The 57671-nt window shown below is 63.2% G+C and carries 48 protein-coding genes, 1 tRNA gene and 1 pseudogene (2 of these 50 running past the window's edge); 35 read left to right on the plus strand and 15 right to left on the minus strand.

What is annotated here, in order from left to right; translation table 11 throughout:
* The 6 genes from NKH29_RS11480 to NKH29_RS11505 form a co-directional block, all read left to right on the plus strand.
* On the plus strand, nucleotides 1–504 hold the 3' portion of the coding sequence (locus tag NKH29_RS11480; protein ID WP_352918313.1) for a M3 family oligoendopeptidase. 1332 nt of this gene lie to the left of the window's left edge; the window shows 504 of its 1836 coding nt (coding positions 1333–1836); the start codon falls outside the window, past its left edge; it ends in the stop codon at nucleotides 502–504.
* Between the two features lie 391 nt (nucleotides 505–895).
* Nucleotides 896–1705 carry a helix-hairpin-helix domain-containing protein gene (locus tag NKH29_RS11485; protein WP_023720193.1) on the plus strand — a complete coding sequence of 270 codons (810 nt, stop codon included), beginning with the start codon at nucleotides 896–898 and terminating at the stop codon, nucleotides 1703–1705.
* Between the two features lie 158 nt (nucleotides 1706–1863).
* Entirely contained in the window at nucleotides 1864–3015 is a 1152-nt protein-coding gene (locus NKH29_RS11490; RefSeq protein WP_031194349.1) for an aminodeoxychorismate synthase component I, read from the plus strand.
* Nucleotides 2964–3626: an aminotransferase class IV family protein gene (locus NKH29_RS11495; protein ID WP_031194348.1), complete on the plus strand. Its 663-nt coding sequence runs from the start codon at nucleotides 2964–2966 to the stop codon at nucleotides 3624–3626. The genes NKH29_RS11490 and NKH29_RS11495 overlap by 52 nt, the downstream gene beginning before the upstream one ends.
* Nucleotides 3627–3643: 17 nt before the next feature.
* On the plus strand, nucleotides 3644–3931 hold the full coding sequence (locus NKH29_RS11500; RefSeq protein ID WP_023720190.1) for a YciI family protein: 288 nt from the start codon (nucleotides 3644–3646) through the stop codon (nucleotides 3929–3931).
* Nucleotides 3928–4866: a heme-dependent oxidative N-demethylase family protein gene (locus NKH29_RS11505; RefSeq protein ID WP_352999611.1), complete on the plus strand. Its 939-nt coding sequence runs from the start codon at nucleotides 3928–3930 to the stop codon at nucleotides 4864–4866. Before NKH29_RS11500 ends, NKH29_RS11505 begins: the two co-directional genes overlap by 4 nt.
* A gap of 98 nt (nucleotides 4867–4964) precedes the next feature.
* Here NKH29_RS11505 and NKH29_RS11510 read toward each other — a convergent pair whose 3' ends face one another.
* Nucleotides 4965–5408, minus strand: a complete 444-nt coding sequence (locus NKH29_RS11510; protein WP_031194347.1) for a DUF6640 family protein — start codon at nucleotides 5406–5408, stop codon at nucleotides 4965–4967.
* A gap of 15 nt (nucleotides 5409–5423) precedes the next feature.
* Nucleotides 5424–5750: a MoaF-related domain-containing protein gene (locus tag NKH29_RS11515; RefSeq protein WP_352999613.1), complete on the minus strand. Its 327-nt coding sequence runs from the start codon at nucleotides 5748–5750 to the stop codon at nucleotides 5424–5426.
* Between the two features lie 195 nt (nucleotides 5751–5945).
* Here NKH29_RS11515 and NKH29_RS11520 point away from each other — a divergent pair, with 195 nt between their 5' ends.
* From NKH29_RS11520 to NKH29_RS11555, 8 genes and pseudogenes are all read left to right on the plus strand, one after another.
* On the plus strand, nucleotides 5946–6995 hold the full coding sequence (locus tag NKH29_RS11520) for a LacI family DNA-binding transcriptional regulator (protein WP_023720186.1): 1050 nt from the start codon (nucleotides 5946–5948) through the stop codon (nucleotides 6993–6995).
* 158 nt (nucleotides 6996–7153) lie between these two features.
* Nucleotides 7154–8392: a hypothetical protein gene (locus NKH29_RS11525; RefSeq protein WP_352481941.1), complete on the plus strand. Its 1239-nt coding sequence runs from the start codon at nucleotides 7154–7156 to the stop codon at nucleotides 8390–8392.
* A gap of 122 nt (nucleotides 8393–8514) precedes the next feature.
* A complete protein-coding gene (locus NKH29_RS11530; RefSeq protein WP_352999615.1) occupies nucleotides 8515–9960 on the plus strand; it encodes a homospermidine synthase in 1446 nt (481 codons plus the stop codon).
* Between the two features lie 187 nt (nucleotides 9961–10147).
* Entirely contained in the window at nucleotides 10148–10522 is a 375-nt protein-coding gene (gene omp10, locus NKH29_RS11535; protein WP_023720183.1) for an outer membrane lipoprotein Omp10, read from the plus strand.
* Between the two features lie 303 nt (nucleotides 10523–10825).
* Nucleotides 10826–12960, plus strand: a pseudogene (locus NKH29_RS11540) (5'-nucleotidase C-terminal domain-containing protein).
* A 151-nt stretch (nucleotides 12961–13111) separates the two neighbouring features.
* The gene (gene hemH / locus NKH29_RS11545; protein WP_023719099.1) at nucleotides 13112–14176 is read left to right on the plus strand and encodes a ferrochelatase; all 1065 of its coding nucleotides are present in this window, start codon (nucleotides 13112–13114) and stop codon (nucleotides 14174–14176) included.
* A 129-nt stretch (nucleotides 14177–14305) separates the two neighbouring features.
* The gene (locus NKH29_RS11550; RefSeq protein WP_023719098.1) at nucleotides 14306–15253 is read left to right on the plus strand and encodes an SPFH domain-containing protein; all 948 of its coding nucleotides are present in this window, start codon (nucleotides 14306–14308) and stop codon (nucleotides 15251–15253) included.
* Nucleotides 15254–15257: 4 nt separating this feature from the next.
* Entirely contained in the window at nucleotides 15258–15722 is a 465-nt protein-coding gene (locus NKH29_RS11555; RefSeq protein WP_023719097.1) for an NfeD family protein, read from the plus strand.
* Nucleotides 15723–15729: 7 nt separating this feature from the next.
* Here the strand turns inward: NKH29_RS11555 and NKH29_RS11560 are convergent, their stop codons facing one another.
* Nucleotides 15730–16731, minus strand: coding sequence for a KpsF/GutQ family sugar-phosphate isomerase (locus NKH29_RS11560; protein ID WP_023719096.1), 1002 nt, complete (start codon nucleotides 16729–16731; stop codon nucleotides 15730–15732).
* 150 nt (nucleotides 16732–16881) lie between these two features.
* Between NKH29_RS11560 and NKH29_RS11565 the strand changes: the two genes are divergently transcribed.
* Complete coding sequence (locus tag NKH29_RS11565; RefSeq protein ID WP_352999617.1) at nucleotides 16882–18633, plus strand: outer membrane beta-barrel protein; 1752 nt, start codon at nucleotides 16882–16884, stop codon at nucleotides 18631–18633.
* A gap of 129 nt (nucleotides 18634–18762) precedes the next feature.
* On the opposite strand, the gene galU is transcribed toward NKH29_RS11565, so the two are convergent.
* The gene (gene galU, locus NKH29_RS11570) at nucleotides 18763–19668 is read right to left on the minus strand and encodes a UTP--glucose-1-phosphate uridylyltransferase GalU (protein ID WP_023719094.1); all 906 of its coding nucleotides are present in this window, start codon (nucleotides 19666–19668) and stop codon (nucleotides 18763–18765) included.
* Nucleotides 19669–19875: 207 nt separating this feature from the next.
* Between galU and NKH29_RS11575 the strand changes: the two genes are divergently transcribed.
* Complete coding sequence (locus NKH29_RS11575; RefSeq protein ID WP_023719093.1) at nucleotides 19876–21102, plus strand: lytic murein transglycosylase; 1227 nt, start codon at nucleotides 19876–19878, stop codon at nucleotides 21100–21102.
* Nucleotides 21103–21128: 26 nt separating this feature from the next.
* Nucleotides 21129–22379: an SGNH/GDSL hydrolase family protein gene (locus tag NKH29_RS11580; protein WP_352494705.1), complete on the plus strand. Its 1251-nt coding sequence runs from the start codon at nucleotides 21129–21131 to the stop codon at nucleotides 22377–22379.
* Between the two features lie 36 nt (nucleotides 22380–22415).
* Here the strand turns inward: NKH29_RS11580 and NKH29_RS11585 are convergent, their stop codons facing one another.
* Both NKH29_RS11585 and gltB read right to left on the minus strand, forming a co-directional pair.
* On the minus strand, nucleotides 22416–23870 hold the full coding sequence (locus NKH29_RS11585) for a glutamate synthase subunit beta (protein WP_352465855.1): 1455 nt from the start codon (nucleotides 23868–23870) through the stop codon (nucleotides 22416–22418).
* 143 nt (nucleotides 23871–24013) lie between these two features.
* Nucleotides 24014–28744 (minus strand): glutamate synthase large subunit, encoded by a 4731-nt coding sequence (gene gltB / locus NKH29_RS11590; protein WP_352640189.1) that lies wholly within the window; start codon nucleotides 28742–28744, stop codon nucleotides 24014–24016.
* Between the two features lie 475 nt (nucleotides 28745–29219).
* Between gltB and NKH29_RS11595 the strand changes: the two genes are divergently transcribed.
* A complete protein-coding gene (locus NKH29_RS11595) occupies nucleotides 29220–30272 on the plus strand; it encodes a threonine aldolase family protein (RefSeq protein WP_352790804.1) in 1053 nt (350 codons plus the stop codon).
* 92 nt (nucleotides 30273–30364) lie between these two features.
* Here NKH29_RS11595 and NKH29_RS11600 read toward each other — a convergent pair whose 3' ends face one another.
* On the minus strand, nucleotides 30365–30829 hold the full coding sequence (locus NKH29_RS11600) for an Hsp20 family protein (RefSeq protein ID WP_023675381.1): 465 nt from the start codon (nucleotides 30827–30829) through the stop codon (nucleotides 30365–30367).
* Between the two features lie 476 nt (nucleotides 30830–31305).
* Here NKH29_RS11600 and NKH29_RS11605 point away from each other — a divergent pair, with 476 nt between their 5' ends.
* Both NKH29_RS11605 and NKH29_RS11610 read left to right on the plus strand, forming a co-directional pair.
* The gene (locus tag NKH29_RS11605) at nucleotides 31306–32280 is read left to right on the plus strand and encodes an alpha/beta fold hydrolase (protein ID WP_023719088.1); all 975 of its coding nucleotides are present in this window, start codon (nucleotides 31306–31308) and stop codon (nucleotides 32278–32280) included.
* A gap of 144 nt (nucleotides 32281–32424) precedes the next feature.
* A complete protein-coding gene (locus tag NKH29_RS11610; protein WP_023719087.1) occupies nucleotides 32425–32883 on the plus strand; it encodes a styrene oxide isomerase in 459 nt (152 codons plus the stop codon).
* A 150-nt stretch (nucleotides 32884–33033) separates the two neighbouring features.
* Here the strand turns inward: NKH29_RS11610 and hisN are convergent, their stop codons facing one another.
* Entirely contained in the window at nucleotides 33034–33807 is a 774-nt protein-coding gene (gene hisN, locus NKH29_RS11615) for a histidinol-phosphatase (protein WP_023719086.1), read from the minus strand.
* 358 nt (nucleotides 33808–34165) lie between these two features.
* The gene (locus NKH29_RS11620; protein ID WP_352481931.1) at nucleotides 34166–35107 is read right to left on the minus strand and encodes an N-formylglutamate amidohydrolase; all 942 of its coding nucleotides are present in this window, start codon (nucleotides 35105–35107) and stop codon (nucleotides 34166–34168) included.
* 153 nt (nucleotides 35108–35260) lie between these two features.
* Between NKH29_RS11620 and cpdR the strand changes: the two genes are divergently transcribed.
* Nucleotides 35261–35623, plus strand: a complete 363-nt coding sequence (cpdR, locus tag NKH29_RS11625) for a cell cycle two-component system response regulator CpdR (protein WP_006199474.1) — start codon at nucleotides 35261–35263, stop codon at nucleotides 35621–35623.
* A gap of 104 nt (nucleotides 35624–35727) precedes the next feature.
* Nucleotides 35728–35802, plus strand: a tRNA-Val gene (locus NKH29_RS11630).
* Nucleotides 35803–35894: 92 nt separating this feature from the next.
* On the opposite strand, the gene fcl is transcribed toward NKH29_RS11630, so the two are convergent.
* Both fcl and NKH29_RS11640 read right to left on the minus strand, forming a co-directional pair.
* Entirely contained in the window at nucleotides 35895–36857 is a 963-nt protein-coding gene (fcl, locus tag NKH29_RS11635) for a GDP-L-fucose synthase (protein WP_352481930.1), read from the minus strand.
* 163 nt (nucleotides 36858–37020) lie between these two features.
* On the minus strand, nucleotides 37021–38175 hold the full coding sequence (locus tag NKH29_RS11640) for a dihydrodipicolinate synthase family protein (protein ID WP_023719064.1): 1155 nt from the start codon (nucleotides 38173–38175) through the stop codon (nucleotides 37021–37023).
* A gap of 243 nt (nucleotides 38176–38418) precedes the next feature.
* Here NKH29_RS11640 and NKH29_RS11645 point away from each other — a divergent pair, with 243 nt between their 5' ends.
* The 13 genes from NKH29_RS11645 (at nucleotide 38419) to NKH29_RS11705 (ending at nucleotide 53118) form a co-directional block, all read left to right on the plus strand.
* Nucleotides 38419–39474, plus strand: coding sequence for a LacI family DNA-binding transcriptional regulator (locus tag NKH29_RS11645; RefSeq protein ID WP_352999619.1), 1056 nt, complete (start codon nucleotides 38419–38421; stop codon nucleotides 39472–39474).
* Complete coding sequence (locus NKH29_RS11650) at nucleotides 39471–40487, plus strand: Gfo/Idh/MocA family protein (protein WP_352999621.1); 1017 nt, start codon at nucleotides 39471–39473, stop codon at nucleotides 40485–40487. Before NKH29_RS11645 ends, NKH29_RS11650 begins: the two co-directional genes overlap by 4 nt.
* A complete protein-coding gene (locus NKH29_RS11655; protein ID WP_352494699.1) occupies nucleotides 40484–42085 on the plus strand; it encodes an acyl CoA:acetate/3-ketoacid CoA transferase in 1602 nt (533 codons plus the stop codon). The genes NKH29_RS11650 and NKH29_RS11655 overlap by 4 nt, the downstream gene beginning before the upstream one ends.
* Nucleotides 42078–42854, plus strand: coding sequence for an enoyl-CoA hydratase/isomerase family protein (locus NKH29_RS11660; protein WP_352494698.1), 777 nt, complete (start codon nucleotides 42078–42080; stop codon nucleotides 42852–42854). The genes NKH29_RS11655 and NKH29_RS11660 overlap by 8 nt, the downstream gene beginning before the upstream one ends.
* 15 nt (nucleotides 42855–42869) lie before the next feature.
* Nucleotides 42870–44381, plus strand: coding sequence for an aldehyde dehydrogenase family protein (locus NKH29_RS11665; RefSeq protein ID WP_352999623.1), 1512 nt, complete (start codon nucleotides 42870–42872; stop codon nucleotides 44379–44381).
* Between the two features lie 60 nt (nucleotides 44382–44441).
* Nucleotides 44442–45695 (plus strand): ABC transporter substrate-binding protein, encoded by a 1254-nt coding sequence (locus tag NKH29_RS11670; RefSeq protein WP_031194023.1) that lies wholly within the window; start codon nucleotides 44442–44444, stop codon nucleotides 45693–45695.
* A 144-nt stretch (nucleotides 45696–45839) separates the two neighbouring features.
* A complete protein-coding gene (locus NKH29_RS11675; RefSeq protein ID WP_023719058.1) occupies nucleotides 45840–46799 on the plus strand; it encodes a carbohydrate ABC transporter permease in 960 nt (319 codons plus the stop codon).
* Nucleotides 46796–47740: a carbohydrate ABC transporter permease gene (locus tag NKH29_RS11680; RefSeq protein ID WP_023719057.1), complete on the plus strand. Its 945-nt coding sequence runs from the start codon at nucleotides 46796–46798 to the stop codon at nucleotides 47738–47740. Before NKH29_RS11675 ends, NKH29_RS11680 begins: the two co-directional genes overlap by 4 nt.
* Before the next feature lie 4 nt (nucleotides 47741–47744).
* Nucleotides 47745–48860 carry an ABC transporter ATP-binding protein gene (locus NKH29_RS11685; RefSeq protein WP_023719056.1) on the plus strand — a complete coding sequence of 372 codons (1116 nt, stop codon included), beginning with the start codon at nucleotides 47745–47747 and terminating at the stop codon, nucleotides 48858–48860.
* 5 nt (nucleotides 48861–48865) lie between these two features.
* Nucleotides 48866–50380, plus strand: coding sequence for a GMC oxidoreductase (locus NKH29_RS11690; protein WP_352999625.1), 1515 nt, complete (start codon nucleotides 48866–48868; stop codon nucleotides 50378–50380).
* Nucleotides 50377–51138: a 3-ketoacyl-ACP reductase gene (locus tag NKH29_RS11695; RefSeq protein ID WP_352999626.1), complete on the plus strand. Its 762-nt coding sequence runs from the start codon at nucleotides 50377–50379 to the stop codon at nucleotides 51136–51138. Before NKH29_RS11690 ends, NKH29_RS11695 begins: the two co-directional genes overlap by 4 nt.
* Before the next feature lie 29 nt (nucleotides 51139–51167).
* On the plus strand, nucleotides 51168–52796 hold the full coding sequence (locus NKH29_RS11700; protein ID WP_023719053.1) for a GMC family oxidoreductase: 1629 nt from the start codon (nucleotides 51168–51170) through the stop codon (nucleotides 52794–52796).
* Between the two features lie 10 nt (nucleotides 52797–52806).
* A complete protein-coding gene (locus NKH29_RS11705; RefSeq protein WP_352999628.1) occupies nucleotides 52807–53118 on the plus strand; it encodes a Dabb family protein in 312 nt (103 codons plus the stop codon).
* On the opposite strand, the gene NKH29_RS11710 is transcribed toward NKH29_RS11705, so the two are convergent.
* The 4 genes from NKH29_RS11710 to NKH29_RS11725 form a co-directional block, all read right to left on the minus strand.
* On the minus strand, nucleotides 53119–53964 hold the full coding sequence (locus NKH29_RS11710; protein ID WP_352999629.1) for an EamA family transporter: 846 nt from the start codon (nucleotides 53962–53964) through the stop codon (nucleotides 53119–53121).
* Nucleotides 53965–53971: 7 nt separating this feature from the next.
* On the minus strand, nucleotides 53972–54886 hold the full coding sequence (locus tag NKH29_RS11715) for an endonuclease/exonuclease/phosphatase family protein (RefSeq protein WP_352484616.1): 915 nt from the start codon (nucleotides 54884–54886) through the stop codon (nucleotides 53972–53974).
* Between the two features lie 110 nt (nucleotides 54887–54996).
* Nucleotides 54997–56547, minus strand: a complete 1551-nt coding sequence (locus tag NKH29_RS11720; RefSeq protein WP_352484618.1) for a cation:proton antiporter — start codon at nucleotides 56545–56547, stop codon at nucleotides 54997–54999.
* 143 nt (nucleotides 56548–56690) lie between these two features.
* Nucleotides 56691–57671 carry the 3' portion of an ABC transporter ATP-binding protein gene (locus NKH29_RS11725; RefSeq protein WP_352963652.1) on the minus strand. It continues 84 nt past the right edge of the window, so the window shows 981 of its 1065 coding nt (coding positions 85–1065); the start codon falls outside the window, past its right edge; it ends in the stop codon at nucleotides 56691–56693.

The following is a 57671-nucleotide window of genomic DNA, read 5'->3' on the forward strand; positions in this document are numbered from 1 at the left end:
CTCGAGCAGACCACCGACAAGCGCGAACGCAAGGCCATGCTCGCCCAGAAGGTCGAGGACATGATCAACACGGTCGTGCGCCAGGTCGCCTTCTACGAGTTCGAGCGCAAGGTGCATGCCGAGCGCAAGAGCGGCGAATTGACCTCCGACAAGCTCGGCCAATTTTGGCTGGAAGTGCAGGCGGAAAGCCTCGGGCCGGCGATCAAGCTACGCGAGGGGTACGAGGTTTTCTGGACCTATATCCCGCACTTCATCCACTCGCCTTTCTACGTCTATGCCTATGCATTCGGCGATTGCCTGGTGAACTCGCTCTACGCGGTCTACCAGAACGCCGAGCGCGGCTTTCAGGAGAAATATTTTGCCATGCTGCGCGCCGGCGGCACCAAGCATCATTCCGAGCTTCTGGCGCCGTTCGGCCTTGACGCGACGGACCCTGCCTTCTGGCAGATCGGGCTTAGTGTGATCAGCGGACTGATCGACGAGCTGGAAGCACTGGACAAGTGATGCGCAACACTGGGTGATGCGCAACACCGGGTGACCGGGTTTTCCAGAACAGTTTAGCTGCAATGCATATTGACGATGGTTCTATTCTTGTCTTGGATATTTGTTCTTAAATAACTTTCCATGGAAGTTTTCCGTTAGATTCCCGTAAGCTGTATGATAGCGTCCGCCCTCAAGCTCAGCCGGGCACGAATGGATCCGGTCGGAAAGTCCCGACCGGTCATGGCGCGTCGGCGGATGCGACAACGGTTGTTGGCCAGGGGCAAACCGGTCGCCGACAGCTCGATCGAAGCCGGCTGTTCTGCAAATTGCGGAACCACCATCGAATGGTCCTTCGCCGAGGTCATGGCTCCACAGGCCAGGGCGGACGGATCGGACTGGAGAGAGAAAGACAATGGGCACTTTTTTCTACATGCTCCTGGCGTTCCTGGTAGGTGTGTTGGTTGGCTGGTTCATTTGGGGACGCCTGCGTGGCGAACTCGACAGTTTGCGCGGCGATCTCGACCGCACGCGCAGCGAACGTGACAGATTGCGGGCCGATAGCGACCGCCTGACCGGTGAGTTGGATGAATGCGGCCGCGCCCGCGCCGACCTCGAGCGGCGGCTGGGCGAGGCGCCGGCCGCCAAGGCGCCAACCGCGAAGGCGGCAACAGCCAAGGCGCCAGCCGCCAAGGCCGGCGCAACCAAGGCGGCGATGCAGGCACCGTCAACCCTGATGTCGACATCCGCGCCGGCCAAACCGGCGCCGAAGAAATCTGCAACGGCCAAGGCTGCGACCGCGCCACGCGCAAGTGCGGCGAAAACGGCGACGCCGAAGCCGGCTGCATCGAAAGCGAGCGCCGCACCCAAGACTGCGCCAGCGGCAAAAAAGACTGCGCCAGCGGCAAGCAAGGCTGCGCCGGCGGCAAAGAAAGCCGCGACCGGCAACGCAACGACCGCAGCGGCGGGCAAAGCCAACGATCTGCGTCGCCTGATCGGCATCGGCCCGACCAACGAGCGGCTGCTCAAAGGGCTTGGGGTCACGACCTATGCCCAGATCGCCGCCTGGACGCCCGACGATGTCAGGCGGATCGAGGCGACGTTGAATTTCGACGGCCGCATCGAACGTGAACGCTGGATCGAGCAGGCGAAACTGCTTGCCGCCGGCGACGAAAAGGAATTTGCGCGCCGCTTCCCGACCGCGGGGGAAGCCAGCAACACCTGATCCATCGCAAGGCGGCATTTGGAACAAGGCGGCGCTCTCGGGCGCCGCTTTTGTTTTTGCCCCGCCGCGCCTTTGCGTCTTGAGACGCCGTTCCCTCGATTGCGCACGGTCGAGCCCCCATATAGATCGATCGCTGGTGACCGCAGCATCCGAGCCTTATGTCCCTGCCCCTGCCCTTTGCAATTTTCCGGAACGACGAGACCGCGCGTCAGCTCGTTTTCGACCGGCCGGCCGAGATCATCTCGGCGCATGGCGAGGCGGACTTCCTGCCGGCGCTTGAAGCCGCGCAGGCTGCACATGATGGCGGCAAATGGCTGGCCGGCTATTTCTCCTACGAGGCCGGCTACCTGCTCGAGCCCAAGCTCGTTCCGCTGCTGCCAGCCGGCCGCCGCGCCCCGCTTTTCTGCCTCGGCGTGTTCGACCCGCCGGTCGAAGAGACGGTCGCGCCAGGCGATCTGCCGGCTAGCAACGGCCCAATCTTCGACCCCAAGGCAGCCTGGTCCTCGGACGACTACGCCAAACGCTTTGCCAGGCTGCATGACCACATCCGCAAGGGCGACTGCTACCAGGGCAATCTGACCTTTCCGGTCCACGCGCAATGGTCGGGCGATCCGCTGGACGCCTTCAACGCGCTGACCGAACGCCAGCCGGTGAAGTATGGGGCGCTGGTCGCGCTTGGCGATCCGATCGTCTTGTCGCGTTCGCCGGAACTGTTCTTCGAGGTCGACGCGGAAGGCATGATCGAGACGCATCCGATGAAAGGCACTGCGCCGCGCGGCGCCACCAAGGCGGAGGACGATCGCCTGAAAGCGTTCTTGCGCAACGACGAGAAGAACCAGGCCGAGAACCGGATGATCGTCGATCTCCTGCGCAACGACATCTCACTGATCAGCGAGGTTGGCACGCTCGATGTGCCGGAGCTTTTCCGCATCGAGAGCTACCCGACGGTCCACCAGATGGTGAGCCGCGTGCGGGCGAAACTTTTGCCCGGCCTCGCCATCCGCCAGATTTTCGCCGCGCTGTTCCCCTGCGGTTCGATCACCGGCGCGCCGAAGATCCGTGCCATGGAGATCCTGCGCGAGCTGGAAGGTGGCCCGCGCGATGTCTATTGCGGCGCCATAGGCTGGATCGCCCCCGGCGGCCGGATGCGCTTTTCGGTGGCGATCCGCACCATCTCGCTCTTTGCCAATGGCGAGGCAGTCTACAATGTCGGCGGTGGCGTCGTCTTCGATTCGACAGCCGAAGAGGAGTACCAGGAGTGTCTGCTGAAAGCCCGTTTCGCGACGGGAACACTGCCGATTTCGAACTGATCGAAACAATGCGCTGGGAACCCGGCTCGGGTTTCCTCCGTTTCGACCGCCATCTCGCGCGGCTTTACGGCTCGGCAGACGAACTCGGCTTCGGCTGCGACCCGCAACGGGTCGGTGAAGCGCTGATGAATGCGGTCGGCCGCCAGCACATTGCGTTGCGCACTCGCCTCGTCCTGTCGCGCAAGGGCGATGTAGCGGTTTCGGTGCAGCCCTACGCGCCGCTCGCCGCAGACAAGGTCTGGACCGTGCAGCTGGCGCGCGTGCGGCTTGATTCGAGCGATATGCTGCTGCGCCACAAGACCAGCCGCCGACAAATCTATACGCGCGCCCGCGCCGAATATCTCGCCGGCCGGGCCGACGAGGTGCTGCTCGCCAATGAGCGCGGCGAAATCTGCGAGGGCACGATCACCAATGTCTTTGCCGAATTCGGCGACGGCGTGCTGGCCACGCCGCGGCTCGATTGCGGCCTGCTGCCTGGCGTCCTGCGCGGCGAACTGCTGGATCAAGGCCGCGCCCGCGAAGCAATCTACACATGGAGCGAACTGAAATCGGCCAAGGCGCTGTTCGTCGGCAACTCGCTGCGCGGATTGATCCCGGCGCGGCTGGGCTGAAGCATCGGGAGACAACAATGTTCGTGGTTTCGCTGAAGTATACGGTGCCGCTGACCGAGATCGACAGCCTGCAGCAAGCGCATGTCGAGTGGCTGAAGGCCTGTTATGCGGAAGGCATTTTTGTCGCCTCCGGGCCGAAGCGGCCGAGGACCGGCGGCATCATCATCGCGCGCGGTCCACGCGACGTGCTCGATGCCAGACTGGCGGACGATCCCTTCGCCAAGGCAGGCGCCGCCGATTACGAAATCACCGAATTCACGGCGAGAATGGCCGCCGCCGCACTGGAAGCCTACAAAGAAGCATGAGTTTCCGCCCGCCGACCCACACACCCTATGACGGCTCGTCGAAACTGTTCACCATCGGGCTGAAGCCGCTCAATCTAGATAGATGGATCGAGATCGACGAATATCTGCTGCCCTATCTTGCCGAGAAACGCCGGCTTTATGCCGAAATTCCAGACAAGGTTTTTGTCGAGGAGCAAGCCACACGCGACGCCCAACGCGAAGTGCTCGATCTGCTCGGTGCGCATCTGGCGGCGAACTTTCCTGGGACCCACAGGCGTACCGACAACGGGATCGTGGTGATCGGCGGCACCGACAGTCTTGTAGGCTCAGGCACCGCAGCTTCTTTCAGCGATGCGCCGCTTGTCGCGGCCTCGTTGCTCGTCCAGGAGGATTTGATCCTGATGCGCCGCGACGAGAGCGGCTGGCGTCTGGCGGCCGGCTCGCTCTGCTTCCCCTCGTCATGGTCGCTGACCGAAAAATTCGGCAAGCCGCTGCAGCAGATCCACGCGCCGGTACCGGGTTTCGGTCCAGGCACACGCCCGGCCGATCTCATCAACCGCATGTTCGACGGCCTCCAGGGCCAAGCCGTCGAGCGCTACAACTGGTCGATCAAGGCGGGCGACGCGCTCTACCATCCGCTCTCCAATGTCGAACGCATCGACCGCGCCAGCAGTCGCCCGTCGAGATTCCCGGACGGTGACATCGACGCCCATGCCTTTATCCGCGTCGAGCGGCAGACGCTGAGAAAGCTCCCCGTTTCGGGCGACGTACTCTTCACCATCCGCATCCATCTCGACCCGCTCGCCGTGCTGGAGCGCCACCGCGACCGTGCGGCGCTCGCAGCGTCCTTGGCCGAACAACTTCTGGCGCTGGACGAGGCCCAGCTCGACTACAAGGGGATGACCGCCGATCGTGACCGGCTGGTCGCGTGGCTTAGGGCGCTGGCGCTGTCCTAGAGCAGTTCATCGTTTCACGGAAACGCCGAACCGCTCCACCTCTTTGTTCTTGCGCAATTCCGGACGGAAAACCGTCTCACACTTTTCCCGGAATTGCCCTAAATCGCAGCCAGGCCCAGCAGCAGGATCGCCGACATCGCGGTAAAGACGGTGACGTTGACATCCCACCGCCAGCCCGCCGGTCCAAACGGCGGCCGGAACGGCGGGTAGCCGTTCTCGTCATACAGCACGCCACCATAGATCGGCCGCGAGAGCATGGCCGCGAAGAATGCCCCATACATGGCCGCGGCCAATCCGCCGGCGAGATAGAGCCGCTCGGCTTCGAGTTGCCCCTTGATCCAGATGAGTCCGAGGGCAATCAGCGCCACCCCGGTATAGCTCAGCACCTGCCAGACGACGTGAAACCGGGCATGGGGAGTCCACAGTGGATTGGTGGCGTGGGTGGCGTTCAAGTCGGCTTTGATCGTCGCTACACCGTAACCCACGGTCGCGACGCTCAGCAGAATTCGAGCAAGCAGATGACTGTCATAAGCGAGTTCCATCGCATTTTCCTCCCCTCACGCCGGAACGGCTTGAATGGCGCCCTGAGCACAGAAGAGCTGCCCATCGGCCAGCCGCGCATAATTATGGACGATCCGGTTCTCGTGATCCTGCAACTGCACAATGAAGTTGCCGCTCTGCTCCGTCCAACTCGCGAGCACGAGATTCGGACGCACGCTGGTCAGGCCGACCTTGACCACCTCGTCGATTCCAGTGGTCCCGATCGACGCCTGGATATGCAATTCCTGCGGCGAAAGAAACGTCAGCCGCGGTACGAAGGGGCCGAAAACGCAGTCGAAAGTCTTGCCTACGAGCGAGGCTGGAAAAGCATCGGTTTCTGCCATCATCCTCTCCTTGGGCATTGGCCGCTGCGACCATGCCATGTGACGATTCTCGGTGTCTCAGTCGCAGAAACACCCTCAGTATATGCTCTTGGAGCGCTCCAAGGAGCACGATCCCCCTATTTTGGTTTTGAGTCAATAAAATTCTTGGAGCGCTCCAAAAAATGGTCTACCTCAGGGAAAACGAGTGAATCGCCAATGCCCACCCTAGCCGATGTCGGCAAGGCTGCCGGAGTTTCCCGGGGGACTGTCTCCAACGTCTTCAACCGGCCGGAGCTGGTCAGGCCTGAATTGCGCGAGCGCGTCGAAGCGGCCGCGCGAGCGCTCGGGTTTGGCGGCCCCGATCCGAAAGGACGATTGCTGCGGGACGGCAAGTTCAATGCCATCGGGTTCATGCCGCCTGGCGCCTACGCCATCTCCGAAGTGATGAGAAGCCCATATGGCCGCGAGCTGGTGCTCGGCGTTTCGCTCGCCTGCGACGAGGCTGGAACGACGCTCAGCCTGGTAAACGGCACCGACAACACGCGCTTCGCCAGCATCCGCGATGCCCTGGTTGACGGCTTTATCCTTGGTCACAGCGCCGACATTGGTCTCATAATTTCTGTACAGAGACGGCGTCTGCCCTTCGTCATTCTCGAAAGCGACGCAGGTCCCGACATCAATTCGATAAAGATCGACGGCAGGAGTGGTGCGGTTGCTGCCGTCCGGCATTTGACCGGGCTGGGGCACCGGCATTTTGCCATCCTTTCGGTGCGCCGCACTCCCGGCCCGCCGATCGTCCACATGCCCGGACAGGCAACGCGCCCGCTTCTGGCCGGCTTCCCGCTCGACGATGAAAGGCTCGACGGTTTCAAACAGGGTTTGGCGGAGGCAAATTTGTCGATCGACGATGTCCCGATCATCGAGACAATCCCAGGCGAGCCATCTGCCGGATCAGTGGTGTTCGACAGGGCGCCTGAAGCAACCGCGATCCTGACCATGTCGGACTGGCAGGCGATCACGATACTCGACGAGGCGGTTCGTCGCGGCATAGACGTGCCGGGCCACGTGTCGGTCGTCGGCTTCGATGGCACCGCTGAATCCGCACGCACCACGCCTCCGATGACCACTGTCGCACAAGACGTGATCGGAAAAGGCCGGCTTGCCGCCCGAATGGTCCTTGACAATGAAGCCCCCCGCCAAGTCGTTCTGCCGGTAGAACTGGTGGTTCGAGCCTCCACAGCCGCGCCGAGGACAAAAACCCGCTGAAACGGGCGGATGCGCCATCCGCACCAGGGGCGGCGCTCGCCGCGTCTTTTCGCTGAGCAGCCTCAGGTGCGGGACGAGGCACAACTTGACTATAAGGGCCTGACAGCCGACCGTGACTGCTGGCGCAAGACAGCTGTAACTCGCGGCTTGGGGGAAAAATGATCCAGCATCTTAGCAGGCCGGTCACGTTAATGGCCGCGATCCTGGTACTGTCGACAGCAGCCGAGGCGGAGCCGGTGACTTATGCCGGCAAGCTTGGAAAGAGCGATATCGTCGTCGAATTCACCGGCGACCCCGCCGCGCCCGGCGGCCCGCTGGCCGGCCGCTATTTCTACCGCTCGAAGGGCGTCGACATCCCGCTGCAGGCCCGGTCTCAAAAGGGCAGCAAGTTCGAACTGGCCGAGGAGGAGGCATGCGGCGCCGACAATTGCGATGACGGAAAGGCTGCGCCGATTGCCGCCGTCTGGCGCCTGGCCTCATCCAGTAACGGCAAAACCCTTGAAGGCAGCTGGAACGGAAAGAGCGCGCTGCCGCTCAGATTGGAACGGGTCGCAAGTCGGCAGGTGACCGAGAACGAGCCCAGCAGCCCGCTCGATCTCTACGATTTCAGCTTCATGAAGTTCTTCGGCAATGACACGCCGCTCACCATGGAAACGTCCCCTTATGACTATCTACGGGTGGACACTCAGCTCGATAACGGCAAGACGACTGGTTGGCCGGACGCAACCTACCGCTATGTCGTCGACCCCCGCACCAAATTTGCCACGCCGCGCATTGTCGAACTGTCCGGCGACGTTCCAATCGAGGCCGCGAACGCTCTGCTGCAAGACAGGCACTGGCGCGCCAACATCGGCGCACTGGGCTGCGTGGCGGCGCAATATGCCGGTTTCAACGAAGGCGGGCCGATTGACGGTGTGAACGGCGGCACACTCGGCGGCTATGAGGACAGCACATTCGAAGTGACCTCGCTGACTCCGCGGCTGATGAGCTGGCGGGAGTCCGGCAGCATCTTCTGCGGCGGAGCGCATCCGACCAACTATTCGGACGCCTACATCATGGATGTGCGGCGCGGCGTCCTGCTCGGCCTTCAGGACATTTTCTTGGATACGATAGATGGCAAGCCCGGTCCTTCCCTCGCCTCCTTCGTCAAGCAGCGGCGCAAGAAACCGAGCGATCAGACCGATATTGATCACGAAGCCGAATGCGGCATCGACGATCTGATCGACGAAAATTTGGCTGCCAGCCTCTGGCGCGAGGGCGACAAGCAGGTTCTGGTGTTCGGGCTCCAGACCCTGCCGCATGCCATCCAGGCCTGCGCCGACGATCTGCTGGAACTGCCGGTCTCCGAGGCACGTGCCCTCTTCAAGCCGGAGTTTGCAAGTCTGGTCGAGCCGTAGCCGGGATGGCGCGGCGTAACGCCGGCCGTCCGATTTTCGCTTTATTGTGACAATGATCTATGGTTTGTCGCGCCGCGGCCAAGCCGCTGTTCCGAAGCGTTTTTTGAGGGAGTAATCGATAAATGGCGAATGAAAACTGGCCCGTTTACGGTGAGATCACCGGCCCTGTGGTGATGATCGGCTTCGGCTCGATCGGACGGGGAACGCTGCCGCTGATCGAGCGCCATTTCAAATTCGACAAGTCGCGCATGACGGTCATCGACCCGCGCAACACCGACCGCAAATTGCTCGACGAGCGCGGCATCACCTTCATGCAGGACGCGGTGACCAAGAAGAACTACAAGAAGCTGCTGACACCGCTTTTGACCAATGGCGGCGGCCAGGGCTTTTGCGTCAACCTGTCGGTCGACACTTCCTCGCTCGAACTCATGAAGCTCTGCCGCAAGCTTGGCGTCCTCTATATCGACACGGTGGTCGAGCCCTGGCTCGGCTTTTATTTCGACGAAAAGGCCGACAATGCCTCACGCACCAACTATGCGCTGCGCGAGACGGTGCGTACTGAAATCGCGAAGAACCCAGGCGGCACCACGGCGATCTCGTGCTGCGGCGCCAATCCGGGCATGGTCTCGTGGTTCGTCAAGCAGGCGCTGGTCAACCTCGCCACAGATCTTGGCCTCGATTTCTCGGAGCCCGCGCAGCACGATCGCGAAGGCTGGGCCAGGCTGATGAAGAAAGCCGGCGTCAAGGGCATCCATATCGCCGAGCGCGACACCCAGCGCACCAAGAAACCCAAGCCGATGAACGTGTTCTGGAACACCTGGTCGGTCGAAGGCTTCATTTCGGAAGGCCTGCAGCCGGCCGAGCTCGGTTGGGGCACGCATGAGACGTGGATGCCGAAGAACGCCAAAAAACACAAGAACGGCTCGAAGGCCGCGATCTTTCTGGAGCAGCCCGGCGCCAACACGCGCGTGCGCACATGGTGCCCGACGCCCGGTCAGCAATACGGCTTCCTGGTGACGCATAATGAGGCGATTTCAATTGCCGATTTCTTCACCTTGCGCGGCAAGAAGGGCAAGGTGCAGTACCGGCCGACCTGCCATTACGCCTATCATCCCTGCAACGACGCCGTGCTGTCACTGCACGAGATGTTCGGTGCCGCCGGCGAGGCTCAGCCCGTGCATCACGTGCTCGACGAAAACGAACTGGTCGATGGCATCGACGAACTCGGCGTGCTGCTCTACGGTCACGCCAAGAACGCCTACTGGTACGGCTCGCAGTTGTCGCTGGCCGAGGCGCGCAAGCTGGCGCCCTACCAGAACGCCACCGGCATGCAGGTCACGTCGGCGGTGCTGGCCGGCATGGTTTGGGCGCTGGAAAATCCCGAGGCCGGCATCGTCGAAGCCGACGAGATGGATTACAAGCGCTGCCTCGACGTGCAGAACCCATATCTCGGGCCGGTCAGGAGCTATTATACCGACTGGACACCGCTCGACAATCGACCTGGTCTGTTTTCCGAGGACCTCGACACCAAAGACCCGTGGCAATTCCGCAACATCCTCGTTCGATAGCAGCGTTGCGTCGACACTCCGCCAGCTTGCAATCGCCCGGAAATCGGGCGATTGAAGAGGAGCGGCCTAGAGCGACGTGCGTCCATTTGGACGCACAAAGTACGCTCTAGCACTTTGAATGTGAGCATCGTGCTTTCCGAAAATCGGATCGATTTTCGGGCCGATGCGAGAGGAGAGGATTTTGAAGATGACGATCGCGCAAAGACTGCTTTCGGCTGGCATTGCCGCGGCCGCTACGGTCGCGTTGGCGGCCTGCACCACAACCGGCCCAGGCGAGCCGCCGGTGATCACGGCCAAAGGGGTTGAAGGCTCCTGGATCGACGCGCAGGGCACGGGCTTGTCCACCTTCAAGGGCGGCAGCTTCGCGACCGTCGCAACCGACACCGGCCAGAAGCTTGCCGATGGCAGCTACACCATGACCGGCGGCACCTCGGTCGAGATCCATGGCACTTCGTTGATCCGCCAGACGCCGATCAGCTTCAACTGCCTGATGGTCTCCACAAGCCAGCTCAATTGCACCAGCGCGAGCGGGCAGAATTTTGTGCTGACCAGGCGCACCTGAAATCCGATTCCGAATTGACTTTGCAAAAGGGCGGCGGCTTCAAGCCGCCGCTTTTTACGCCGGCAAAGCCTTTTTACGCCGGCAAAGCTGATGCCGATTTCCGCTTGCATCGACTGAAACGCGATGTGAACATGGCCCGAGAGGGCTGTTACATCCCAGTCAAACAAGAGCTTTAAACGCGTCTGCGCATGACCCCGAAAATCGGAGTCGATTTTCGGAAAGGATCATGCGCAAAATAAAATTGGTACTTTGCGCGTCCCAAATGACGCGCGGCGCTGTACTCAAGTTATCCGGGAGACGAGAATGAAGAAGATCGCTGCCATCGCCGCGCTGTCGGCATCGGCGCTTGGCCTGTCGGCAGGCGTATCCTTTGCCGACTACACGCTGAACATCCTGCACATCAACGACTGGCACAGCCGCATCGAGAGCAACAACAAGTATGAATCGACCTGCTCGGCCGAGGAGGAGACCAAGGGCGAATGCGTCGGCGGCGCCGGCCGCCTGGTCACCGCGATCGCGCAGGAGCGCAAGAAGCTGCAAGGCCAGAACGTGCTGCTGCTCAGCGCCGGCGACAATTTCCAGGGCTCGCTCTTCTACACGACCTACAAGGGCAAGACCGAAGGCGAATTCCTCAACCAGATGAAATTCGATGCCGAGGTGGTCGGCAACCATGAGTTCGACGATGGCGAGTCGGCGCTGGCGCCGTTCCTCGACATGATCCAGTTTCCGGTGCTCGGCGCCAATGTGAAGGCCAATGCGCAATCCAAGCTCGGCGACCGCGTCAAGCCGTCGATCGTGGTCGAGGTCGGCGGCCAGAAGATCGGCATCGTCGGCGCGGTCACCAACGACACGCCGGAGCTTGCCACGCCTGGCCCGAACATCGCCATCGAGGACGACGTCAAGTCGATCACCGCCGAGGTCGAGAAACTGAAGCGAGAGGGCGTCAACAAGATCATCGCGGTCACCCATATCGGCTACAAGCGAGAACGCGACGTGATCGCCAAGATCCCGGGCGTCGACGTGGTGGTCGGCGGCCACAGCCACTCGCTGCTGTCCAACACCGACCCCAAGGCGGAAGGCCCTTATCCGACGATGGTCGACAATCCGGACGGCTACAAAGTGCCGGTCGTGCAGGCGGCGTCCTATTCGAAATATCTCGGCGAGTTCAAGGTCGTCTTCGACGACAATGGCGTCGTCAAAGAGGCAAGCGGCGATCCCATTCATCTCGACAATCGATCACGCCCGACCCCGCCGTGCTTGCCCGCATCAAGGAACTCGGCGCCCCGATCGAGGCTTTGAAGAACAAGGAAGTCGCCGAGACCACCAAGGCGATCGACGGCAGCCGCGAAAACTGCCGCGCCCGCGAATGCGAGATGGGCAATCTGGTCTCCGACGCCGTCCTCGACCGGGTCAAGGGCCAAGGTGTCGAGATCGTCATCTCGAATGGCGGCGGCTTGCGCGCCTCGATCGACCAAGGCACCGTCACCATGGGCGAGGTTCTCACTGTGCTGCCGTTTCAGAACACGCTGGCGACCTTCCAGATCACCGGCAAGGATCTGGTTGCCGGCCTGGAAAGCGGCCTCAGTCAGGTCGAGGACGGCGCCGGGCGCTTCCCGCAGGTTGCCGGCCTGAAATATGCGTTCGACAAATCGGCGCCGCCTAATGGACGCGTCAAATCGGTCGAGGTCATGGAAGGCGGCGCCTGGACGCCGATCAAACCGGACAAGGACTATCTGGTCGCCACCAACAACTATGTCCGCCAGGGCGGTGACGGCTACAAGGTATTCGCCGAGAAGGCCAAGAACGCCTATGATTACGGCCCGGGGCTGGAACAGGTCGTCGCCGATTACCTCGGCGCGCACCGGCCCTATACGCCGAAGCTCGACGGCCGCATCACCGAGATCGCCGCGACCGGAGCCCCGGCCGCGGAACCAGCCAACCCGGCCGAACCGCCAAAACCTGCTGAGGCAGCGCCGATAAAGCCTGCTGAGCCGGCAATGCCCGAAATGCCGGCCGGCTCCGGCGACATTTCCAAAACACCACCGGCCGTCCCGGCTGAAACCGCGCCGGCGGCCCCCGCACCCGCCGAGCCGGCCCAGCCGGCGGCACCTGCGGCTCCGGCCACACCGGCTCCGGCCACCCCTGCTCCGGCTGTACCGGCCAAACCGGCCGAGACGGCGCCTGCCCCGAGTCAGCCGGCCCCGAGTGAACCGGCCCCAAGTGAGCCGGCAAAACCTGCCGAGCCCGCCAAGCCGGCTGAGCCGGCACCGGCCGAAAGCAGCCATGTAATCGTCGCCGGCGATACCTATTGGGATCTCGCGGTGAAGGCCTATGGCGACGGTACCAAATGGAAAATGATCTTCGATGCCAACAAAGCCTACGAGCCACGCCGGCTGCCGGTCGGCGCAACCTTGACTATCCCGGCGGCCTCGAAGTAATCCGGCCGCAGGAACGCAATGCACCCGCCCGGCAAACCGGGCGGGTGCTGCATTTCTGGGATAAGGTGCGGCCAGACGCTGCATTTGAAAACCGGCGCGGCATCGCTACCTTCGCCGCGGCACCGCTGGTTTCGCGGTGTTGGAGAACCCCATGACGCTTGCCAACCCTGCTGAAAGCAAAGCCGAAACGACCGCCGGCGCGCTCCCGGCAGGACACCCTCCGGTCGGGACAGGCAAGGTCGGTGTCATGCTGATCAATCTCGGCACCCCGGACGGCACCGACTTCAAGCCGATGTGGCGCTATCTCAGGGAATTTCTGTCCGATCCGCGCGTCATCGAACTCAACAAGGCGGTCTGGTATCCGATCCTCTACGGCCTGGTCCTCACCACCCGGCCGAAGAAGTCGGGCGCCAACTATGCCAGGATATGGAACCGGGAGCGCAACGAGTCGCCGCTGCGCACCTATACCCGTGCCCAGTCCGAGAAACTCGGGCTTGCGCTCGGCGATTTATCCCATGTGATCGTCGATTGGGCGATGCGCTACGGCAACCCTTCGACCGAGAGCGTGGCCAACAGACTGGTCGAGCAAGGCTGCGACCGCATCCTGTCTTTCCCGCTCTATCCGCAATATTCGGCGACGACGACTGCGACCGCCAACGACCAGTTGTTTCGCGCGCTGATGAAGATGCGCCGCGCCCCGGCCATTCGCAGCGTGCCCCCCTATTACAACGAGCCGGCCTATATCGAGGGGCTCGCCCGTTCGATCGAAGGGCATCTGGCGAGCCTCGACTTCGATCCGGAAATCGTCATCGCCTCCTATCACGGTATTCCGAAATCCTACTCCGACAAGGGCGATCCCTACCAGGCGCATTGCCTGGAGACGACGCGGCTGCTGCGCGAAAAGCTCGGCTGGGATGAGAACAAGCTGATCACCACCTTCCAGTCGCGCTTCGGCGCGCAGGAATGGCTGCAACCCTACACCGACAAGACAGTCGAAAGACTGGGGCGCGAAGGCGTGAAATCGGTCGCCATCGTCAATCCGGGCTTTTCCGTCGATTGCATCGAGACGCTGGACGAGATCGGCAGGGAAGCGGCCGAGACCTTCCACCATGCCGGCGGCGAAAAGTTCGCGCACATCCCTTGCCTCAACGACAGTGCAGAGGGCATGGCGGTGATCGAGGCAATGGTGCGGCGCGAGCTGTCCGGCTGGGCTTGAATGGATCCCGCCGTCCATGCACCCGCAATCCGTGATCACCTGATTGTAACATTGCTGAAACACACTTAAGTGTTTGGTGGAATCGGCCGCGTGGCAATGTCCAACATGGCCTTTGAGGGGAGAGCCAAAATGGGTTTCAGTGGTTTCGATATTGCGCTTCTTGTTCTTGTCGCCCTTGTCGTGCTGGTGCTTTTCAAGGGCATCCGGACAATTCCGCAAGGCTACAATTATACCGTCGAACGCTTTGGCCGTTACACCAAGACATTGAGCCCGGGCCTCAACCTCATCGTGCCCTTCGTCGACCGTATCGGCGCCAAGATGAACATGATGGAGCAGGTGCTCGACGTTCCGACCCAGGAGATCATCACCCGCGACAACGCCACCGTGGCCGTCGACGGCGTTGCCTTCTATCAGGTGCTCAACGCGGCGCAGGCCGCCTACCAGGTCGCCGGCCTGCAGAACGCTATCCTCAATTTGACGATGACCAACATCCGCACCGTGATGGGCTCGATGGACCTCGACGAGCTGTTGTCAAACCGTGATGCCATCAACGAGCGCCTGCTGCGCGTCGTTGATGAGGCCGCGCACCCCTGGGGTATCAAGATCACCCGTGTCGAGATCAAGGACATCAATCCACCGGCCAATCTCGTCGAATCGATGGGCCGCCAGATGATGGCCGAGCGCAACAAGCGCGCCCAGATCCTCGCCGCCGAAGGCCTCAAGCAATCGCAGATCCTGGAGGCCGAGGGCCGCAAGGAAGCCGCCTTCCGCGATGCCGAGGCGCGCGAGCGCTCGGCGGAGGCTGAAGCACGCGCCACGCAGGTGGTATCGGAGGCGATTTCCAAGGGTGACGTGCAGGCGCTCAACTACTTTGTCGCGCTGAAATACACCGAAGCGCTGACCAGGATCGGTGCAGCGACAAACAGCAAACTCGTGCTGATGCCGATAGAGGCTTCCTCACTGATCGGCACGCTCGGCGGCATTGGTGAAATCGCCAGGGAAGTTTTCAAGGGCGAAGGCACCGCCAGTCCAGCACGACAGGCCCGCCCGCCCGTGGTTCGTCCCAGCGAGACCTGAGGCCATGTTCGATCGCATCATTTCCGAACTCGGTCCGTGGAGCTGGATGGTCCTCGGCTTCGTCCTGCTGGTGATGGAGGTCGTCGCGCCGGGCATTTTCATGCTGTGGATCGGCATTGCCGCGCTGTTGATCGGCGTCGTCTCGCTGCTCATCTGGGACGCCGGTTTCTGGAGCTGGCAGGTCCAGGTCCTCGCCTTCCTCGCGCTGTCGCTGGTCTCGGCCTATGTCGGCAAGCGGCTGGTGGGCGGGCGGCATGAGGAAACCGACCAGCCGCTGCTCAACCGGCGCGGCGCGCAGATGGTCGGCCGGACGGCGACCCTTGCCGAGCCGATCAAGGATGGGCGCGGCCGCATCAAGCTCGGCGACACGTTGTGGCGCGTCTCCGGCCCTGACCTGCCGGCCGGCACGCAGGTGCGCGTGACCGGTGCCGCCGACACCGACCTGGAACTGACGGTCGAGGCAGTCTAGAAGCCCGCTAGGCAGCACCGATGCGCAGCAGGTCGTGCAGATGGACGAGCCCGATCGGCCGTCTGCCTTCGACCACCATCAGGCTGGTAATGGCAGAATCGTTGATCGTCTGCAGCGCCGTCGCAACCAGTGTGTCGGGCGCCGCCATTTTTGGCTCTCTGGTCATCACCTGATCGACGCTCATGGCCAGAAGATCGCTGCCGATATGGCGCCTGATGTCGCCATCGGTGATGATGCCGATCAGCTTGCCGTCCGCCGAAGTGACCGCCACGCAGCCAAACCCCTTGCGCGACAATTCGAGGATCGCCTCGCGCATGCCGGTGCCGGACGACACCAGAGGCAGCCTGTCGCCGACATGCATGATCTCGCGGATCTGCGTCAGGTTGGCTCCGAGCTGGCCGCCGGGATGGAACGTTCGGAAATGGTCCGGGGTGAAGCCGCGCGCCTCGAGCAACGCGATGGCCAGCGCATCGCCCATCACCATTTGCAGCAGCGTCGAGGTCGTCGGCGCAAGGCCGTGCGGACAGGCTTCCGGGGCTCGCGGCAGCAGAAGCACCACGTCGGCCGCACGCGCCAGAGCCGATTTTTCGCCGGCGGTGACCGCGACCAGCGGGATCGAGAAGCGCCTGGAATAGGCGATGATGCCCTTGAGCTCGAGGCTTTCCCCCGACCACGACAGGGCGATGATGGCGTCGTTCCGAGCGATCATGCCGAGGTCGCCGTGATTGGCTTCGGCAGGGTGGACGAAGAAGGCCGGCGTGCCGGTCGAAGCGAGCGTTGCGGCGATCTTCGAGCCGATATGGCCGCTTTTGCCGACCCCGGTGACGATGACGCGGCCATCGATCTGCGACACCATGTCGACTGCCCGTGCGAACGGCTCGGCCAGCCCGTTTTCGAGCGCGTCTGCCAGTGCCGCGACGCCGGCCTGCTCTGTCGCCACCGTTCTCAGCGCCGAGGCAATCGCGGCCTGCTCGTCGAGCGGCTTCCTGTCTGGGGATTTCACGTCCATGGACGATGCGATTAGCGCTTCGGCGCGCGCCTGTCCAACGGAATTGCCGCCCAGAACACCTTGGCGGGCGATCCCTCAACGCTCCGTTAACCATCCCCATTTACGGTTTCGTAAGTATGGCGCGCGTGCGCCGCGCAAGCAGTGGTGCCGATGTCCGGGTTTCAGCCTCAAAACAAAATAGGACGAAAGGGCAAGGCGGTTTGCGCTTTGCTGCTGGCAACCAGTGTCCTTGCGTTGTCGCGTCCGGCACTGCTTTGCGCCCAGGAAACCGAGCTGCGCGGTGAGGTTTCGGAATCGACAATCCTGGACGACCAGCAGTACAGGATCAGGCAGTTGGGCATGGCTGCTGCAACCGCCAACGACGATACGCCGCTGCCTACCTATCGTCCGGCCAGCCCGGGGGCCTTGCCTGACGACGGCACGGGCGAGGCGGCGGCCACAACCGGCGGCACTTTCGATCCACCAGCGGCCAGCGACGACCCGTTTGCCGACCCTGCTCCGCCGCCACGACGGCGGCCGAGCGCAACGCAACGCGCCGTCGAAGAAGGCAAGGCCAAAGATGAGGCCGTGGACAACAAGAAGCGCAAGAGAGGCGCCACTGCGACTGCAGCGACGCCGACGACCGACGACACCGACACCGCCGCCATAGACGAGCAGGATACGGCCAACCGCCGTGCGGTGACCATCGATTCCGCCGAAAGGCTCAAGCTCGACCCCGGCGCCGAGCGCACCGAAGCCATCGAAGGCCAGGACAAGAAGAACGAGGACGACCCGTTCGCCGCCACCGGCATCCAGCTCGGCTCCTTCGTGATCCGGCCGACGCTCGAGCAAGGCCTGACGTATTCAACAAACGCCGATTCGAGCAGCCTCGGCAAGCCGGCATTGCTGTCGGAAACGACGCTGCGCTTCAACGCCGTCTCCGACTGGCGGGAGAATTCGGCGACGATTGAGGGCTATGGCATCTTCCGCGAGACGTTGTCCGGCTATGACGTTCACGAGGCGCAAGGCCGCGTCGACGGCACGCTCAACATCGATCTCGACAATGATCTGCGCGCCATCGCCAAACTTGGCTACGAGGCCGTGCCCGAATCGGCCTCGGCGCCGGACGCCATCGTCGGCGCCGTTGGGCAGCCGGTGCGCCAGACCGTGAGCGGCAGCCTCGCCGTCGAGAAGGATGCGGGAAAGATGCGCTTCGCGCTGACCGGCGCGGTCGAGCACGACATCTTTGGTGACGCCAAGCTTTCGTCGGGGGGATCGCTGTCGCAGAAGGGCCGCGACTCGACGCTCTATACGGCCATTTTGCGCACCGGCTACGAGATCTCGCCTGCCATCACTCCGTTCACCGAAATCGAGGTCGGCCGGCGCGCTTATGATTTGCGCGTCGATCCAAACGGCTTCCAGCGCTCCTCGACGCGGCTTGGCGCACGGGCCGGCGTCGAGCTCGATCTCCGCGAGAAGCTTACCGGCGAGTTCTCGGTCGGCTGGTTGCGCGAAGCTATCGACGACAACGCCCTGCCGGCGATTTCGGGCGCGACGGTTAATGCCGATCTCAAATGGTCGCCGGAACGCGGCACCACGATCGGCCTCACCGCACAGACGACCGCCGAGAACACGACGAACGCGGGCGAAAGCGGCGACATGCTCTATTCCAGCAGCCTCACCGGCGAGCGGCAAATCCGCGCCAACCTGACCGGAAATGCCGCTCTCGGCGTTGAATGGCGCGACTATACCGGCTCCGACGATCATGATTTGACGCTGAGCGCCGAGGCTGGGCTGACATGGTGGCTGAACCGCTATGCCGGGCTCACCACCCGCGTCAGGACTGAAAAACTGACCAGCAACCTGGTTGGACGCGACTACACGGCCAACAGTATCTTCGTCGGCTTGAAGTTGCAGCGCTAATGCATGTCGCGCAAAAGTGTGCAGCGGTTTTGCGATAACGACATGCATAAAACAAGAACCTAAAGCGCATCGCATAAGGCTGGTCGAATGCGGCGCACTTTAGCCAGTCAGCGCGAACCGGTGTTGAAGCTAGAAGGCTACGCCGCGGCGTTCTGACGGCGCGAGTTCGTCGAGAAGCGTGCGAATGACACCGGCCATGCTTGCATTCATGTCGCTGCGCCACAGTGCGAAGGCAACGTTGGCCTCGACGAAGCCTTCGGGCGAGCCGCAGTCGAACGTCCGCCCGCGGTAGTGGTAGCCGTAGAAGGGCTGTTGCTTCTGCAGCTTCAGCATTGCATCGGTGAGCTGGATCTCGTTGCCGGCGCCTTTTTCCTGGCCTTCGAGTATCTTGAATATCTCCGGCTGCAGGATATAGCGCCCGTTGATGAAGAGGTTCGACGGCGCGGTGCCGGTCTTCGGCTTTTCCACCATGCCGGTGATGCTGAAACCGTGATGGGCGTCCTCGCCACGGCCGACAATGCCGTATTTGTGCGCCTCGGCGGGATCGCATTCCTGCACGGCGACGATGTTGTTGCCGGTCTCGGCGTAAAGCTCGACCATGTCCTTCATGCAGCTTTTTTCCGACTGCATGATCATGTCGGGCAACAGCAGCGCAAAGGGCTCGTCGCCGACAAGCTCGCGCGCGCACCAGACGGCGTGGCCAAGGCCGAGCGGCACCTGCTGGCGGGTGAAGCTGGTCTGCCCCGGCGCCGGCTGCAGCCGCTGCAGGCGGGCGAGCTGATCATCCTTGCCACGCTGCGCAAGCGTGTCGTAGAGCTCGAACTGGACATCGAAGTGATCCTCGATGACCGCCTTGTTGCGGCCGGTCACGAAGATGAAATGCTCGATCCCGGCTTCGCGCGCCTCATCGACCACATACTGGATGACCGGCCTGTCGACGACCGTCAGCATTTCCTTGGGAATGGCCTTGGTGGCGGGGAGAAAGCGCGTGCCGAGACCGGCAACCGGGAATACTGCCTTGCGAACTCTCTTCATGTGCCAATTATCCATTTGCATGCCGGTTCGGCAATCCCGATTCGAGACATTTTCATGCCGAAATCGAGCATTACTGAACGACGGGACAGAAATCTCAGCTGGTAAAGCGTCGACGCATCTTTTCATCCCGGACGGCACCTATGGTAAACCAAATGCTAACCGGGTTCGGCGATGAATAGTCTTCCTGAGATAAAGAAGGAGGAAAAGATGTCCGTTCGCAACGTCGCAAGGCGCTTCACCAGCGTCCTGACGGCCGCCAGCCTCTCGCTTGCCTTGCTCATGCCCAGCGGGCCGGCTTTTGCCGATGCCGGCTTCCGCCAATGGGTCGCCAGCTTCCGTGCTACCGCCGTGGCGAGCGGCGTTTCCGGCTCCGTCTACGACCAGGCATTCAAGGGCATCAGCGATGCTGATCCGATGGTGCTGGAAAAGGCCCGTACTCAACCCGAATTCACCGCACCCGCCTGGGATTATTTCGACAACCGCGTCCATGACCAGTCGGTCGCCGTCGGCCAGCAGATGGCAAGGAAATGGAAGCCGTGGCTGGACAGGATCGAGGCAAGATATGGCGTCGACCGCTACATCCTGCTGGCCATCTGGTCGATGGAGTCGAACTACGGCGAAACCCTCAAGCGCGATGACATCATGCGCAATGTCGTGCGCTCGCTGGCGACGCTTGGTTATGCCGACCCGAAGCGCGCGAAATTTGCCCGCACCCAGCTGATCGCGGCGCTGAAGATCCTGCAGACCGGCGACATCGACGAAAGCCATCTCAGCGGCTCTTGGGCCGGCGCGATGGGTCATACCCAGTTCATCCCCACCAGCTACCTGTCCTATGCGGTCGATATGGACGGCAACGGCAAGCGCGACATCTGGAATTCGATTCCCGACGCACTGGCGACAGCCGCCAATTTGCTGAGGAAGAACGGCTGGCAGGCAGGCAAGACCTGGGGTTATGAGGTCAGCCTTCCGGACGGCAAGAAGCTGCCCGGGGGCTCGAAGTCGCTGTCGCAATGGCAGGCGCTTGGCGTCACCCGTGCCAACGGCAAGCCATTCAAGAACGGTGGGGACAAGGCGACGTTGAAGCTGCCCGGTGGCCGGGGCGGGCCGGCTTTCCTGATGATCAAGAATTTCTCGGTCATCAAGCGCTACAACAATGCCGACAAATATGCGCTCGCCGTGGGCCTTCTTGCCGACGAAATCGCCGGCTATGGCGGGCTTGTGCAGGACTGGAAGCGACCGTTTACCAAGCTCTCCTTCGAGGAAAGGCAGGAGCTTCAGAAGCGACTTTCCGAGCACGGCTATTACGACGGCAAGTTCGATGGCAAGATCGGTGACGGATCGAAAACCGCCATCATGGCCTTCCAGGCAAAGGCCGGCTTGACCCAGGACGGGTATCCGAGCAAGGAAGTGCTCAAATGGCTCAGGCAAAACTAGAGCCGGTTACGGGATGGAGAGGGTGATTGGTTTCGGCTGCGCGCATCCGGTTGATCGTTCGTCGCGTGCCGATCCTCGTTCTGGCGATCGTCGTTCTGGCAGTCGGCGCGGCCAGCGCCTTTCATACCTCGGCCATGGCGCAGGAGCCGGAAAGTCGTGGCTGGTCGCTGCGCGACCTGTTGTTTCCGCGCAGAAGCGAGCGGTTTGAGCAGCCGCCGCCCGAATTCCCGAGAGAATTCCAGAGAACAAAGCCCAGACCCAAGCTGAGGAAGCCCCGGTCCGTTCGCCGGCCGGCGCCGGCCGAGCCGACAACCCCGGTGGCCGAGAAGGCGCCCGATGCGCGCGTCGTTCTGGTGGTCGGCGATTTCATGGCGTCTGGACTGGCTGAGGGGCTCGACGCCGCCTTTGCCGAAAACACCGGCGTCAGGATTGTCGTCCGCGCCAACGGCTCGTCCGGCTTCGTGCGCGACGATGTCTACAACTGGCCCGAACAGGTCAAGTCGCTGATCGCTGCCGAAAAACCGGCAGCCGTCGTCGTCATGCTCGGATCGAACGACCGTCAGCAGATGCGCGTCGGCGATGTGCGTGAGCAGCCGCGATCCGAAAACTGGACCAAGGAGTACGAGCGCCGGACCGAAGCGCTCGGCAAAGCCATCGCTTCAGCCAAGGTGCCGTATCTGTGGGTTGGCATGCCGGCCTTCCGGGTCTCGAAAATGACCTCCGACATGCTGGCCTTCAACGACATCTACCGCTCGTCCGCCGAAAGCCACGGCGGCGAATTCGTCGATGTCTGGGACGGGTTCGTCGACGAGAACGGCGCCTTTATCACCAGCGGACCGGACATAAACGGCCAATCGGTGCGCCTGCGCTCCGACGACGGCATCAACATGTCGAAGGCCGGCAAGCGCAAGCTCGCCTTCTACACCGAAAAGCCGCTGATGAAGATCCTTGGGCTGGCCGCTCCGGGAAGCGTGGTCACAGCTTCTGCCCCGGCCGGCGCTCCCGTCGAGGCGCCGGCACCTGCTGCCGCACCGATAGCCGCCGATCGCACTGTGCCGATGCTGCTCAGCGATCCGGCGCTGGACGGCGGCTCGGAACTTCTCGGCGCCGCCCCGCCGGCAAAGGCGGACAAGAATTTGCCCGGCGAAAAGCTGATCGTCGAGGGCAAGGCGACCGACGCCTCGCCCGGCCGCGCCGACGATTTCTCGTGGCCGCCCAAGATACAACCTGCGACTGCGGCTGCTGCATCCGACACGACGACGGCGATCCGGCAGTAAAACCGGCGACTCTTTCTGTAGAGTTTCGGAACGGACTCAGCGCGGCAGCACGCTCGATCCCATCAGAGCCTCATCGATGGCGCGCGCCGCCTGGCGGCCCTCGCGGATTGCCCAGACGACCAGCGACTGGCCGCGCCGCACGTCGCCAGCCGCATAGAGCCTTTCGACGCTGGTTCTGTAATCGCGGTCATTGGCCTCGACGTTCTTCGAACGGCGGCTGTCGGTGACGATCGTCATCTGCCCGTCGAGTTCCGACACCGGCCCTCGAGCGGCCGGCCCGGCAAAGCCGATGGCGATGAACGCGAGATCGGCGCGGATGACGAATTCGGTGCCGGCGATCGGCTTGCGCTTTTCGTCGACCTCGCAGCATTTGACCCCGGTCAGCTGGCCGTCTTCGCCGATGAATTCAAGCGTCGCCACCTGGAATTCGCGCTCGGCGCCTTCGGCCTGCGAGGATGAGGTGCGCATCTTGGTCGCCCAGTAGGGCCAGACCGACAGCTTGTCTTCCTTTTCCGGCGGCTGCGGCCGGATGTCGAGCTGGGTGACGCGCACCGCGCCCTGGCGGAAGGCGGTACCGACGCAGTCGGAGGCAGTGTCGCCGCCGCCGACGACGACGACATGCTGGCCGCCGGCGACGATCGGGCGCGACGGCCATGCCACCGACTGGATCGGCTCGCCGCCGATGCGCTTGTTCTGCTGCACCAGATAGGGCATCGCGTCGTGCACGCCGTCGAGATCGTCGCCCGGGATGTTGGCCGGGCGCGGCGTTTCGGAACCGCCGCAATAGAGCACCGCGTCGTATTCGGCGAGCAGTTCGGCGACCGGCTTGTCGACGCCGACATTGACGCCGCAATGGAAGCTGACACCCTCGCCCTGCATCTGCTCGATGCGCCGGTCGATATAATGCTTCTCGATCTTGAAGTCGGGGATGCCGTAGCGCATCAGCCCGCCCGGCCGGCTCTCGCGCTCATAGACGTGAACGTCATGGCCGGCGCGGCCGAGTTGCTGGGCGGCCGCCATGCCGGCCGGCCCCGAGCCGATGATCGCGACGCGCTTGCCGGTCTTCCGTTCCGGCGGATAGGGCCGGATATGGCCGGTTTCATAGGCCTTGTCGGCAATCGCCTGCTCGATCGTCTTGATGGCGACCGGAATGTCCTCGAGGTTCAGCGTGCAGGCTTCCTCGCAAGGTGCCGGACAGATGCGGCCGGTGAATTCCGGAAAATTGTTGGTCGAATGCAGGTTGCGGATCGCGTTGTCCCAGTCGCCATTGTAGACGAGGTCGTTCCAGTCCGGGATCTGGTTGTGGATCGGGCAGCCGGTCGGTCCATGGCAATACGGAATGCCGCAATCCATGCAGCGCGCCGCCTGTTTCTCGACCTCCTTATCCGACATCGGCAGCGTGAACTCGCGGAAATGCCGGATGCGGTCGGAAGCCGGCTGGTACTTGTGCACCTGCCGATCGATCTCGAGAAACCCTGTTACCTTGCCCATAGTCCAGTCCCTGCTGTCCGGAAGGCACGCCTGGCGACGCACCCGTTAACCTCATAAGGCAGCCGTGGCAACCTTCAGTCCGAGGTCAGGATTGTTGATGAAGATGGTTGCCGGGACGCATGGCTTCCCGGCAATTTCCAAATCTATTCCGCCGCCACGTTCATGCGCATACGTTCCATCTCGATCAGCGCGCGGCGGTATTCGACCGGCATGATCTTCCGGAATTTCGGCCGGAAAATCGCCCAATCGTCGAGGATTTCGCGACCTCGTTCCGAGCCCGTGTAGTGGACGTGGTTGGAGATCAACTGGTAGAGCCGCTCCTCGTCATGGCTGGTCATATCGCCGGATACGTCGACACGGCCCTTGTGGTCGAGATCGCCGCCATGGTGGAGCAGCTTTTCCATCAGGTCGTCCTCTTCCGGAACCGGCTCCAGCTCGACCATCGCCATGTTGCAGCGTTCGGCGAAATCGCCCGCCTCGTCGAGCACATAGGCGACGCCGCCCGACATGCCGGCGGCGAAGTTGCGACCGGTCTGGCCGATGACGACGACGATACCGCCGGTCATGTATTCGCAGCCATGGTCGCCGACGCCTTCGACGACGGCGGCGACGCCCGAATTGCGCACGGCAAAACGCTCGCCGGCGACGCCGCAGAAATAGGCCTCGCCCTCGGTCGCGCCGTAGAGCACGGTATTGCCGACAATAATGGACTCGGCAGCAACGATTTTCGTGTTCTCCGGCGGACGGATGACGATGCGGCCGCCCGACAGGCCCTTGCCGACATAGTCGTTGGCCGCGCCTACCAGTTCGAACGAGACGCCGCGCGCCAGGAAGGCGGCGAAGGACTGGCCGGCCGTGCCGGTGAGCTTGACCGAGATCGTGTCCTCGCGCAGGCCCTTGTGCTTGAAGCGCTTTGCCACTTCACCCGACAGCATGGCGCCGGTCGAACGGTCGACGTTGCGGATCGGCAGTTCGATGCTGACTGGCTGCCTGGCTTCGAGCGCCGGCTTTGCCAGTTCGATCAGCTTGCGGTCGAGCACGTCGTCGATCGGATGCTTCTGCCGCTCGGTCCAGTGCACCGCCTCGTGCGGCGCATCCGGCTTGTAGAACATCTTGCTGAAGTCGAGCCCGCGCGCCTTCCAGTGCTGGATCAGCTCGCGCTTTTCCAGAAGGTCGGTGTCGCCGATGATCTGGTCGAGATGGGTGTAGCCCATCTCGGCGAGCAGCGCCCGCACCTCTTCCGCCACATAGAAGAAGAAGTTGATGACGTGCTCGGGCGTGCCCTTGAAGCGCTTGCGCAGTACCGGGTCCTGCGTCGCGACGCCGACCGGGCAGGTGTTGAGATGGCACTTGCGCATCATGATGCAGCCGGCCGCGATCAACGGCGCGGTCGAGAAACCGAACTCGTCGGCGCCGAGCAGCGCGCCGATGACAACGTCCCGCCCGGTGCGCAGGCCGCCATCGACCTGCAGCGCGACGCGCGACCTGAGGCCGTTGAGCACCAGCGTCTGGTGCGTCTCGGCAAGGCCCATTTCCCACGGACTGCCGGCGTGCTTGAGCGAGGTCAGCGGTGAAGCGCCAGTGCCGCCGTCATAGCCTGATATGGTGATGTGATCGGCACGCGCCTTGGCGACGCCGGCCGCAACCGTGCCGACACCGACTTCCGAGACCAGCTTGACCGATACGTCCGCCGCCGGATTGACGTTCTTTAGGTCGTAGATGAGCTGCGCCAGATCCTCGATCGAATAGATATCGTGATGCGGCGGCGGCGAGATCAGGCCGACGCCCGGCGTCGAATGCCTGACTTTGGCGATGGTCGCGTCGACCTTGTGGCCCGGCAACTGGCCGCCCTCGCCGGGCTTTGCCCCTTGCGCGACCTTGATCTGCATCATGTCGGAATTGACAAGATACTCCGCCGTGACGCCAAAGCGTCCCGAGGCGACCTGCTTGATCGCCGAGCGTTCGGGGTTCTTGCCGCCGCCCGGCAGTGGCAGATAGCGGTCGGCCTCTTCGCCGCCCTCGCCGGTGTTCGACTTGCCGCCGATGGCGTTCATGGCGCGCGCCAGCGTCGTGTGCGCTTCCCTGGAGATCGAGCCGAAGGACATCGCCCCGGTCGAGAACCGCTTGACGATGTCGGCCGCCGGCATGACCTCGTCGAGCGAAACCTTCTTGCGCCCAGTTTCTTCCGCGAGCCTGATCTTGAACAGGCCGCGAATGGTCTGGGCACGGGCCGTCTCGCTGTCGATCTGGGCGGAATAGTCCTTGAACGTTTCCCACGAGCCCTGGCGCACGGCGTGCTGCAAGGTGGCCACCGCATCCGGCGACCAGATGTGTGCTTCACCGCGCATGCGGAACACGTATTCGCCGCCCACCTCGAGGCTGTTGCGCAGCACCGGGTCGTTGCCGAAACCATCGGTATGGCGGCTGAGCGTCTCGGCCGCGATCTCGTCCAGTCCGACGCCCTCGATCAGTGTCGCGGTGCCGGTGAAGTATTGCTGCACGAAATCGGTCTTCAGCCCGATGGCGTCGAAGATCTGCGCGCCGCAATAGGACTGGTAGGTCGAGATGCCCATCTTGGACATCACCTTGAGGATGCCCTTGCCGATCGACTTGATGTAGCGGGAGACCACTTCGTAGGCGTCCACCTCTTTCGGCAGTTCGCCACGCTTGTGCATATCGAGCAGCGTGTCGAAGGCAAGATAAGGGTTGATCGCCTCGGCGCCATAGCCGGCAAGGCAGCAGAAATGATGCACTTCGCGCGGCTCGCCGGATTCCACGACCAGCCCGACCGAAGTGCGCAATCCCTTGCGGATCAGGTGGTGGTGCACCGCGGCTGTCGCCAGAAGCGCCGGGATGGCGATCCGGTCCGGCCCGACCTGGCGGTCGGACAGGATGATGATGTTGTAGCCGCCGGCGACCGCCGCCTCCGCCCGCTCACACAAGCGGTCGATGGCACCCTGCATGCCCGCTGCGCCCTCGTTCGAGCCATAGGTAATGTCGATCGTCTTGGTGTCGAACCGGTCCTCGGTGTGGCCGATGGAGCGGATCTTTTCGAGATCGCCATTGGTCAGGATCGGCTGGCGCACCTCGAGCCGCTTGCGGCGCGAATTGCCAACCAGGTCGAAGATGTTGGGCCGCGGCCCGATGAAGGACACCAGGCTCATCACCAACTCCTCGCGGATTGGGTCGATCGGCGGGTTGGTGACCTGAGCAAAGTTCTGCTTGAAATAGGTGTAGAGCAGCTTCGACTTGTCCGACATCGCCGAGATCGGCGTGTCGGTGCCCATCGATCCCACGGCTTCCTGGCCAGTGGTCGCCATCGGCGACATCAACAGCTTGGTGTCTTCCTGGCTGTAGCCGAACGCCTGCTGGCGATCGAGCAGGCTGACATCCCTGCGCAATTCGCGCGGCTCGACCGGCTTCAGGTCTTCGAGGATGAGCTGCGTGTTGGCGAGCCAGCTCTTGTACGGATGCCTGGTCGCAATCTCCGACTTGAGCTCCTCGTCAGAGACGATGCGGCCCTTCTCGAGGTCGATCAGAAGCATACGGCCGGGCTGCAGCCGCCACTTCTTGACAATCCTCTCCTCCGGCACCGGCAGCACGCCGGCTTCCGAGGCCATGATGACGCGGTCATCGTCGGTGACGATGTAGCGTGCCGGGCGCAGACCGTTGCGGTCGAGCGTGGCGCCGATCTGGCGGCCATCGGTAAAGACCACCGCCGCCGGTCCGTCCCACGGCTCCATCAGCGCGGCATGGTATTCATAGAAAGCCTTGCGGTCGGCATCCATGAGCTTGTTGCCGGCCCAGGCTTCCGGGATCAGCATCATCATGGCGTGGCTGAGGCTGTACCCGCCCTGGAACAGGAACTCGAGCGCATTGTCGAAGCAGGCGGTGTCTGACTGGCCGTCGTAGGAGATTGGCCAAAGCTTCGAGATGTTGTTGCCGAACAGTTCGGAATCGACGGACGCCTGTCGCGCCGCCATCCAGTTGTTGTTGCCGCGCACGGTGTTGATCTCGCCATTGTGCGCGACCATGCGGTAGGGATGCGCCAGCTTCCACGACGGGAACGTGTTGGTCGAGAAGCGCTGGTGGACCAGGATCAGCGCGGTTTCGAAGCGCGGATCGGTGAGGTCCTTGTAATAGGCGCCGACCTGGTAGGCCAGGAACATGCCCTTGTAGACGATGGTGCGCGCCGACAGCGACACGCAGTAGGAACCGATGTCCTTGTTGTCGTTCTCGGCGTAGATGCGGCCCGATATCACCTTGCGCAACAGATAGAGCCTGGCCTCGTACTCCTCGTCGTCAAGAATGTCGGCTGTACGGCCGATGAATATCTGACGATGGAACGGCTCGGACGCCACGATATCAGGCGCCGTCGACAAGGACGAATTGTCGACGGGCACATCACGGAAACCGATGAGCGGAAGCCCCTCGGACTGCGCCGATTCGGCAATGATGTCCTCGATGTGAGCACGAAGTGCTGCATCCTGCGGCATGAACCAGTGTCCGACACCGTACTGACCGGCCGGCGGCAGTTCGATGCCCTGGGCTGCCATCTCTTCGCGGAAGAAACGGTCTGGAAGCTGCACCAGCACGCCGGCGCCATCGCCGGCCAGCGGATCGGCGCCGACGGCCCCGCGATGCGTCAGGTTTTCGAGCACGGCAAGGCCGTCCTCGACGATCTGATGCGACTTCACGCCCTTCATGTTGACGATGAAGCCGACGCCGCAGGCATCATGCTCGTTGCGCGGATCGTAGAGGCCGTGCGCGGCATAGCCGGTGCTGGTTCGCCCAATATTGGTCAGGGACGGATTTTTGACGACTGCCGCTTTCGTCTGCGCGGCCTTCGTCGCAGATGGCGTCATGTCCGTCATCGTCGTGTCCTCCGTTCCGTCCCTTTCGGGCGCTGGTTTCCGTCGGGAAGCGCGTGGCTCCCCTTTCAATCTTGCGGCACGTCTGGCGAAATTCTTGCCGACCGTGCGGCTTTCCGCATGGTTCGCATATGGTATTCGTACAGGCCAGAGCCAGGCTGTCTAGCTGTCGCTCGCGGCAATGGCCGTAGAGGCGCAATCATATGCCAATGCGGCCAGTTTTGTGCGACAAAATAAGACAGCACTACTGTCCTAAATTTTTATGACAGAAATCTTAAGCGCATACAAGACCGATTCACAAAATTATTGGAGCGTTGGCGACAGAAAATTGCGCGGAACGCGGCGACAGCGTAACCTTCAGTCGCTGCATCTACGGTCTGGCTTTCGCTGGCTTTAGCGGATTTTCGGCATCTGCCACTTGCGGCCGGCATGCGAAAGCGGCCAAGCTCGCACCAATTTTCCCAGCATAGGCAGACGCATGATTTTCGCTTCCGACAATTGGGCAGGCGCCCATCCCCGTATCGCTGCCGGCCTGTCGGCCCATACCGACGGCTTCTCCACCGCCTATGGCGACGGCGTCCTCGACAAGGCCGTTTACCAGCGCTTCAGTGAAATCTTCGAATGCGAGGTCGCGGTGTTTTTCGTGGCCACCGGCACCGCTGCCAATTCGCTGTCGCTGACTACCTACAACAAGCCAGGCGGCATTTCCTTCTGCCATCGCGAATCGCATGTCATCGAGGACGAATGCGGTGCACCGGAATATTTCACCGGCGGTTCGCGGCTTTATACAATCGACGGCGCACTCGGCAAGATCGATGCCGGCGATCTGGAACGGGCAGTGGACCGTTTCGCACCCGAAAACGTCCATTCCGGGCGGCCGATGGCGGTTTCGATCACCCAATCGACCGAGGTCGGCACCGTGTACACGCTGAACGAAATCGCCAGGATTTCGGCGATTGCAAAGCAGCACGGATTGCCGCTGCACATGGACGGGGCCCGCTTTGCCAATGCGCTCGTCGCGCTGGGAACGACGCCGGCGGAAATGACCTGGAAGCACGGCGTCGACATCCTTTCCTTCGGCGGCACCAAGAATGGCTGCTGGTGCGCCGAGGCGATCGTGCTGTTCGACCTCGAGCGAGCCAAGGAATTGGCGTTTTTGCGCAAGCGCGCCGCCCAACTGTTCTCGAAATCGCGCTTCATCGCCGCGCAATTCGATGCTTATTTCAGGGGTGGGCTATGGCTCGACACGGCACGGCACGCCAATGCGATGGCGGCACGCCTAGCCGCGGCGATCGAAGATTCCCCTTCAGCCCGGCTGGCCTGGCTACCGCAGGCGAACGAGGTCTTCGCGGTCATGAAAAAGGCCGAGGCCGAAAGAGTGCAAGCAGCAGGCGCCGTGTTCCACGACTGGCATAGGCCGCTCGGCTACGACAACCATGTCGGCGAGGACGAAGCTCTCTATCGCTTCGTCACCAGCTTCGCGACCACGGCCGACGAGGTCGACCGTTTCGGCTACCTGCTCGCCGGATAGCAAGTCTTACCACCACAAAAAGGGGCGGCGCATTTGCTGCACCGCCCCTTTTTCCCGGGGAGTTGGCGTCCCGGGGAGTTTAGCTGCCCGATTTAGGCGGCGGTCTTGGCCTCGATCTGCTTGGCCTTGGCCGGAGCCGAGGTGATCGCGATCTTGCGCGGCTTCAGCTCTTCGGGGATGTTGCGCTTGAGGTCGACAAAAAGCAGGCCGTTCTTCAGCGCGGCGCCGACAACCTCGACGTGATCGGCAAGCTGGAAGCGGCGCTCGAAGGCTCGGCTGGCGATACCGCGATAGAGCAGTTCGGAGCCTTCGCCATTGCCTTCCTCCTTGCGCTCACCCTTGACGGTCAGCACATTGCGGTGAGCTTCGATCGAAATCTCATCTTCCGAGAAGCCGGCCACAGCCATCGAGATGCGATAGGCGTCCTCACCGGTGCGCTCGATGTTGTAAGGCGGATAGGTTTGGCCTTCCGGCTGCGCAAGCGAATCGAGCATGGTGAACAGCCGGTCAAAACCGACGGTCGAACGGTAGAGCGGGGAAAAATCAACGTGACGCATGGTGTGTTCTCCTGTTGAGCAACAAGGTTTGCGTATGGCCAGTGCGAAACCCGTGACGGCGTTCCGGATGGGCCAGCGGCCCCGACATTGGCGGCCGCATAACAAATTTGGGAAGCGGGCGACGGCATTTCAAGATTTGCCCGCGTCCGAACCGCATCGGCCCCTGATCACGTCCCGATGCCGATGAACGGCAGATGAACCGTGGCTTCGGCGAGCGTTCAGCCAGACGGCATTAAAACTGTTCTCGAGATCAGAAACAGGTCGCCTGAGAAGGCGACACGACGAGGCCGAACCGGGTGTAACGTCCCTTCCTCCCGGGTCGACAGAGGCCGGAAGCACGCCCTAGGTTGCTTCCGGCCTTACTTGTTCGCTGCCTGGGTCAACGTCCCCGGCGTCCCGAATTCCTTTGCTTTTGGCGCATGGGCGTTTATGCCTGACTTGCGCCCACGCCGTCACCGACGCCAAGCAAACACCGTATGACCGATCTGTTCCCCCAGCCCTCCCTGTTCTACGAAACTCCAGGCAATCCGCTGCCGGAAAACGCGGCCGGCGGCTTCTTCACCACGCGCGACGGCAAGAAGATCCGCTATGGGCTGTTTGCCGCGGTTGCCCGCCCGATGAAGGGCACCGTCGTCGTCCTGACCGGCCGCAACGAGTGCATCGAGAAGTATTTCGAGACCATTCGCAACCTTGCCGACCGGGGTTTTGGCGTGGCGACCCTCGACTGGCGCGGCCAAGGCGCTTCCGACCGGATGATCGGCGATCGCCAGCGCGGCTACGTCCGAAGCTTTTTCGACTATACCGGCGATCTCGAGCAGTTCTTCGAAGAGATCGTGCTGCCCGATTGCCGGGGACCCTACTACATACTGGCCCATTCGGCCGGGGCGGTAATTGCGCTGCTCGCCGCACCCTCAATGGCGAACCGCGTACGTCGCATGGTGCTGATCGCACCGTTCTTCACCGTGCCTGACCTCCCGGTTTCGGTAAAAACCGTTCGCCGCATCTGTTCGCTGTTCTGCCTTCTCGGCCTTGGCCGGCTCTATGCCGCATGGGGGCCGCGGCCGAAGGAATCGGTGCCCTTCGCCATAAACAAGCTGACCAGCGACCCGGAACGCTATCGACGCAACACGCTGATCTACGAAACCTATCCGCAGCTGGCGCTCGGCGGACCGACGATCTGCTGGCTGAAGGCGGCCACGGAGGCGTCCTTGATCGTCAGCGACCGGGATTTCATGGCCAAGGTCCAGGTGCCATTGCTGATGATCGCCGCCGGCGCCGACCAGGTCGTCTCGACCAGGGCAGTCGAAGCCTATGCAAGACGTCTGCGCGTCGGCTCGCTAGTGATGATCGACGGCGCTCGCCACGAGATCCTGCAGGAAGCCGACCTCTATCGCGAGCAACTGCTTGCGGCATTCGATGCTTTCATCCCAGGAACCGGCGACGCTGTTTGACCGCTTCGCCCGCGCCCGGCAACAAAGCCTGCGCGGGTTGCTTGCCCGGCGCAGCTTGCCCCTTATTCCCGTTCAGGCATCGAGCGCTAGGTAGCGGCCAAAGAGATTGGCGGCAATTCGGCAGAGACCGGGAGAAAAACGACCATGAACGCATCGAACACGCTGTCACGTCAGGGGCATCGGCTACTGCAGATTGGCGTCGCGCTGCTGCTGTTTTCGTCATTCGAAGGGTTTGCAATACCCTACCTCGCCGCACCGCGGCTCGGACTGTCCGCGCACACGCTCAGCGCCCTGGAGGGCGTTCTTTTGCTGGCGCTAGGCCTCACATGGTCTAGGCTCAATCTCGGCGCGGCGATGTCGCGGATTGCGTTCTGGCTGCTGATCTATTCGGCTTTGGCGATCCTGGCCGCCTACGTGATCGCCAGCGCCTGGGGGGCCGGCAACGAGACAATGCCGTTGGCGGCCGGAGCCTTCCACGGAAGTGCCTTTCAGGAAACCGTCATCAAAGGCGTGGCGTATTCGTCTGCGCCGACCGGCCTCATCTCTTTCGTGCTCATTTTGTGGGGCCTGCGTCTCTCGGACGCTTGGCCTGCCGATAGCTAATGCATGCCCCGCAAAAGTGCGCAGCGGTTTTGCGATACGACATCCAAACGAGCGCGTCTCCCATGAGTCGATTCAAACCCGACGCGCTTTAGAACCGTACCACGGTTTCCGTCGGATTTGCGCAAAACAGACGCTTGGGTATACGGATCCTCAGCCGCGCAGCGCCGCCATCGCTGCTGCGTGCAGCTCCGGCGTCGCCGCCGCCAGGATGTCGCCGCCCTTTTCCGCCGGTCCGCCCTCGAAAGTGGTGACGACGCCGCCTGCCTTCTCGATGATCGGGATAAGCGCAACGATGTCGTAGGGCTTCAATCCCGGATCGGCAACGATATCGACGCTGCCTGCCGCCACCATGGCGAAGGCATAGCAGTCGGTGCCGTAGCGGGCGAGCTGGACCTGTTGCTCGAACAAGTCGTAGCGCAGGCGCGCGTCTCCCTTGAACAGCGCCGGCGTGGTGGTGAACAGCGTCGCGTCGGCGAGATTTGTGGTCTTGCGCGTCGTGAGTTTTCGCGGGCCACCAGGACCTTCATAATGCGAGCCGGAAGCGTTGGCGTAGAACAGCTCGCCGGTGAAGGGCTGCGACATCATGCCGGCGACGGCATCGCCGTCGACCGTCAGCCCGACCAGCGTGCCCCATACCGGCAGGCCGGAAATAAAGGCGCGTGTGCCATCGATCGGATCGATCACCCAGACATGCCGGCTGGAGATGTTTTCGCTGCCATGTTCCTCGCCGAGAATTCCGTGATCGGGGTACTGCTCGCTGATCAGCACCCGGATGGCGCGCTCGGCCTCGCGGTCGGCCTCGGTGACCGGGTCGAAGCTGCCGCGCTCCTTGTTGGTGACCGCGCCCTGATTGCGGAAGCGCGGCAAGGTCTCGGCTGCGGCGGCACGCGCAATGCGCCGCATGAACTCGATGCTGATGTCCAACTGATTCTCCCGCTCCAGCATGTTTGAGATGCCGGTTTGCCTACGGATTTGTGCCGAAACAAGGGCGTTTTGTACCGAAACAAGGGCATTCGGAGCCTTTCGCACGACGCCAACTGTTGCTCGAATGCAACGCAGTCATCATGGAAATGCAATTTCCACTTCACAGTGAATTAAAAAAGCCGGAACGTGCCTTGACATTTGTGCAGCGCACAATACGTTTGTTCTCGGACAGGGGTTCCTGTCCATGCCCTCCTTGGGCGTTTCCTCCCTAGACTTCGACCGTGTCGTGCAAACGATGCGGTCTTTTTTTACGCTTTTTACGCTGCCACATGAGCGGCGAATGCCGCGATTCCGGCCGCTATTCGGCGGCCAGCGGCAGATCGACGAAATGATGATCCGGCATTGCCATCAACTCGGCCGAAAACCGCGCCAGGTCGTCGGCCAACGCGTCGAAACCAGCTGATCTCTGGAACGTCCGCTCATTCATGTAGAGCCCGCGATTGACCTCGATCTGCAGAGCATGCAGATGGCGCACGGGCCGGCCATAGTGCTCGGTAATGAAGCCTCCGGCATAGGGCTTGTTGTGGGCAACGCTGTAGCCCATGCCGGTGAGCAGGCCGATCGCCGTCTCGGTCAACGCCGCCGCGGCCGAGATGCCGAAACGGTCGCCGACGATGAAATCCGGCCGCAATCCGCTGTCGCCAACTCTTATGCTTGCCGGCATCGAGTGGCAGTCTATCAGCACGGCGTAGCCGAAGCGCGCATGCGTTCTGGTCAAGAGCCGCTTCAGCGTCTCGTGATAGGGCTTGTAGACCGCTTCGATGCGCGCGACGGCTTCTGCCAGCGGCAAGCGGCCGGAATAGATGTCGAGCCCCTCGCCGACCAGCTTGGGCACGGTGCCGAGCCCGCCGGCCACCCGCGCCGAGCGGATGTTGCAGAAGGACGGCACCGGTTCGGCGAACATGCGCGGGTCGAGTTCCCACGGCTCCCGGTTGACGTCGAGATAGGCGCGCGGGAAGTTTGCCGCCAGCATCGGCGCCCCGAGCGCGACGGCACCGCCGAACAATTCCTCGACATAGCAGTCCTCGGAGCGGCGGATGGCGTTGCGGTCCAGCTTGGCCATCGCCATGAACCGGTCCGGATAGTAGCGGCCGCTATGCGGCGAGTTGAAGAGGAAGGGAACGCGCTGTTCGGCGCCCGATCGGATTTCGAAGGGTGGAACGACCGAAAAATCCTCGGCTGCCGTTTTCAATTTGAACGAACCCGGAAATACCAATGCATCATGATAGGAAAGTGCCACCTCGCCGCCCGCATGTCCAGCCGCCGAAGCGCTAGCCAAATCAGGATTGTGCGCCCAACGTTCACTTGATGTTTACCGTCACCTCCTCATATACAGCATGGTTAACGGGCTTGCCGCACGGCATTGTCGGTTGGGTGATTCGGACGGGACAAGATGGCACGCATTCTGCTGGCGGAAGACGACGACGACATGCGCCGGTTCCTCGTCAAGGCGCTGGAGCGCGCCGGCTATCAGGTCAGCGATTTCGACAATGGTGCCAGCGCCTATGAGCGGTTGCGCGAGGAACCTTTTTCGCTGCTTTTGACCGACATAGTCATGCCGGAGATGGATGGCATCGAACTCGCCCGCCGCGCCACCGAGATCGACCCCGACCTCAAGGTGATGTTCATAACCGGCTTTGCCGCCGTCGCGCTGAACCCCGATTCGAAGGCGCCGAAAGACGCCAAGGTGCTGTCGAAGCCGTTCCACCTGCGCGACCTCGTCAACGAAGTCGAAAAGATGCTGCAGGCCGCCTGACGCGCTTTTTGTCCCGTCCTGACCGGCCCGGCAAGCCAGCCATTCTTTCCCTTTTCCCGCTATTGACGTGCAGAACCAAAAATGGTGTATGCGCGGCTTCGGATGGGCGTGTAGCTCAGCGGGAGAGCACTGCATTGACATTGCAGGGGTCACAGGTTCAATCCCTGTCACGCCCACCATCCAGACAATCCCTCAATCGGCCGTCGGTGTTTTCATCGGCTGACGTTCTCGGCCTGATCCGATCCTGACGCCGAGCTCGCCAATACCGACCTCAGGCCGCGCCGAGGCGAAGATCGCCAGTCTCGACGTGCTCCAGAAACCACGCATAGGTCTGTTCCAATCCGCTGCGCAGCGAGTAGCGCGGGCGCCAGCCGGTGGCGAACAGGCGCGATACGTCCATCAGCTTGCGCGGCGTGCCGTCCGGCTTTGTCGGATCGAATGTGATCGTGGCATCGGCGCCGGCGACCGACACGATGGTGCGGGCAAGGTCGGCAATGGTGATGTCTTCCCCAGAGCCGACATTGATGTGGCTGTCGCCGGCATAATTCTTCAACAGCCAGACCAGGGCGTCGGCGGCGTCGTCGACATGCAGGAATTCGCGCATCGGCGTGCCCGATCCCCACACCTCCAGGCTCTTGCGGCCGGCGCGCCTGGCCTCGTGCGCCTTGCGCATCAGAGCGGGCACGACATGGCTGGAATTGAGGTCGAAATTGTCGCCCGGGCCGTAGAGATTGGTCGGCATCGCCGAGATGTAGTCGACACCGTATTGGCGCCGGTAGGCCTGGCACAGTTTCAGTCCGGCGATCTTGGCGATCGCATACCATTCGTTGGTGGGTTCGAGCGGGCCGCTCAGCAAGGCGTCCTCGGAGATCGGCTGCGCCGCGAATTTGGGATAGATGCAGGATGAACCGAGAAACAGCAGCTTCTGCACCTCGTTACGGAAGGCGCTGTCGATGACATTGTTCTGCATGACGAGGTTGTCCTGCAGAAAATCGACCGGAAGCCTGTCGTTGGCCAGGATACCGCCGACCTTGGCCGCTGCCATCACCACTGCATCCGGCTTGCGGTCGGCCATCCAGCGCCGCACCCCGGCCTGGTCGAGAAGATCGAGCTCGGCGCGCGAGGCGGTCAGGACCTCGCAATCCTCGTCGGCCAATCTGCGCAGGATGGCCGAGCCGACCATGCCGCGATGCCCGGCGACAAAAACGCGCTTGCCCTGAAGGTCGAAGGTCATCAACTCACCCCAATGCAGAACGGCAGCTTTGCCAGTGGCCGGCGGAGCGCCGGATCGGCTTCTCTGTTGCCGGACGCATACCGCATACAGATTTATCCAGACAAGCCAAATCGCAAAACCACCCAAACCAGGCGTTTGGATCAGACGCTGTATCGTCTAGCGATCAGACACCCGCTACTGCGCAGAGGCTTGTCATTCTGGCGATGGCGAGTTCCGGCTCGGCCAGCAACCCCGCCTGATCGGCAAGGCGAAAGACATCGGCATAGTGACGGATGCCGCGCGCCGATTGCATGCCGCCGATCATCGAAAAGTGCTCCTGATGGCCGTTAAGCCATGCCATGAAAACGATGCCGGCCTTGTAATATTCGGTCGGCGCCTCGAAGATCTTGCGCGACAGCGGCACTGTCGGGACCATCAGCGCGTCATAGCCGGCGCGGTCGCCGTCGGCCAGCTTTGCCAGCGCCGCATTGGCGACGGGCGCGATGGCATCGAAAATGCCGAGCAGCGCGTGCGAATGCCTGTCGCCGTCGCCGGCGATCAGCTCGGGGTAGTTGAAGTCGTCGCCAGTGAACATCACCACGCCCTCGGGCAGCCGGTCCCTGAGCGCGATCTCCTTGCCGGCATCGAGCAGCGATATCTTTATGCCTTCGACCTTGCCGGCATGGCGTTCGATGATCGCGATCACCGTCTCGAGCGCAGTTTCGAAATCGCTGCTGCCCCAGTAGCCTTTCAGCGCCGGGTCGAACATATCGCCCAGCCAGTGCAGGATGACCTTGCCGGAGGACTGGGACAGGATGCGGTCGTAGACACTGACATAATCGTCGGGCCCTTTGGCGACCGCCGCCAGTGCACGGCTGGCCATCATGATCGCCTTGCCGCCAAGTCCTTCGATGAAGCCGAGCTGCTCTTCATAGGCCGCGATGACATCGGCGAGCGTGCTCGCGGCGCCCGGCGCCAGATGGTCGGTGCCGGCGCCCGACGCGAGATCGGCGCCGTCGACGCTGCGCGCCTCGGCGATCGAGCGGCGGATTAATTCCCTGGCATTTGCCCAGTCGAAACCCATGCCGCGCTGCGAGGTGTCCATCGCTTCGGCGACGCGGAAGCCGAGCCGCCAAAGGTGACGGCGAAACGCCATCGTCTTGTCCCAGTCGACTGCCGGCCGGGACCACGGATCGGTCATCGCCACAGGATCGGCGACCACATGGGCGGCGGCATAGGCGATGCGCGAGAACCGCGCGCCGGCCGCAGGCTGCACCGGCTGGCCGACAAGCCGGTAGCGGATGCGGCCGCCGCCTTCCCCTGGCAAGGTGATGTCCATGGCTCTCTCCCTTCCCAGCGCCTATTAAATGGAACGTTCCAATAAATCAAGATGCTTTGCCGCTCCGCCGTGCGCCGGTCCAATTGCGGCAGCGCAACAGCAGAAAGCCATACACTCCTTGGCAATTGGGCGCCATGAGCCGCATTTTCACGGATTCGCAAAAACGCGATTGACTCAAATCCATAGGAGGGATTAGATCGTTCCAATAAATCGCATAAGAAACCATCGGGAGGACAGATCTGGATGGCCAGCCGGGCCAAGGCAACGATACTCGACATAGCCCGTGAGGCGGGCGTGTCCAAATCGACGGTTTCGCTGGTGCTGCAAGGCAGCGGGCTGATCCGGCCTGAAACTGCGCTCAAGGTTCGCAAGGCGATCGAGGACGTCGGCTACGTCTACAACCGCGGCGCCGCCAATCTGCGCAAGGCCCATTCCAATGTCATCGGCATGGTCATCAACGATCTCACCAATCCGTTCTTCGCCGAACTGGCGGTCGGCATGGAGCGCGTCTTCCAGTCGGCCGGCGTCGTGCCTTTCATCGCCAATACGGCTGAAAACCCGGTGCGCCAAGAAGAGGTTCTGAAATCGCTGATGGAGCAGGGTGTCGCCGGGCTCGTCGTGTCTCCCGCGCGCGGCACTACGCCCGGCGCGTTCCGCCGCCTTGAGACCGCGGGCGTTCCGGTTGTCTTCGTCATGCGCCGCCTCCCCGAAAGCCGCATCCCGGTGATCACGCCCGACAATCATCGCGGCGCCTATCTCGCTACCGCCCATCTGATCGGTAAGGGCCACCGCCGGCTGGCCTTCTTCGGCGGTTCGTCCGACCTTGTCGTCTATCACGAGCGGCTGGGCGGCTTTCGCGAGGCCTGTGAAGCGCTCGGCATCGCACCGGCCGACAGGCTGGTCTTCGAGGGCGAAACCAGCCGCAAGGGCGGCATTGCCTGCCTGGAAACCGCGCTCGCCATGGCCGCGCCGCCGACTGCAGCCCTTTGCTTCAACGATGCGGTCGCCTTCGGCGTCTTGCTGGCGCTACGCAAGCGCGGCCTGGAGCCTGGCGCGGACTTTGCCGTCGTCGGCTTCGACGACGTCGCCGAGGCCGAGCACTACATGCCGGCGCTGACCAGCGTCGCGGTGAACACCGCCGGCCTCGGCGAGCGCGCCGCCCATGTCGTGCTGAAGATGATCCAATCGCGCACCACGCGCGCCGAGGATCATATCGGCGCCGTCAACCTCGTGGTCAGGGAAAGTTGCGGCCCCGATCGCAAGGAGCATGGCTGCGCAGGAATGGGAGACGCGGCATGACCTTCAGTTGGGGGCTGATCGGCGCCAGCACGATCGCAAGACAGTTCATGATCGGCGCCATCCGCGCGCAGCCGGACGGCGAGATCGCCGCAGTGATGAGCTCCAGCCTGGAGCGGGCCACCGCCTATGCTCGGGAAAACCGCATTCCGGCGGCGGTCGCGACGATTGATGAATTGCTCGGCTCCGACATCGACGCCGTCTACATCTCGACCACCAACGAATTGCATCTCGAACAGACACTCGCCGCCATCGAGGCGGGAAAGCATGTGCTTTGCGAAAAACCACTGGCGCTGACCAGCGCCGACGCCCGCAAGATGGTCGCGGCGGCCAGGGCCGCCGGCGTCGTGCTCGGCACCAATCACCATCTGCGCAATGCGGGCTCGCATCGGGCGATGCGCGAAGCGATCGCTGCCGGCCGCATCGGCAGACCGATCGCCGCGCGCGTCTTCCACTCCGTCTATCTGCCGGAAAACCTGCAGGGCTGGCGCATCACCAGGCCGGACGCCGGCGGCGGCGTGGTGCTCGACATCACCGTCCATGATGCCGACACCCTGCGCTTCGTGCTCGGCGACGATCCCGTCGAGATCTCGGCGTTCACGCAATCGGCCGGCATGGCCGCCGGCGGGCTGGAAGACGGCGCCATGTGCCTCTGGCGCTTCGCATCGGGCGTCATCGCCCAGTCGCATGAGGGCTTCACCACCAAATTCGCCGGCACCGGCTTCGAGGTGCATGGCAGCGAAGGCTCGCTGATCGCAAGGGATGTGATGACGCAGAAGCCAATCGGCTCGGTGTTGCTGCGCACGGCACAGGGCGAGGAGGAATTGAGCTTCGACCGCGAAGACCTCTATGCCCGTTCGCTGCGCCAATTCCACGCGGCGATCCGTGGCGAGAGCCAGCCTTCCGCCACCGGTGAGGACGGCGTCTGGTCGCTGACATCAGCCGAAGCGGCATTGCAGTCGGCCAGGTCCGGCAAGGCCGTTGCCATCGACCCGAAGCTCGGGAGTGCTGGGTGAGCAAGCTCGTCTCCGCGACTGAGGCTGCCGGCCTGATCAAGGATGGTATGGTCGTTTCCGTGTCATCGTCGAGCGGCCTCGGCTGTCCGGACGCGGTGCTGGCCGCCATCGGCGAGCGCTTCGACGCGGATGGGCATCCCAAGGATATCACGACGCTGCACCCGATCGCCGCCGGCGACATGTACGGCATCAAGGGCATTGATCATCTCGCCAAGCCCGGCTTGTTGAAGCGCACTTTGTGCGGCTCCTATCCATCCGGGCCGTCCTCGTCCGAACCGCCGCAGATCTGGAAGATGATCGGCGACAATTCGGTCGCCGCCTATAACGTGCCGTCCGGCATCCTGTTCGACATGCATCGCGAGGCCGCCGCCAAGCGCCCCGGGGTGCTGACCAAGGTCGGGCTCGACACCTTCGCCGACCCGCGCCACCAAGGCTGCGCCATGAATGCCGCCGCCAGCGAGCCGATCGTTTCCGTGCAGCAGTTCGATGGCGAGGAGTGGCTCTATTTCCGCTCGATCGTGCCGCAGGTCGCGATCATCCGCGCCACCACCGCCGACGAGCGCGGCAACCTCACCTATGAGCATGAAGGCGCCTATCTCGGCGGCCTCGAACAGGCGCTGGCCGCTCGCAACAATGGCGGCATCGTCATCGCGCAGGTCAAGCGCGTTGTCGAGAACGGCACGCTGAAGCCGCACGATGTGCGTGTGCCCGGCGTGCTGGTCGATCATATCGTGGTGGCGCCCGACCAGTTGCAGACGACGCTGACGCCCTACGATCCGGCCATCTCCGGCGAGATCTTCCGGCCACTGTCGAGCTTTCGCAACGCTGAAATGAACGTCCAGAAGGTCATTGCCCGCCGCGTCGCCATGGAGCTTGCCGACGGCATGGTCGTCAATATCGGCTTCGGCATCTCGGCCAATGTGCCGCGCATCCTGCTCGAGGAAGGCCAGCACGGCAAGGTCACCTGGGTCATCGAACAGGGCGCGGTTGGCGGCGTGCCGCTGCTCGACTTCAAGTTCGGCTGCTCGTCGAACGCCGACGCTTTCATGCCCTCGCCGCACCAGTTCATCTATTTTCAGGCTGGCGGCTTCGACGCCTCGCTGCTGTCCTTCCTGCAGATCGACCGCCACGGCTCTGTCAATGTCTCGAAGCTTTCGGCGCGGCCGCATGTCACCGCCGGCGCCGGCGGCTTCGTCGACATCACCGCGCGGGCGAAGAAGATCGTCTTTTCCGGTTTCTTCAATGCCGGTGCCAAACTCTCATTGGCCGATGGCGGCATCCGCATCGACCAGGAGGGCAAGGTCAAGAAAGTCGTCGGCGAGGTCGAGCACATCTCCTTCTCGGGCAAGCGTGCCGTCGCCCAAGGGCAGGACATCACCTACATCACCGAGCGCTGCGTGATGAAGCTGACGCCGGCAGGGCTGATGGTCACCGAGCTGGCGCCGGGCATCGACCTTGAACGCGATGTGCTGGCGCAGGCCGAGATCCCGCTTGCTGTCGCCAACGACCTCAAAGTGACGCCGGACGCGCTCTACCACGACCGACCGATCGGCCTGTTGCTTAATAGCGGCGCCTCGCTTGGGGGCGCACATGGCTGAGCGTCTAGTAACCTTTGAAACTGACGGCGCCATCGGCATTGTCACGCTGCGCCGGCCGGAGAAATTCAACGCGCTCGACATTCCGATGCTGCGGGCGCTGGAAGCAGCACTCGACGAGGCCGAGGCGGCGGATGGCGTCCGCGTCGTGCTGGTCTGCGGCGAAGGCAAGGGCTTTTGCGCCGGCGGCGATGTCGAAGCATGGGCAGAAATGAGCGCTGTCGACTTCCAGGTGCAATGGGTGCGCCACGGCCACCGCGTCTTCGACCGGCTGGCGCGGCTGCGGCAGCCGACGATCGCCGTGCTTGCCGGCCATGCGCTGGGCGGTGGGCTGGAACTGGCAGCTGCATGCGACTTTCGCGTGGCAGAAACACAGGTGAAGCTGGGCTTCCCCGAGACCTCGATCGGCGTCGTTCCCGGCTGGTCCGGCACACAGCGCGCCGTGCGCCGGTTCGGTGCACAGGCGGTGCGGCGGATGGCGCTTGGCGGCGAGGTGTTTCTGGCAACCGATGCGATGGCGTTGGGGATTGTCGACCGGGCGGTCGAGACCGGCAAGGCGTTCGCGGACGCCAAGGCCTGGGCCGGCAAGATCGCCGAGCGCGGGCCGCTGGCAACCGAAGCCGCCAAGCTGATGATTGCCATCGCCGAAGGCGAAGAGAGTGCCGCCGCGACCGAAGCGCTGGCCAGCGGCTTCATTGCGCTGACAAGCGATCTCAGGGCCGGCGTCGAGGCTTTCAAAGCCAAGCAGAAGCCGGCGTTCTCAAGATCTTAGGAACCTGAAACTCACATGAACGCGCCTCTTAACATCACTATGCCCGCCGAGGCAGCCGCAGCGCCGAAAAGCTACCGGCTGCTGATCGACGGCAAGTTCGTCGGCGCCCAGGACGGCCGCACGCTGGAGCGCAGCAGCCCCGGCCACGGCTTCACCGTTTCGCGCTATGCGCAAGCCGGCGCGGCGGACGTCGAGGCGGCGGTACAGGCCGCGCACAAGGCCTTCGAGACCGGCCCGTGGCCGCGCATGAAAGCCGCCGAGCGCGCCGCGATCCTGCTCAAGACGGCTGGCCTGATCGAGGCGCGACTGGACGAGATTGCCCGGCTCGACGCGCTGGAATCCGGCAAGCCGATTGCCCAGGCGCGCGGCGAGATCGGCGGCGCCATCGACATCTGGCGCTATGCTGCGGCACTCGCCCGCACGCTTCACGGCGAAAGCTACGCCAATCTCGGCGATGCCATGCTCGGTGTCGTGCTGCGCGAACCGATCGGCGTCGTCTCGATCATCACGCCGTGGAATTTCCCGTTCCTTATCGTCAGCCAGAAACTGCCCTTCGCGCTCGCCGCCGGCTGCACGGCGGTGGTCAAGCCGAGCGAGATGACCTCGGCCTCGACCTTCGTGCTCGGCGAGATCCTGATGCAGGCCGGCTTGCCCGATGGCGTCGTCAACATCCTTGCCGGGCTGGGCGCCGATGTCGGCGCACCGATGGTCAGCCATCCGCTGGTCGAAATGGTGTCGTTCACCGGCTCCACCCGCGTCGGCAAGATGACCATGGCGTCTGCCGCCAACTCGCTGAAGAAAGTCTCGATGGAGCTCGGCGGCAAGAACGGCCAGATCGTCTTTCCCGACGCCGACCTCGAGGCCGCCGCCGACGCGGCGGTATTCGGCGGCTTCTTCAATGCCGGCGAATGTTGCAATGCCGGCAGCCGGCTGATCGTCCATGAGGCGATCGCCGACGAGTTCCTCGGCGCCGTCAAAGCCCTCACCGCCAAGGTGGTTGTCGGCGACCCGCTCGACGACCGCACCAAGGTTGGCGCGATGATCTCCGCCGACCATGTGGCCAAGGTCACCGGCTACGTGACGGCAGCGGAAAACGACGGCAGCCGGATTTATACTGGCGGCAAGCAACTTGCTTCCAGCGCCGGCCAGTATCTCGACCCGACCATCATTCGCGACGTCACCGAAGACATGGCCATTGCGCGCGAGGAAGTGTTCGGTCCGGTGCTCTCGGTGCTGACTTTTGAATCGATTGAAAGGGCGTTGCACATCGCCAACAACACGCCCTATGGTCTGTCGGCGGGTGTGTGGAGCGCCAGCATCAATACCTGCATGTCGGTGGCGCGGAATGTGCGTTCGGGAACCGTTTGGGTGAACACGTTCATGGAGGGTTACCCCGAACTGCCTTTCGGCGGCTACAAGCAGTCCGGTTTGGGACGCGAACTCGGCAAGCGCGCCGTCGAGGATTATACCGAGGAAAAGACAATCCAGTTTCATCGCGGCCAGCGCACCGGATGGTGGGTCGGCTGAGTTGGGAAGAACCCGGTGGCCATCCGCCGGTCGTTGTAAGTTCAACAAGGGAGGAAGTACATGTTGCGCAAACTGCTTATCGGGACGGCGCTCGCGTCGGGCGTTGCGTTCGCGGCCCATGCCGAGGACGTCAAGGAAGTCCAGATGCTGCATTGGTGGACGTCGGGCGGCGAAGCTGCCGCTCTGAACGTGCTCAAGCAGGATCTGGCCAAGGAAGGCTTTGCCTGGAAGGACGTGCCGGTGGCCGGCGGCGGCGGCGACGCCGCCATGACCGCGCTGAAGGCGATGGTGGCGGCCGGCAACTACCCGACTGCCTCGCAGATGCTTGGCTATACCGTGCTCGACTACGCCGCAGCCGGCGTCATGGGCGACCTGACCGAGACGGCGATAAAGGAAGGCTGGGACAAGTCCGTTCCCGCGGCCCTGCAGAAATTCTCGGTCTATGACGGCAAGTGGGTCGCGGCCCCGGTCAACGTCCACTCGGTCAACTGGCTGTGGATCAACAAGGCGGTGATGGACAAGATCGGCGGCACCGAGCCCAAGACCTTCGACGACTTCATCGCGCTGCTCGACAAAGCCAAGGCGGCGGGCGTCATCCCGCTCGCGCTGGGCGGCCAGAATTGGCAGGAAGCCACCATGTTCGACTCGGTCGTGCTGTCGACCGGCGGGCCCGAGTTCTACAAGAAGGCCTTCAACGACCTCGACGAGGAGTCGCTGAAGTCCGACACGATGAAGAAGTCGTTCGACAATCTCGCCAAGCTCGTCACCTATGTCGACCCGAACTTCTCGGGCCGGGACTGGAACCTCGCCACCGCCATGGTCATCAAGGGCGATGCGTTGGTGCAGGTGATGGGTGACTGGGCCAAGGGCGAATTCAACGCCGCCAAGAAGGTCCCCGGCACCGACTTCCTGTGCTACCGCTTCCCCGGCACCGATGGCAGCGTCGTCTACAACTCCGACATGTTCGGCATGTTCAACGTTCCGGAGGACCGCAAGGCCGCCCAGATCGCCTTGGCCACCGCCACTCTGTCGAAGAGCTTCCAGTCGGCCTTCAACGTCGTCAAGGGCTCTGTTCCGGCCCGCACCGACGTGCCGGACACCGATTTCGACGCTTGCGGCAAGAAGGGCATGGCCGATTTGAAGGCCGCCAATGAAGGCGGCACGCTGTTCGGTTCGCTGGCGCAAGGCTATGGCGCGCCTCCGGCGGTTGCCAACGCCTACAAGGATGTCGTCTCGAAGTTCGTGCACGGCCAGATCAAGACCTCGGACGAGGCCGTGACCCAACTGGTCAGCGCGATCGAAGACGCCAAGTAAGGCACCGCCGATGTGAATGATCTCCCCGGCGCAAGCCGGGGAGATTTCCCTGCGGCGAGGTTTTGCGGTTGCGCCGACCGGCACGCTTTCGTGCCGCAGAGCCCGCGACAGCCGAATTCCGGACCCGCCATACGGAATGGACAGATGAGTACAGTTGCTGAAACCAGTATCACGCTGACGCCGGAGCACGATGCCCGTCCGGGCGCCTCTGTGCGCTCGCGCCTTCAGGACGCGCTGCCGAAGCTCGTGCTAGCGCCAAGCTTTGCCGCCTCCGTCGTCTTCGTCTACGGCTTCATCCTGTGGACGATCTATCTGTCCTTCACCAACTCCAAGACCTTTCCCTCCTACGCCATCACCGGGCCACGCGCCTATCAGCGGCTATGGCGCTGGACCTTCGAAAGCGATCCGCCGTCCAGCTGGTACACGTCGATCACCAATATGGGGATTTTCGGCTTCCTCTATATTTCCATCTGCTTGGCACTCGGCCTGTTCCTGGCGATCCTGCTTGATCAGAAGATCCGCGGCGAAGGCATGTTGCGGCCGATCTATCTCTACCCCATGGCACTGTCCTTCATCGTCACCGGCGTTGCCTGGAAATGGTTTCTCGACCCCGGCCTCGGCCTCGAGCAGACGTTGCACCAGTGGGGCTGGACGAGCTTCCATTTCGACTGGATCAAGAACAAGGATTTCGTCATCTACACGGTGGTCATCGCCGGCGTCTGGCAGGCTTCGGGCTTTATCATGGCGATGTTCCTGGCCGGCCTGCGCGGGATCGACGGCGAGATCATGAAGGCGGCGCAGATCGACGGCGCCACCACCTTCCAGCTCTACCGCCGCATCGTCATTCCGCTGCTGCGGCCGATCTTCCTTTCGGCGTTGATCGTGCTCGCGCATCTCGCCATCAAGTCCTACGATCTGGTCGTCGCGCTGACCAGCGGCGGGCCGGGCGGCTCGGCTTGGCTGCCGTCGAACTTCATGTATGAGTACACCTTCAAGCGCAACGAAATGGCCGTCGGCTCGGCCAGCGCCGTGATCATGCTGATGACCATCACCGCGATCATCGTTCCCTATCTCTATTCCGAGCTCCGGGAGAAGCCGCGATGAGCGCCGTGGCCACTCCTGCTCGCCAGAACACTGGCGGTATCCGCGCCAGGACGGTCAACCGCATCGTCATCTACGGGCTGCTGGCGCTGTTCGCGCTGTTCTACCTGATGCCGCTATTCGTCATGCTGGTGACCTCGTTCAAGACCATGGACGAAATCCAGAACGGCAACATGCTGGCGCTGCCGCAAGCGCCGACTTTCGCACCCTGGATAAGGGCGTGGAGCGAGGTCTGCTCGGGTCTCACCTGCGTCGGCATGAAGGGTTATTTCTGGAACTCGATCAAGATGGTGGTTCCAGCGGTCGTCATCTCGACCCTGCTCGGCGCGCTCAACGGCTATGTGCTGACGAAGTGGCGCTTTCGCGGGGCGACGCTGGTGTTCGGGCTGATGCTGTTTGCCTGCTTCATCCCGTTCCAATCGGTTCTCTTGCCGATGGCAACGATCCTCGGCAGCTTCGGCCGGTTCGGCGTCAAACTGCAGAACGCGACCGGCCTCACCTTCGGCTTCGGCAATCCGACGGTGAACCTGGTGTTCGTCCACGTCGTCTACGGCATCGGCTTCACCACCCTGTTCTTCCGCAATTACTACGAAGCGTTTCCGAATGAATTGGTGAAGGCGGCGCAGATCGACGGCGCCAGCTTCTTCCAGATCTTCCGGCGCATCATGCTGCCCAACTCGCTGCCGATCATCGTGGTGACGGTGATCTACCAGTTCACCAATATCTGGAACGACTTCCTCTTTGCCTCCGCCTATGCCGGCTCCGGCGACGTGATGCCGATGACCGTGGCGCTGAACAACGTCGTCAACACCTCGACCGGCGTCGTCGAATACAACGTCAACATGGCGGCGGCGATGATCGCCGCGCTGCCGACGCTCCTCGTCTATGTGCTCGCCGGCCGCTATTTCGTGCGCGGCCTGATGGCCGGCGCCGTCAAAGGATAATCGCATGGCTTTTCTGGAAATTGACGGGTTGAAGAAGCGTTTCGGAGCGGTCGAGATCCTGAAAGGCATCGATCTCGACCTCGAAAAGGGCGGCTTTCTCGTGCTGGTCGGGCCCTCCGGTTGCGGCAAGTCCACGCTGCTCAACACCATTGCCGGCCTGGAGACCATCACCGAAGGCGAAATCCGCGTCGACGGACGCACGATCAACGATCTCCACCCCTCCAAGCGCGACATCGCGATGGTCTTCCAGAGCTACGCGCTCTATCCGAACATGACGGTCGCCGGCAATATCGCCTTCGGCATGGAGATGCGCGGCGTGCCGGCCGACGAGCGCCAGAAGGCCATCGACAAGGTGGCGAAGGTCCTGCAGATCGGCCATTTGCTGAAGCGCAAGCCAAGCCAGCTTTCCGGCGGCCAGCGCCAGCGCGTCGCCATGGGCCGGGCACTGGTGCGCGATCCAAAGCTGTTCCTGTTCGACGAGCCTTTGTCCAACCTCGACGCCAAGCTGCGCGTCGACATGCGCATCGAGATCAAGCGCCTGCACGCCACCACCGGCACCACCATCGTCTACGTCACGCACGACCAGATCGAGGCGATGACGCTGGCCACCAAGATCGCGGTGATGCGCGACGGCGAGGTGCAGCAGTTCGGTACGCCGGCCGAAATCTATAACAATCCGGTCAACCTGTTTGTTGCTGACTTCATGGGCTCGCCGGCGATGAACCTGATCCCGGCGACGATCGGCAGCAACGGCAGCGGCTTCTCCGTCGTCATGGAGCGCGAGGCGCGCCAGCCGATCTCGCTGCCGCTGGCCAATGCGCCGGCCGGCCTGTCGGCGTTCCAGGGAAAACCGATCATCTTCGGCGTCCGCCCGGAAGCACTGACCGATCCCGAAGGGGCCGAACGCAACGCCTCGAACATCGCCCGCGCCGACTGTCACATCGAGGTCATCGAGCCGGCCGGCTCGGATACGTTCGCGGTCACCAATCTCGGCGGCAAGGCGGTGGTGGCGCGGCTGCGCGCCGACGCCAACATCCAGCCCGGCACGGTCACGCCGCTCGCCTTCAACCTGACCAAGGCGGTGTTCTTCGATCCGGCGACCGAGAGACGCATCGTCTGACGGCCATGACAAATCCAGATATCGTCATCATCGGCTCCGGCATAGGCGGCGCCACGATCGCTTCCGGCCTTGCCGGCGGTGGCGCCTCGATCCTGATGCTGGAGCGCGGCGAACCGCTGCCGGCGACGCCGCATACACGCGACACCCGCGCCATCTTCGTCGATGGCCACTACCGGCCGAAGGAGATGTGGCTCGAGGCCGGGGGTGCCGCGTTCAACCCTGGCAATTACTACTATGTCGGCGGCAATTCGAAATTCTACGGCGCGGTGCTGATCCGCTACCGCAGGCAAGACTTTTCGGAGATGGAGCACTATGGCGGCATCTCGCCGGCCTGGCCGTTTTCCTATGAGGAATTCGAACCCTGGTATTCCAGGGCCGAGCAGCTTTTTCGCGTGCGTGGTGCGCTCGGCGAAGACCCGACCGAGCCGTTCCACTCGACGCCCTACCCTTTCGGCCCGGTACCCGACGAGCCGCCTATCGCGCGTGCGCGCGCCGAGTTGAAGAGCCTGGGCCTGCATCCGGCATCGCTGCCGCTCGGCGTCGACATCGAAGCCTGGCTGAAAGACGGCAGCACGCCGTGGGATGCGTTTCCCAACACCGGCGCCGGCAAGGTCGACGCGCAAACGGGGCCGCTGGCGTCGGCCCTTGCCGACCAGAACATCAAGCTCGAGACCGGCGCGCATGTCGAACATCTCGAAGCATCGCCGGACGCCAGGACGATCGCCGCCGTCCATTATCGACAGAACGGTACGCTGAAGAGCGTCGCGCCGAAGCTGGTCATCCTGTCGGCCGGCGCGGTCAATTCCGCCGCCATCCTGCTGCGTTCGCCTTCCCCCAACGGCAAAGGCGGCGGCAAAGGCCTGGCCAACCGCTCCGACCAGGTCGGCCGCAACTTCATGAACCACAATTCGAGCGCCATGCTGGCGATCGATCCGCGCCGCCGGAACAAATCCGTCTACCAGAAGACGCTGATGCTGAACGACTATTATCTGTCCGACGGCAAGGGCGGCAAGCCGCTCGGCAATGTCCAACTCCTCGGCAAGATCGACGGCAACATCCTCAAGGCCAATGTCAGGCGCGCGCCCAAATTCGCGCTCGATTTCATGGCCGGCCGCGCCGTCGACTGGTATCTGATGTGCGAGGACCTGCCCGATCCCGAGAGCCGCATCATGGTCGACGGCAAGGACATCGTCATGCAGTGGCGGCGCTCCAACATGCAGTCGCTCGACGGGCTGACCAAGCTGATGCGCGAGAATTTCCGCGCCTGCGGCTATCCGATCGTCCTGTCGCGGCCGTTCGACAAGCGCACGCCCTCGCACCAGTGCGGCACGGTGAAGATGGGCAATGACCCGGCGACCTCGCCGCTCGACCCATTCTGCCGCTCCTTCGACCACAGCAATTTGTTCGTCGTCGATGCCGGCTTCCTGCCGAATTCGGCCGCCGTCAATCCGGCGCTGTCGATCGCCGCACAGGCGCTGCGCGTCGCCGACCACATCCGCAAGACGGAGCTCGCAACATGAGCCGCCCGGCAGCGATCGTCACCGGCGGCGCGCGCGGCATCGGCCTTGCCTGCGCCGAGGCGCTGGCCAGCGCCGGCTTCGACATCCTCGTCGCCGACCTTGCCAACGAAGCCGCCGACGGGCTCGCCGCCGACATCACCGGGCGCGGCGCGAAGTTCGCCTATGTCAGCGGCGACATCGCCGACCTCGACGACCATGCAGCGCTGATCGATGCCGCGACAAGCGCCTTCGGCCGCATCGACTGCCTGGTCAACAATGCTGGCATCGGAACCGTCCTGCGCGGCGACCCGCTTGAACTCAAGCCGGAAAATTTCGACCGGGTGCTCAGCATCAATCTGCGCGGCACCGTATTCCTCAGCCAGGCCGTTGCCAAAGCGATGCTCGACCTGCCGAGCGATGGTGTGAGGTCGATCATCACCATCACTTCGGTCAGTGCCGCCATGGCCTCGCCGGAACGCTCCGATTACTGCATTTCCAAGGCCGGGCTTTCGATGTGGGTGAAGAACCTGGCGCTGCGGCTTGCCGCCGAAAACATCGCCGTGTTCGAAGTGCGGCCGGGCATCATCCGCACCGACATGACCGCGGGTGTCACCGCCAAATATGACGGATTGATCGACGGCGGCCTGGTGCCGGCAATGCGCTGGGGCGAGAGCAAGGATATCGGTGCCGCCGTGGCGGCGCTCGCCGGGGGCAAGCTCGGCTTTTCGACCGGCTCGGTCATCAATGTCGACGGCGCGCTGTCCGTGCCGAGGCTATGAACAGGTGACGCCATGATCGACTACATCCCATGACTGACTACATAATTGTCGGCGCCGGCCCGGCCGGCTGCGTACTCGCCAATCGGCTGAGCGAAGATCCGTCGCATCAGGTGCTGCTGCTCGAAGCCGGCGGCAAGGACTGGCATCCCTTGATCCACATGCCGGCCGGTTTTGCCAAGATGACCAAGGGCATCGCCGCCTGGGGCTGGTCGACGGTGCCGCAAAAGTACATGAACGATCGCGTCTTCCGGTACACGCAGGCCAAGGTGATCGGCGGCGGCTCTTCGATCAACGCCCAGATCTACACGCGCGGCAACGCACGCGACTACGATGCCTGGGAGAAGGAAGAAGGCCTTGCCGGTTGGGGCTATCGCGACGTGCTGCCCTATTTCAAGCGCGCCGAGAACAACCAGCGCTATGCCAACGATTTTCACGGCGACCAGGGCCCGCTCGGCGTATCGAACCCGATCGCGCCGCTGCCGATCTGCGAGGCCTATTTCCGTGCCGGACAAGAGATGGGCATTCCCTTTAATCCCGACTTCAACGGCGCCAGCCAGGAGGGCGTCGGCTACTACCAATTGACGCAGAAGGACGCAAAACGCTCCTCCGCCTCGGTCGCCTATCTCAGGCCGATCCGCGAGCGCAAGAATCTCACCATCAGGACCGGCGTTCTGGTGACACGCATCGTCGTCGACAAAGGCCGCGCTGTCGGCGTCGAGATCGTCGACAAGCCGGGCGGCCAGCCAACGATCCTGCACGCCGAACGCGAGGTGATCGTCTCGTCCGGCGCCATCGGCTCGCCGAAGCTTCTGATGCAGTCGGGCATCGGCCCGGCCGACCATCTGAAGGCGGTCGGCGTGACGCCGGTGCACGATTTGCCCGGCGTCGGCTCCAATCTGCAGGATCATCTCGACCTGTTCGTCATCGCCGAATGCACCGGCAACCACACCTATGACAACTACGCCAAGCTGCACTGGACGGCGTGGGCCGGCCTGCAGTATCTTCTCCTGAAGAAGGGCCCCGTGGCCTCCAGCCTGTTCGAGACCGGCGGCTTCTGGTACGCCGATCCGACCGCCGCCTCTCCCGATATCCAGCTGCATCTCGGCCTCGGCTCCGGCATCGAGGCCGGCGTCGAGAAGCTGAACAATCCGGGCGTGACACTGAACTCGGCCTTCCTGCCACCGCGCTCGCGCGGCACGGTGCGGCTGAACAGTGCCGACCCGGCCGACCGCCCGCTGATCGATCCGAACTATTGGTCCGATCCCTATGACCGCGACATGTCGATCAAGGGGCTGAGGCTGGCGCGCGAGATCATGCGGCAGAAGGCGCTGCAGCCCTACGTGCTGCGCGAGGTACTACCGGGACCCGACCTGCAGACCGGCGACGAACTGTTCGACTACGCCTGCCGCAGTTCCAAGACCGACCACCACCCGGTCGGCACCTGCCGCATGGGCCACGATGCGATGAGCGTGGTAACGCCCGATCTCAAGCTGCGCGGCATCGAGGGCCTGCGCGTCTGCGACGCCTCGGTGATGCCGCGCATCCCCTCCTCCAACACCAACGCGCCGACGATCATGGTAGGCGAAAAGGGCGCCGATCTGATCCTTGGCCGGGAGCCGCTGCCGCCGGCGGTGTTTTCCACCAACCGAGCGGCATGAGGGACAAAGAATGATCAGGCACTGTGTTTTCGTCAGATTCCGCAACGATGTCGCCATCGCCGAGCGCGCGGCAATCCATGGCGATCTCGAAGCGTTGCGGCCGGTGATCGACGGCATGGGCAAGGTCGAGTTCAGCGCCAACACCAGCCCAGAACCCTTCGCCCGCGGCTTCACGCACGGCTTCACCATCGACTTTCGCGATGCGGCGGCACGCGATGCCTATCTGGAGCATGAAGCGCACCAGCGAGCCGGCGCGAGACTGGTCGCGGCGCTCGAAGGTGGCACGGACGGGCTGATGGTGTGCGACCTGGAGATCGCGTGACTATCCCAGTCTCAGCGCAACGACGCCGGCGACGATGCTAAGCACCGCAGCACCTCGCCATGCCGTCATCTTCTCGCCGAGCGCGAACACCGAGATCATCATGGCGAACAGGATCGATGTTTCGCGCAGCGACGCCACCGAGGCGATCGGCGCCTTGGTCATCGCCCACATCACGATCCAGTAGGCGCCGCCGCTGAGCACGCCGGTATAGATTCCCGCCTTCCAGTCGCGCGCCAGCACCGGCAGCGCCCGTGGGCCGCGAAAGACGACGCACAGCACCAGCGCCCACAGCGCATCGCAGACGAACAGCCAGGCCGCATAACTCGACGCGGTGGCGGCGAGCCGCGCGCCGCTGCCGTCCGACAGCGTATAGCTGGCGATGAAGATCGATGTGCCCAGCGCGAAGCCGACGGCGCGCAGGTTCAACTTCTCCAGATGCGCGCCGCCGCGAAACGACAGCACCAGCGTGCCCGCCGACAACAAGACGATGCCGAGGATGGCGAGCGGCGCCGGCATCTCGGCCACAACCACAATGCCCCCCAAAGCAGCCAATAGCGGCGCGGTGCCGCGCGCCAGCGGATAGGTCTGGGCGAAATCGCCGGCCTTGTAGGCACCGATCAGGAACGTCCTGTAGCCCATGTGGAAGACAACCGAGGCGAGGATGTATGGCCACACTTCCGGCTTCGGCACCTCGACGAAAGGCAACGTCACCAGCGCGGCGGCACCCATGCCGGCCGTCATCAGCGTAATCGACAGGAAACGGTCGAGGTGGACCTTGACCAGCGCGTTCCAGATCGCATGCATGGCCGCGGCGGCAAGCACGGCGAAAAAGACAAACAGGCTCATCGGCGGCTCATCCGCCGCCGGTGCCGGTGGCGAGGGCTGTTTCCAGATCGATATCGACCCTTAGCGGAAAATGGTCGGAGGCGATTTGAACGGTATCGGCACTGACCGAGCGCACACGCCCGGCAAACATGCCGCCGACGAAGCAATGGTCGAGCCGGCGCTTTGCCACTTTGCCGTCGATGGTCTTCACATGGGTATGAAAGTCCGCTGTCGGTTTACCGGCGACAATGGCGGCATCGACAAAACCGTCGAGATAGGCGGCACCGCGATGGTAGGGCGTGCTGCCGACGATGCGGCGATATTCGGCGCTGTCCGGCTCCATGTTGAAGTCGCCCATCCAGATCGCCGCCAGCGGGTTTTCCGGCTCCGTCCCATCATTGCTCCAGTTGCGCGCCGGCTCGTCGTCGGCGCCGCTCCACGGGCCGCCCTCGGATAGGGCGCGGCGATGCTCGGCTAGCAGGTAGTCGATCTGCTCCAGCCGCTCCTCGGCCGCGATATGCGCCAGATGCAGCGAGAAGAATCGCACCGGGCCGGCGGGGGTGCGGATCATGCATTCGAGTGCCGCGTTGCGCGTGTTGAGCGGCCGCAGCGTGCGCCTGAGCGGCAGCGTGTGCAGCCGCGACCAGACGATCGGCAGCTTCGACAGCACCATGGTGCCGAATTGCCGCCGCCGGTTGATGACGCGGCCGTCACGCCGTTCGCCGGCATCCATGTCGAAGGCCGGGCCATAGACCCAATGATAATCGGGCAGCAATTGCGAAAGAAGTTCCGGCTGGTCGTCCTCGTTACTGCGCAGCCAGTGTCGTTCCACCTCCTGCAAGGCGATGATGTCGGCGCCGTCAACGACCTTGGCACAGCGCTCAAGGTCGTAGCGGCCATCGCTGCCGAAGCCGTATTGGATGTTGTAGCTGACCAGCTTCATTGCTTATCCGGCTCAATTTTTGTGATGGCTGTAGCGGTTAGGCGATAGCGACGCAATGTACCGGGCAAATGACCGGGGCTAGGCCAGGCGGCAGCTTGCCTGCGCCCTGCCTAAGTCGTCAGCGGCTGGAACCGCCCCGCCGGCGATGCCGCCAGTTCCGACCAGTCGATCTCTTCCTCCAGCCGGTGATAGGCTTCGTCACCGATCGTCCCGTCGCGGCGCAGTTCCTCCAGCGCATCGCGCTGACGCTTGATGGCATAAAGGCGCAACCTGTCATACTCGGTCGCTGCCTGCGCATCCTCTGGATTTTCGGCGATCGCGCGCTGGGCGGCATATTGCTCGCGCACCGCCGCCGCGGCGCTCGATGTCTTGCCGCTCAACACGTCCAGGGCAGCCTGCATGATGGCGACGCGCGCTTGCGCAACCTCACGGTCGATCGTCTCGTCCGGATCGAGGTCAAGCCAGCGCAGCAACGGCTTCAGGCTGATGCCTTGCAGCACCAGCGTGCCGAGGACAACTGTGAAGGCTGCGAGCACGATCGGGTCGCGGCCGGGAAAATCCTGCGGCAAGGCAAACGCCGCGACAAGGGTGACGAGGCCGCGCATGCCGCACCAGCCAATCAGCACGCCACCGCGAAACGAAGGCGCTTCTCTTTGCCGTTCCGCGTCGCCGAAGCGGGCAAACCACCTGATGATTGCGCCGCAGCCCAACACCCAAACCAAACGCGAAACGATGACGACGGCGAGAACCGCTGCGGCAAACACGAACGCTGCGGCTTGCCCCTCCCCCGCAAGTCGGCCGACGATCGATCGGGCCTGCAGGCCCATCAGCACGAAGGCCAGCACGTTGAGCACGAACACCGCCGACTCCCAGACCGAATAGGTGCTGACCCGCCTCCTCGCCGACATCAGGCGCGGTGCGGTGCGCGCGATGGTCATGGCATAGACGACGATGGTGATGATGGCGGAAAGGCCCAGCCTGTCGGCCAGGATCCAGACGCCGAATGTCCCGGCAAATTGCACCACGGTGCTGCTTGCCGCATCCTCGATTCGGGTGAGCGTCAGCAGCGAGAAGCGGCCAAGCAGATAACCGGCGACAAGGCTGCCGATCGTCGACAGCAGGATCGTTGGAACGGCGCTGCTCAGCAGCACCGGGCCGAGCGCTGCCGTCACCGCGATCCGGTAGATCAAAAGCGCGGTGGCGTCGTTGAGCAGGCTTTCGCCTTGCAGGATGGCGGTGATGCGGTGCGGCACCTTGAACTGCCCGAGCACGGCACTCGCCGCGACCGCGTCCGGCGGCGCCACGATGGCGCCAAGGGCGATGGCCGCAGCGATCGGCAGGCCCGCCATTTTCCAGCCGACCAGCGCAACAGTCACGGTGGTGAAGACGACGGCGCCGAGCGCCAGCAACGCAAGCGGAAGCCTGTATCGGTTGAGGTCGCGCAGCGATGTGTCATAGGCAGCATCCAGAAGCACGGGCGCGATGAACAGGGCAAGCGCCAGTTCCGGGTCGATCTCGATCGTCGGCGCGCCAGGCAGGAAGGCAATCCCCGCCCCGACCAGTGCCAGCAGCGAGGGATAAGGAACCTGCAAGCGTCGCGACAGCCCCGTCAGCGCGACGGCTATCAACAGCAGAACAAGGGTCAGTTCGAAAAGCGCCATGCCCTATCGTAGCGGTGAAGCAGGATTATTGGCAGTGGCAAAGTCGCGCCGTATCGAGGCTGTCCCACAGCTTTTCAGCGCCTATTATGCGTCTGTGGCGCAGCCCGGAAATCGGCCGCGCTGACCTCGCTAGGCGCCCGTCCTCAATGCAGCACAAGCATGTCGCCGGACGAGAACGAAATCTCGGCCTTTTCGCCGACGGCAGGCGGCGGCGTTGCCGGGCTGTTGAATGTGTCTAGCGAGACCGTGCTGCCGCCGATGCCGACGCGCACCCGGATCACCGAACCGAGGAAATGCACCTCGGCGATTTCGCCCGAAAGGCTGGAGTCGCGGCCGGGGTGGCGGCCGAGCGAGATCGCCTCGGGCCGCAACGCCAGCGACAGCGTGTCCCCGGACTTCGAGCCGTTGAGCTTGCCCTTGAGCGAGACCTCTTGCGAGTTGACGCGCACCTTGCCCGAAGCCGCGTCGGTGACCGTGCCTTCCAGCACGTTCAGCGTGCCGACGAAATTGGCGACGAATTTGGTTGCCGGCCGGTTGTAGATCTCGAACGGCGTGCCGACTTGCTCGGCCTTGCCGCCATACATCACAGCGATGCGGTCGGAAATCGACAGCGCCTCTTCCTGATCGTGGGTGACGAAGATGGTGGTGATGCCGAGCTTCTTCTGGATCGAGCGGATTTCCTCGCGCAGCGATACGCGCACCTTGGCATCGAGCGCCGACAACGGCTCGTCGAGCAGCAGGAGCTTCGGCTTCGGCGCGATGGCCCGCGCCAGCGCGATACGCTGCTGCTGGCCACCGGAGAGCTGATAGGGATAGCGATCGCCCATCTGCGGCAGCTTGATGAGGTCGAGCATCTCGGCAACGCGCCTGTCGGCATCGGGCTTGGGCATGCCCGCGACCTTCAGCCCGAAGCCGATGTTCTGCGCCACGGTCAGATTCGGAAACAGCGCGTAAGCCTGGAACACCATGCCGACATTGCGCTGGTTGGGCTTGAGCCGGGTGATGTCCTTGCCGGCCACCACGATCTTGCCGGCGCTCGGCTCCTCGAAGCCGGCGACCATGCGCAGCACCGTCGTCTTGCCGCAGCCCGATGGCCCGAGGAAGGAGACGAATTCGCCCGGCTC

The organism is Mesorhizobium sp. M1295 (assembly GCF_040318135.1).
In the GTDB taxonomy this organism is placed as follows: Bacteria; Pseudomonadota; Alphaproteobacteria; order Rhizobiales; family Rhizobiaceae; genus Mesorhizobium.

Bases quoted from the DNA above. Each gene is read 5' to 3' on its own strand.
- NKH29_RS11485 (WP_023720193.1), top strand. From the start codon at position 896: ATGGGCACTTTTTTCTACATGCTCCTGGCGTTCCTGGTAGGTGTGTTG.
- NKH29_RS11490 (WP_031194349.1), top strand. From the start codon at position 1,864: ATGTCCCTGCCCCTGCCCTTTGCAATTTTCCGGAACGACGAGACCGCG.
- NKH29_RS11500 (WP_023720190.1), top strand. From the start codon at position 3,644: ATGTTCGTGGTTTCGCTGAAGTATACGGTGCCGCTGACCGAGATCGAC.
- NKH29_RS11505 (WP_352999611.1), top strand. From the start codon at position 3,928: ATGAGTTTCCGCCCGCCGACCCACACACCCTATGACGGCTCGTCGAAA.
- NKH29_RS11510 (WP_031194347.1), bottom strand. From the start codon at position 5,408: ATGGAACTCGCTTATGACAGTCATCTGCTTGCTCGAATTCTGCTGAGC.
- NKH29_RS11515 (WP_352999613.1), bottom strand. From the start codon at position 5,750: ATGGCAGAAACCGATGCTTTTCCAGCCTCGCTCGTAGGCAAGACTTTC.
- NKH29_RS11520 (WP_023720186.1), top strand. From the start codon at position 5,946: ATGCCCACCCTAGCCGATGTCGGCAAGGCTGCCGGAGTTTCCCGGGGG.
- NKH29_RS11525 (WP_352481941.1), top strand. From the start codon at position 7,154: ATGATCCAGCATCTTAGCAGGCCGGTCACGTTAATGGCCGCGATCCTG.
- NKH29_RS11530 (WP_352999615.1), top strand. From the start codon at position 8,515: ATGGCGAATGAAAACTGGCCCGTTTACGGTGAGATCACCGGCCCTGTG.
- omp10 (WP_023720183.1), top strand. From the start codon at position 10,148: ATGACGATCGCGCAAAGACTGCTTTCGGCTGGCATTGCCGCGGCCGCT.
- hemH (WP_023719099.1), top strand. From the start codon at position 13,112: ATGACGCTTGCCAACCCTGCTGAAAGCAAAGCCGAAACGACCGCCGGC.
- NKH29_RS11550 (WP_023719098.1), top strand. From the start codon at position 14,306: ATGGGTTTCAGTGGTTTCGATATTGCGCTTCTTGTTCTTGTCGCCCTT.
- NKH29_RS11555 (WP_023719097.1), top strand. From the start codon at position 15,258: ATGTTCGATCGCATCATTTCCGAACTCGGTCCGTGGAGCTGGATGGTC.
- NKH29_RS11560 (WP_023719096.1), bottom strand. From the start codon at position 16,731: ATGGACGTGAAATCCCCAGACAGGAAGCCGCTCGACGAGCAGGCCGCG.
- NKH29_RS11565 (WP_352999617.1), top strand. From the start codon at position 16,882: ATGTCCGGGTTTCAGCCTCAAAACAAAATAGGACGAAAGGGCAAGGCG.
- galU (WP_023719094.1), bottom strand. From the start codon at position 19,668: ATGAAGAGAGTTCGCAAGGCAGTATTCCCGGTTGCCGGTCTCGGCACG.
- NKH29_RS11575 (WP_023719093.1), top strand. From the start codon at position 19,876: ATGTCCGTTCGCAACGTCGCAAGGCGCTTCACCAGCGTCCTGACGGCC.
- NKH29_RS11585 (WP_352465855.1), bottom strand. From the start codon at position 23,870: ATGGGCAAGGTAACAGGGTTTCTCGAGATCGATCGGCAGGTGCACAAG.
- gltB (WP_352640189.1), bottom strand. From the start codon at position 28,744: ATGACGGACATGACGCCATCTGCGACGAAGGCCGCGCAGACGAAAGCG.
- NKH29_RS11595 (WP_352790804.1), top strand. From the start codon at position 29,220: ATGATTTTCGCTTCCGACAATTGGGCAGGCGCCCATCCCCGTATCGCT.
- NKH29_RS11600 (WP_023675381.1), bottom strand. From the start codon at position 30,829: ATGCGTCACGTTGATTTTTCCCCGCTCTACCGTTCGACCGTCGGTTTT.
- NKH29_RS11605 (WP_023719088.1), top strand. From the start codon at position 31,306: ATGACCGATCTGTTCCCCCAGCCCTCCCTGTTCTACGAAACTCCAGGC.
- NKH29_RS11610 (WP_023719087.1), top strand. From the start codon at position 32,425: ATGAACGCATCGAACACGCTGTCACGTCAGGGGCATCGGCTACTGCAG.
- cpdR (WP_006199474.1), top strand. From the start codon at position 35,261: ATGGCACGCATTCTGCTGGCGGAAGACGACGACGACATGCGCCGGTTC.
- fcl (WP_352481930.1), bottom strand. From the start codon at position 36,857: ATGACCTTCGACCTTCAGGGCAAGCGCGTTTTTGTCGCCGGGCATCGC.
- NKH29_RS11640 (WP_023719064.1), bottom strand. From the start codon at position 38,175: ATGGACATCACCTTGCCAGGGGAAGGCGGCGGCCGCATCCGCTACCGG.
- NKH29_RS11645 (WP_352999619.1), top strand. From the start codon at position 38,419: ATGGCCAGCCGGGCCAAGGCAACGATACTCGACATAGCCCGTGAGGCG.
- NKH29_RS11650 (WP_352999621.1), top strand. From the start codon at position 39,471: ATGACCTTCAGTTGGGGGCTGATCGGCGCCAGCACGATCGCAAGACAG.
- NKH29_RS11660 (WP_352494698.1), top strand. From the start codon at position 42,078: ATGGCTGAGCGTCTAGTAACCTTTGAAACTGACGGCGCCATCGGCATT.
- NKH29_RS11665 (WP_352999623.1), top strand. From the start codon at position 42,870: ATGAACGCGCCTCTTAACATCACTATGCCCGCCGAGGCAGCCGCAGCG.
- NKH29_RS11670 (WP_031194023.1), top strand. From the start codon at position 44,442: ATGTTGCGCAAACTGCTTATCGGGACGGCGCTCGCGTCGGGCGTTGCG.
- NKH29_RS11675 (WP_023719058.1), top strand. From the start codon at position 45,840: ATGAGTACAGTTGCTGAAACCAGTATCACGCTGACGCCGGAGCACGAT.
- NKH29_RS11680 (WP_023719057.1), top strand. From the start codon at position 46,796: ATGAGCGCCGTGGCCACTCCTGCTCGCCAGAACACTGGCGGTATCCGC.
- NKH29_RS11685 (WP_023719056.1), top strand. From the start codon at position 47,745: ATGGCTTTTCTGGAAATTGACGGGTTGAAGAAGCGTTTCGGAGCGGTC.
- NKH29_RS11690 (WP_352999625.1), top strand. From the start codon at position 48,866: ATGACAAATCCAGATATCGTCATCATCGGCTCCGGCATAGGCGGCGCC.
- NKH29_RS11695 (WP_352999626.1), top strand. From the start codon at position 50,377: ATGAGCCGCCCGGCAGCGATCGTCACCGGCGGCGCGCGCGGCATCGGC.
- NKH29_RS11700 (WP_023719053.1), top strand. From the start codon at position 51,168: ATGACTGACTACATAATTGTCGGCGCCGGCCCGGCCGGCTGCGTACTC.
- NKH29_RS11705 (WP_352999628.1), top strand. From the start codon at position 52,807: ATGATCAGGCACTGTGTTTTCGTCAGATTCCGCAACGATGTCGCCATC.
- NKH29_RS11710 (WP_352999629.1), bottom strand. From the start codon at position 53,964: ATGAGCCTGTTTGTCTTTTTCGCCGTGCTTGCCGCCGCGGCCATGCAT.
- NKH29_RS11715 (WP_352484616.1), bottom strand. From the start codon at position 54,886: ATGAAGCTGGTCAGCTACAACATCCAATACGGCTTCGGCAGCGATGGC.
- NKH29_RS11720 (WP_352484618.1), bottom strand. From the start codon at position 56,547: ATGGCGCTTTTCGAACTGACCCTTGTTCTGCTGTTGATAGCCGTCGCG.